The organism is Pseudomonas sp. ok272 (assembly GCF_900109995.1).
GTDB lineage: Bacteria > Pseudomonadota > Gammaproteobacteria > Pseudomonadales > Pseudomonadaceae > Aquipseudomonas.
This window is the reverse complement of record NZ_FOCB01000002.1, coordinates 243,253-290,970: the sequence shown is the minus strand read 5'-3', so window position 1 is coordinate 290,970 and position 47,718 is coordinate 243,253. Positions and strand designations below refer to the sequence as shown.

Annotated in this window: 39 protein-coding genes, 1 tRNA gene and 2 riboswitches (1 of these 42 only partly in view); of the genes, 20 read left to right on the top strand and 20 right to left on the bottom strand. The window is 63.3% G+C overall.

Annotated features, from left to right (window positions below):
- Positions 1–254: 254 nt before the first annotated feature.
- A complete protein-coding gene (metH, locus tag BMW74_RS04160) occupies positions 255–3,965 on the bottom strand; it encodes a methionine synthase (RefSeq protein ID WP_093414070.1) in 3,711 nt (1,236 codons plus the stop codon).
- Between the two features lie 294 nt (positions 3,966–4,259).
- Between metH and BMW74_RS04155 the strand changes: the two genes are divergently transcribed.
- Both BMW74_RS04155 and nfuA read left to right on the top strand, forming a co-directional pair.
- Complete coding sequence (locus BMW74_RS04155) at positions 4,260–6,551, top strand: fatty acid cis/trans isomerase (RefSeq protein WP_093414067.1); 2,292 nt, start codon at positions 4,260–4,262, stop codon at positions 6,549–6,551.
- Between the two features lie 225 nt (positions 6,552–6,776).
- Positions 6,777–7,361: a Fe-S biogenesis protein NfuA gene (gene nfuA / locus BMW74_RS04150; RefSeq protein WP_093414064.1), complete on the top strand. Its 585-nt coding sequence runs from the start codon at positions 6,777–6,779 to the stop codon at positions 7,359–7,361.
- 189 nt (positions 7,362–7,550) lie between these two features.
- Here the strand turns inward: nfuA and cobM are convergent, their stop codons facing one another.
- The 4 genes from cobM to BMW74_RS04130 form a co-directional block, all read right to left on the bottom strand.
- Positions 7,551–8,297, bottom strand: coding sequence for a precorrin-4 C(11)-methyltransferase (cobM, locus tag BMW74_RS04145; RefSeq protein ID WP_093414061.1), 747 nt, complete (start codon positions 8,295–8,297; stop codon positions 7,551–7,553).
- Between the two features lie 81 nt (positions 8,298–8,378).
- Positions 8,379–8,792 (bottom strand): cobalamin biosynthesis protein, encoded by a 414-nt coding sequence (locus tag BMW74_RS04140; protein ID WP_093414058.1) that lies wholly within the window; start codon positions 8,790–8,792, stop codon positions 8,379–8,381.
- Positions 8,789–9,487 carry a CbtA family protein gene (locus BMW74_RS04135; RefSeq protein WP_093414056.1) on the bottom strand — a complete coding sequence of 233 codons (699 nt, stop codon included), beginning with the start codon at positions 9,485–9,487 and terminating at the stop codon, positions 8,789–8,791. Before BMW74_RS04135 ends, BMW74_RS04140 begins: the two co-directional genes overlap by 4 nt.
- Before the next feature lie 11 nt (positions 9,488–9,498).
- Positions 9,499–9,690 carry a CbtB domain-containing protein gene (locus BMW74_RS04130; RefSeq protein WP_093414053.1) on the bottom strand — a complete coding sequence of 64 codons (192 nt, stop codon included), beginning with the start codon at positions 9,688–9,690 and terminating at the stop codon, positions 9,499–9,501.
- A gap of 118 nt (positions 9,691–9,808) precedes the next feature.
- Positions 9,809–10,035, bottom strand: a riboswitch (cobalamin riboswitch).
- 178 nt (positions 10,036–10,213) lie between these two features.
- Positions 10,214–10,423, top strand: a riboswitch (cobalamin riboswitch).
- A gap of 98 nt (positions 10,424–10,521) precedes the next feature.
- Between BMW74_RS04130 and cobW the strand changes: the two genes are divergently transcribed.
- The 12 genes from cobW (at position 10,522) to BMW74_RS04070 (ending at position 24,590) form a co-directional block, all read left to right on the top strand.
- On the top strand, positions 10,522–11,595 hold the full coding sequence (gene cobW / locus BMW74_RS04125; RefSeq protein WP_093414050.1) for a cobalamin biosynthesis protein CobW: 1,074 nt from the start codon (positions 10,522–10,524) through the stop codon (positions 11,593–11,595).
- 3 nt (positions 11,596–11,598) lie between these two features.
- The gene (cobN, locus tag BMW74_RS04120) at positions 11,599–15,402 is read left to right on the top strand and encodes a cobaltochelatase subunit CobN (RefSeq protein ID WP_093414047.1); all 3,804 of its coding nucleotides are present in this window, start codon (positions 11,599–11,601) and stop codon (positions 15,400–15,402) included.
- Positions 15,403–15,538: 136 nt separating this feature from the next.
- Complete coding sequence (locus BMW74_RS04115; RefSeq protein ID WP_093414043.1) at positions 15,539–16,546, top strand: magnesium chelatase ATPase subunit I; 1,008 nt, start codon at positions 15,539–15,541, stop codon at positions 16,544–16,546.
- Between the two features lie 53 nt (positions 16,547–16,599).
- The gene (locus BMW74_RS04110; RefSeq protein ID WP_093414041.1) at positions 16,600–17,211 is read left to right on the top strand and encodes a vWA domain-containing protein; all 612 of its coding nucleotides are present in this window, start codon (positions 16,600–16,602) and stop codon (positions 17,209–17,211) included.
- A 637-nt stretch (positions 17,212–17,848) separates the two neighbouring features.
- Entirely contained in the window at positions 17,849–18,697 is an 849-nt protein-coding gene (locus tag BMW74_RS04105) for a transporter substrate-binding domain-containing protein (protein WP_093414038.1), read from the top strand.
- A gap of 52 nt (positions 18,698–18,749) precedes the next feature.
- On the top strand, positions 18,750–19,412 hold the full coding sequence (locus BMW74_RS04100) for an amino acid ABC transporter permease (protein ID WP_093414035.1): 663 nt from the start codon (positions 18,750–18,752) through the stop codon (positions 19,410–19,412).
- A gap of 9 nt (positions 19,413–19,421) precedes the next feature.
- Positions 19,422–20,084, top strand: coding sequence for an amino acid ABC transporter permease (locus BMW74_RS04095; protein ID WP_093414027.1), 663 nt, complete (start codon positions 19,422–19,424; stop codon positions 20,082–20,084).
- Positions 20,081–20,878: an amino acid ABC transporter ATP-binding protein gene (locus tag BMW74_RS04090; RefSeq protein ID WP_093414024.1), complete on the top strand. Its 798-nt coding sequence runs from the start codon at positions 20,081–20,083 to the stop codon at positions 20,876–20,878. Before BMW74_RS04095 ends, BMW74_RS04090 begins: the two co-directional genes overlap by 4 nt.
- A gap of 13 nt (positions 20,879–20,891) precedes the next feature.
- On the top strand, positions 20,892–21,281 hold the full coding sequence (locus BMW74_RS04085; RefSeq protein WP_093414021.1) for a RidA family protein: 390 nt from the start codon (positions 20,892–20,894) through the stop codon (positions 21,279–21,281).
- A 244-nt stretch (positions 21,282–21,525) separates the two neighbouring features.
- Complete coding sequence (locus BMW74_RS04080; RefSeq protein WP_093414018.1) at positions 21,526–22,290, top strand: IclR family transcriptional regulator; 765 nt, start codon at positions 21,526–21,528, stop codon at positions 22,288–22,290.
- Positions 22,291–22,310: 20 nt separating this feature from the next.
- The gene (locus BMW74_RS04075) at positions 22,311–23,528 is read left to right on the top strand and encodes an amino acid deaminase (RefSeq protein WP_093414015.1); all 1,218 of its coding nucleotides are present in this window, start codon (positions 22,311–22,313) and stop codon (positions 23,526–23,528) included.
- Positions 23,529–23,660: 132 nt separating this feature from the next.
- Positions 23,661–24,590, top strand: coding sequence for a sugar kinase (locus BMW74_RS04070; protein ID WP_093414012.1), 930 nt, complete (start codon positions 23,661–23,663; stop codon positions 24,588–24,590).
- Between the two features lie 138 nt (positions 24,591–24,728).
- On the opposite strand, the gene BMW74_RS04065 is transcribed toward BMW74_RS04070, so the two are convergent.
- From BMW74_RS04065 to BMW74_RS04015, 11 genes are all read right to left on the bottom strand, one after another.
- The gene (locus tag BMW74_RS04065) at positions 24,729–25,004 is read right to left on the bottom strand and encodes a peptidylprolyl isomerase (RefSeq protein ID WP_003182808.1); all 276 of its coding nucleotides are present in this window, start codon (positions 25,002–25,004) and stop codon (positions 24,729–24,731) included.
- Positions 25,005–25,057: 53 nt separating this feature from the next.
- Positions 25,058–27,013, bottom strand: a complete 1,956-nt coding sequence (locus BMW74_RS04060; protein WP_093414009.1) for an acetoacetate--CoA ligase — start codon at positions 27,011–27,013, stop codon at positions 25,058–25,060.
- Positions 27,014–27,149: 136 nt separating this feature from the next.
- Positions 27,150–27,923 carry a 3-hydroxybutyrate dehydrogenase gene (locus BMW74_RS04055; protein ID WP_093414006.1) on the bottom strand — a complete coding sequence of 258 codons (774 nt, stop codon included), beginning with the start codon at positions 27,921–27,923 and terminating at the stop codon, positions 27,150–27,152.
- Between the two features lie 7 nt (positions 27,924–27,930).
- On the bottom strand, positions 27,931–29,322 hold the full coding sequence (locus BMW74_RS04050) for a GntP family permease (protein ID WP_093414002.1): 1,392 nt from the start codon (positions 29,320–29,322) through the stop codon (positions 27,931–27,933).
- 277 nt (positions 29,323–29,599) lie between these two features.
- Positions 29,600–31,015: a sigma-54 interaction domain-containing protein gene (locus tag BMW74_RS04045; protein WP_093413999.1), complete on the bottom strand. Its 1,416-nt coding sequence runs from the start codon at positions 31,013–31,015 to the stop codon at positions 29,600–29,602.
- A 139-nt stretch (positions 31,016–31,154) separates the two neighbouring features.
- Complete coding sequence (locus BMW74_RS04040; RefSeq protein ID WP_093413996.1) at positions 31,155–32,735, bottom strand: ABC transporter ATP-binding protein; 1,581 nt, start codon at positions 32,733–32,735, stop codon at positions 31,155–31,157.
- Between the two features lie 20 nt (positions 32,736–32,755).
- Positions 32,756–33,778, bottom strand: coding sequence for an ABC transporter permease (locus BMW74_RS04035; protein ID WP_093413993.1), 1,023 nt, complete (start codon positions 33,776–33,778; stop codon positions 32,756–32,758).
- Complete coding sequence (locus BMW74_RS04030) at positions 33,778–34,839, bottom strand: microcin C ABC transporter permease YejB (RefSeq protein ID WP_093413990.1); 1,062 nt, start codon at positions 34,837–34,839, stop codon at positions 33,778–33,780. The genes BMW74_RS04035 and BMW74_RS04030 overlap by 1 nt, the downstream gene beginning before the upstream one ends.
- Positions 34,839–36,707 carry an extracellular solute-binding protein gene (locus BMW74_RS04025; RefSeq protein WP_093413987.1) on the bottom strand — a complete coding sequence of 623 codons (1,869 nt, stop codon included), beginning with the start codon at positions 36,705–36,707 and terminating at the stop codon, positions 34,839–34,841. The genes BMW74_RS04030 and BMW74_RS04025 overlap by 1 nt, the downstream gene beginning before the upstream one ends.
- 135 nt (positions 36,708–36,842) lie before the next feature.
- On the bottom strand, positions 36,843–37,124 hold the full coding sequence (locus BMW74_RS04020; RefSeq protein WP_093413984.1) for a peptidylprolyl isomerase: 282 nt from the start codon (positions 37,122–37,124) through the stop codon (positions 36,843–36,845).
- 126 nt (positions 37,125–37,250) lie between these two features.
- The gene (locus BMW74_RS04015; RefSeq protein ID WP_093413981.1) at positions 37,251–38,129 is read right to left on the bottom strand and encodes an esterase/lipase family protein; all 879 of its coding nucleotides are present in this window, start codon (positions 38,127–38,129) and stop codon (positions 37,251–37,253) included.
- A 343-nt stretch (positions 38,130–38,472) separates the two neighbouring features.
- Between BMW74_RS04015 and BMW74_RS04010 the strand changes: the two genes are divergently transcribed.
- A complete protein-coding gene (locus tag BMW74_RS04010; protein ID WP_175479146.1) occupies positions 38,473–39,543 on the top strand; it encodes a hypothetical protein in 1,071 nt (356 codons plus the stop codon).
- 54 nt (positions 39,544–39,597) lie between these two features.
- Here the strand turns inward: BMW74_RS04010 and BMW74_RS04005 are convergent, their stop codons facing one another.
- A complete protein-coding gene (locus BMW74_RS04005; protein ID WP_093413978.1) occupies positions 39,598–40,668 on the bottom strand; it encodes a 3-deoxy-7-phosphoheptulonate synthase in 1,071 nt (356 codons plus the stop codon).
- Positions 40,669–41,292: 624 nt separating this feature from the next.
- Here BMW74_RS04005 and BMW74_RS04000 point away from each other — a divergent pair.
- From BMW74_RS04000 to BMW74_RS03980, 5 genes are all read left to right on the top strand, one after another.
- On the top strand, positions 41,293–42,042 hold the full coding sequence (locus BMW74_RS04000; protein ID WP_093413975.1) for a carbon-nitrogen hydrolase family protein: 750 nt from the start codon (positions 41,293–41,295) through the stop codon (positions 42,040–42,042).
- Between the two features lie 135 nt (positions 42,043–42,177).
- Complete coding sequence (uvrY, locus tag BMW74_RS03995) at positions 42,178–42,819, top strand: response regulator transcription factor GacA (RefSeq protein ID WP_093413972.1); 642 nt, start codon at positions 42,178–42,180, stop codon at positions 42,817–42,819.
- 2 nt (positions 42,820–42,821) lie between these two features.
- Positions 42,822–44,645, top strand: coding sequence for an excinuclease ABC subunit UvrC (uvrC, locus tag BMW74_RS03990; RefSeq protein WP_093413969.1), 1,824 nt, complete (start codon positions 42,822–42,824; stop codon positions 44,643–44,645).
- A 32-nt stretch (positions 44,646–44,677) separates the two neighbouring features.
- On the top strand, positions 44,678–45,238 hold the full coding sequence (gene pgsA, locus BMW74_RS03985; RefSeq protein WP_093413966.1) for a CDP-diacylglycerol--glycerol-3-phosphate 3-phosphatidyltransferase: 561 nt from the start codon (positions 44,678–44,680) through the stop codon (positions 45,236–45,238).
- A 63-nt stretch (positions 45,239–45,301) separates the two neighbouring features.
- Positions 45,302–45,377, top strand: a tRNA-Gly gene (locus BMW74_RS03980).
- A gap of 155 nt (positions 45,378–45,532) precedes the next feature.
- Here BMW74_RS03980 and BMW74_RS03975 read toward each other — a convergent pair.
- The 3 genes in view from BMW74_RS03975 to napA are tightly spaced (at most 11 nt apart) and all read right to left on the bottom strand, a layout consistent with a single transcriptional unit that may run on beyond the window.
- On the bottom strand, positions 45,533–46,129 hold the full coding sequence (locus BMW74_RS03975) for a cytochrome c3 family protein (RefSeq protein ID WP_093413963.1): 597 nt from the start codon (positions 46,127–46,129) through the stop codon (positions 45,533–45,535).
- A 10-nt stretch (positions 46,130–46,139) separates the two neighbouring features.
- Positions 46,140–46,625, bottom strand: a complete 486-nt coding sequence (locus BMW74_RS03970; RefSeq protein WP_093413960.1) for a nitrate reductase cytochrome c-type subunit — start codon at positions 46,623–46,625, stop codon at positions 46,140–46,142.
- Positions 46,626–46,636: 11 nt separating this feature from the next.
- Positions 46,637–47,718: the final stretch of a nitrate reductase catalytic subunit NapA gene (napA, locus tag BMW74_RS03965; RefSeq protein WP_093413957.1), read on the bottom strand. Its footprint extends 1,423 nt past the window's final position; 1,082 of the gene's 2,505 nt are visible here — the last part of the coding sequence; its start codon lies beyond the right edge, outside the window; the stop codon is at positions 46,637–46,639.

Here is a 47,718-nt window from a genome sequence, read left to right as displayed (position 1 = left end):
TAAGGCGCCAAACCTGTGGGAGCGAGCCTGCTCGCGAAGACGGCAACACAGCCAACATCTCCGTTGACTGACCTACTGCTATCGCGAGCAGGCTCGCTCCCACGTGGTTTTCGCTTAACTGACTGGCATTAGGGCGAGCCTCGCTCCTACAAGGAATCCGGGCCTGACACGGGATGTGTGTTCGCCGTGGACCAGGGTGGTGGGCCTGCTCGCGCGTTCGCGAGCAGGTTCGCTCCCACAGTTGATCGTTGCGATCAGTTGTCATACCCCAGGTTCGGCGCCAGCCAGCGTTCGGTCACGGACAGTTCCTGGCCCTTGCGCGCGGTGTAGCTCTGGACCTGGTCCTTGTCGATCTTGCCCACGGCAAAGTACTGCGCTTGTGGGTGAGCGAAGTACCAGCCGCTGACAGCTGCGGCGGGGAACATCGCGTAGTGCTCGGTCAGGAACACGCCGCTACGCCCGGCCTGCATTTCGCTGGCCTCGGGGTCCAGCAGCTTGAACAGCGTCGATTTCTCGGTGTGATCCGGGCAGGCCGGGTAGCCGGGGGCAGGGCGGATGCCGCTGTACTGCTCTTTGATCAGCGCTTCGTTGTCCAGCACCTCGTCCTTGGCATAGCCCCAGTGTTCTTTACGCACTTGCTGGTGCAGCCACTCGGCGCAGGCTTCGGCCAGGCGGTCGGCCAGGGCCTTGACCATGATCGAGTTGTAGTCGTCGCCAGCGTCCTGGTAGGCCTTGGCCACTTCTTCGGCGCCGATCCCGGCGGTGGTGATGAAGCCGCCGACGTAGTCAGTCACGCCGCTGTCTTTCGGCGCGACAAAGTCGGCCAGGGAGAAGTTCGGCTTGCCGTCGGTCTTGATGATCTGCTGGCGCAAGTGATGCAGGCGCGCCAATGGCTGGCCGTCATCGCCATAGACCTGCAGGTCGTCGTCGTGCACCTGGTTGGCCGGCCAGAAGCCGAACACCGCGCGGGCGCTGATCAGCTTCTCGTCGATCAGCTTGGCGAGCATTTCCTGGGCATCGGCGTAGAGCGCCGTGGCCGCTTCACCGACCACTTCGTCGGTGAGGATGCGCGGGAACTTGCCGGCCAGGTCCCAGGAGATAAAGAACGGCGTCCAGTCGATGTACTCGGCCAGCACCTTCAAATCGATGTTGTCCAGCACCCTGGTGCCCGTGAACGTCGGCTTGACCGGGGTGTAGCTGCTCCAGTCGAACTGCGGCTTCTTGGCGATCGCGGCCGGGTAGCTCAGGCGTTCGGTGCGGGCGCTGCGGTTGGCGGTACGCTCGCGCACCTCGATGTATTCCAGGCGGGTCTTCTCGACAAACGCCGGCTTCAACTCCTTGGACAGCAACTGCGTGGCCACGCCCACGGCGCGCGAAGCGTCGGTGACGTAGATCACGGCGTCGTTGCTGTACTTGGGTTCAATCTTCACCGCCGTGTGGGCCTTGGACGTGGTCGCGCCACCGATCATCAGCGGCAGGTGGAAGTCCTGGCGCTGCATCTCGCGGGCGACATGGACCATCTCATCCAGCGACGGAGTGATCAGCCCGGACAGGCCGATGATGTCGCACTTCTGCTCCTTGGCCACTTGCAGGATCTTCTCGGCCGGCACCATCACGCCGAGGTCGACGATGTCGTAGCCGTTACAGCCCAGCACCACGCCGACGATGTTCTTGCCGATGTCGTGCACGTCGCCCTTGACCGTGGCCATCAGGATCTTGCCCTTGGCTTCGGGCTTGTCGCCTTTCTCCAGTTCGATGAACGGGATCAAGTGCGCCACCGCTTGCTTCATCACCCGGGCGGACTTGACCACTTGCGGCAGGAACATTTTGCCGGCGCCGAACAGGTCGCCGACGATGTTCATGCCCGACATCAGCGGGCCCTCGATCACTTCGATCGGACGCTTGAACGACTGGCGCGACTCTTCGGTGTCTTCGACGATATGGGTGGTGATGCCCTTGACCAGCGCGTGTTCCAGGCGCTTGTTGACGTCCCAGCTGCGCCATTCCTCGGTCTCGGCTTCCTTGACACTGCCGTCGCCCTTGTACTTGTCGGCGATGGCGAGCAGGGCGTCGGTGCCGTGCGGGGTGCGGTTGAGCACCACGTCTTCCACGGCGTCGCGCAGCTCGCTCGGGATCTGGTCGTAGATCTCCAACTGGCCGGCGTTGACGATGCCCATGGTCAAGCCGTTGCGGATCGCATACAGCAGGAACACCGAGTGGATCGCCTCGCGCACCGGGTTGTTGCCACGGAACGAGAACGACACGTTGGACACCCCGCCCGAGGTCAGGGCGTAGGGCAGTTCGTCGCGGATGTAGGCGCAGGCGTTGATGAAGTCGACCGCGTAGTTGTTGTGCTCCTCGATGCCCGTGGCGACGGCGAAGATGTTCGGGTCGAAGATGATGTCTTCCGGCGGGAAGCCCACTTCGTTGACCAGGATGTCGTAGGAGCGCTTGCAGATCTCTTTCTTGCGCGCTTCGGTGTCGGCCTGGCCGGTTTCGTCGAAGGCCATGACGACCACGGCGGCGCCGTAGCGCTTGCACAGCTTGGCGTGATGAATGAACTGCTCGACGCCTTCCTTCATGCTGATGGAGTTGACGATGCCCTTGCCCTGGATGCACTTGAGGCCGGCTTCGATCACTTCCCACTTGGAGGAGTCGATCATGATCGGTACGCGCGAGATGTCCGGCTCGCCGGCAATCAGATTGAGGAAGGTGACCATCGCCTTCTTCGAATCGAGCATGCCCTCGTCCATGTTGATGTCGATCACCTGGGCGCCGGCTTCGACCTGCTGCAGGGCGACTTCCAGGGCCTCGGTGTAGTTGTCCTCGCGGATCAGGCGGGCGAACTTGGCCGAGCCGGTGATGTTGGTGCGCTCGCCGACGTTGACGAACAACGAGTTGCGATCAATGGTGAACGGCTCCAGGCCGGACAGGCGGCAGGCCTTGGGAATGTCCGGGATCTGCCGCGGCGCGTAGCCGGCAACGGCCTTGGCGATGGCCTCGATATGCCCCGGCGTGGTGCCGCAGCAACCGCCGACGATATTGAGGAAACCGCTCTGGGCGAACTCTTCGATGACCTTGGCGGTCTCTGCCGGCAACTCGTCGTATTCGCCGAACTCGTTGGGCAGGCCGGCGTTGGGGTGCGCCGAGACGTAGGTGCTGGCCTTGTTCGACAGCTCTTCAAGGTAGGGACGCAGTTCGCGGGCGCCCAGGGCGCAGTTCAGGCCCACCGAGATCGGGTTGGCGTGGGCGATGGAGTTCCAGAAGGCTTCGGTGGTCTGGCCCGACAGGGTACGGCCGGAGGCATCGGTGATGGTCCCGGAGATCATGATTGGCAGCTCGACACCCAACTCTTCGAAGACGCCCTGTACGGCGAAGATCGCGGCCTTGGCGTTGAGGGTGTCGAAGATGGTCTCGATCAGGATCAGGTCGGCGCCGCCTTCGATCAGGCCTTTGGTGGCCTCGGTGTAGTTCTCCACCAGTTCATCGAAGGTGACGTTGCGATAGCCGGGGTTGTTGACGTCTGGCGACAGCGAGCAGGTGCGGCTGGTCGGGCCCAGGACGCCGGCGACGAAACGCGGGCGGTCCGGGGTTTCCAGGGTCTTGGCGTCGCACACCTTGCGCGCCAGGCGGGCGCCTTCTACGTTTAACTCATACGCCAGGCTCTGCATGCCGTAGTCGGCCTGGGACACCTGGGTGGCATTGAAGGTGTTGGTTTCCAGGATGTCGGCGCCGGCATCCAGGTACTGCTTCTCGATCGCCCCGATCACATCCGGGCGGCTGAGGACCAGCAAGTCGTTGTTGCCCTTGACGTCGCTTGGCCAGTCGGCGAAGCGTTTGCCACGGTAGTCCTGCTCCTCGAGCTTGAAGCTCTGGATCATGGTGCCCATGCCGCCATCGAGGATCAGGATGCGCTCTTTGAGAGCTTGCTTGAGGGCGTGGAGGCGAGCACTGCGATCGGACATGAGGACTACCTGGAAAGGCCATAACGGAGGGCCGAGATGATAGCAAACCTGCGCGCTTTTAGTGCATAAGGCGCTTTTACATGAATATCGCTCATGTTAAGGGTAGGTGTTCACGGTGTGGCGAGCGAGCGTGCTCGCGCTGGACTGCGCAGCAGTCGCTATTTTTGCGGCCACTGCGCGACCCACCGCGAGCACGCTCGCTCGCCACAGGTGTCGGTTCAACGTCGAGACGGTTTTAAGTCAACGGCACTGCGGTAGAATCGCGGCGTTTTTTTATGATCGGGACCCAAGGACATGTCGTATCGCGCTTTCATCTGCCTCTGTGTGCTGCTCATCGGCAGCGCTGCCCGTGCCCAAGGCCCGGTGCCGGCGATTTCCTATACCCGCGATATCCAACCGATCTTCACCGAGAAATGCGTGGCCTGCCACGCCTGCTACGACGCCGCCTGTCAGCTCAACCTGGGCAGCGGCGAGGGCGCGGCGCGGGGCGCGACCAAGATTCCGGTGTACCTGGGTGAGCGCAGCAAGGCCGCGCAGCCAACCCGCTTGTTCTACGACGCGTTTGGCACGGCGGCCTGGCAACACCAGGGCTTCTATTCAGTGCTCGACGCCCAGGCCAGTCAGGCCGGGTTGATGGCACGCATGCTGGAATTGGGTCACCAGACCCCGCTGCAACCCAACGCCAAGCTGCCGGAAGAGATCGTCCTGGGCCTGAACCGGGCCAATATGTGCTCGCAGCCGAGTGAGTTCGACGACTACGCCAGCCAGCACCCGAAAGAAGGCATGCCACTGGCAGTGACCGGCCTGACCACCCAGCAATACCAGACCCTGCAACGCTGGCTGGCCTCCGGCGCGCCCATCGACGAGCAAGGCCTGGCGCCGAGTGCGCAAGAGGCAATGCAGGTGGTGCAATGGGAGAACCTGCTCAATGCACCGGGCGCCCGGCAAAGCCTGGTGGCACGTTGGTTGTTCGAGCACTGGTTTCTTGCGCACCTGTACTTCAAGGACGGCGAGCCGGGGCATTTCTTCCAGTGGGTGCGCTCGCGTACCCCCACCGGCCAGCCAATTGACCTGATCAACAGCCGGCGCCCCAACGACGACCCGGGCACCCAGATCTACTATCGCCTGTGGCCGGTGCAGGGGGTGATCGTGCACAAGACCCACATCACCTATCCGCTGAGCCCGGCGAAGATGGCGCGGGTCAAGAGCCTGTTCTACAGCGGCGACTGGACCGTCGACGCCTTGCCCGGCTACGGCCCGGAGCGCCGGGCCAACCCGTTCGAGACGTTCCAGGCGATCCCGGTGCAGGCGCGCTATCAGTTCATGCTCGATAACGCCGAGTACTTCGTGCGCACCTTCATCCGCGGCCCGGTGTGCCGTGGGCAGATCGCGACCGACGTGATCCGCGACAACTTCTGGGCGTTGTTCCAGGCGCCGGAACATGACCTGTACGTGGTCGACCCCAACTACCGGGCGCAGGCTACGCCGTTGCTGGCCATGCCCGGGCAGAACGACGATGTCGGCAGTGTCTTGAGCCTGTGGCACGCCTACCGCGACAAGCGCAACCAATACGAAGCCCTGCGCCGCGACAGCTATGCGCAGGCGCCAGCGCCCAGTTGGTCGAACCTGTGGGCCGGCAACGACAACGCCTTGCTCAGCATCTTCCGCCACTTCGACAGCGCCTCGGTGACCAAGGGCTTGATCGGCGACGTGCCACAAACGATGTGGCTGTTCGACTTCCCGTTGCTCGAACGCACGTATTACCAGTTGGCGGTCAACTTCGACGTGTTCGGCAATGTCTCGCACCAGGCCCAGACCCGGTTGTACTTCGACCTGATACGCAATGGTGCCGAGCAGAACTTCCTGCGCCTGATGCCCGCTGACTCCCGTGACGGCTATCTCGACGATTGGTACCAGAGCAGCGGCAAGTTCAAGATGTGGCTCGACTACGAAAGCATCGACGACGACACGCCGACCGCGCTCAAGCTCGATCCCAAGGACCCCAAGCGCGACTTCACCACGCAATTGCTGGCCCGCTACGGTGACTTGAACGCGCGGCCTGACCCGATCAACCGCTGTGCCGGTGCCTACTGCTCACGACCCAACATCGACCCGGCCCTGCAGGGCGCCGAGCAGGCCCTGAGCCGCCTGGCGTCACGCCCGGCAGCGGGGCTCAGGGTGATTGACCAGTTGCCCGAGGCCACGATGCTGCGCATCGAAACCAAGAGCGGCCAGCGCGCGGTCTACAGCCTGCTGCGCAATCGCGCCCACAGCAACGTGGCGTTCATGCTCGGCGAGTCATTGCGCTACCAGCCGGGGCTGGACACCTTGACCCTGTATCCCGGCGTGCTGAGCAGCTACCCCAACTTCATGTTCAACATCCCGGCCGATGAGGTGCCGCAGTTCGTCGCGCAGATGGAAAGCGCCAAGGATGCCCAGCGCTTCGAAAAAATCGTCGAGCGCTGGGGCATTCGCCGCAGCCATCCGCTGTTCTGGGTGTACTTCCACGACCTGAGCCGCTACCTCCAGGAAACCGACCCGGTGGAAGAGGGCGTGCTGGACATGAATCGCTACGAGAACCTCTGACACACGAGCAAATCCCTGTGGGAGCGAGACCGGCTTGCCGGCGAAGACGGTCGTTCATTCGATATCAATGTTGTCTGATCCGCCGCTTTCGCGAGCAGGCTCGCTCCCACGGCAGGCCTGCCTTGAGCACCAGTCGAGGCCAGTGTACTTTTCCGACAAAAATACTAGGACTTTGTCCGGCGCGATGATTGGCGTAAACTGCGCCCAAGCCTGCGAGGAATTTCCATGACCGCCATTACCATCACCGACGCCGCCCACGATTATCTGGCTGATCTGCTCTCCAAGCAGAACACCCCCGGGATCGGCATCCGCGTCTTTATCACCCAGCCTGGCACCCAGTACGCCGAAACCTGCATTGCCTACTGCAAGCCGGGCGAAGAAAAACCCGAAGACACGGCGCTGGGGCTCAAGAGCTTCACCGCCTACATCGACCACTTCAGCGAAGCGTTCCTGGACGATGCCGTGGTCGACTACGCCACCGACCGCATGGGCGGCCAACTGACCATCAAGGCGCCGAACGCCAAAGTCCCGATGGTCAACGCTGACAGCCCGGTCAACGAGCGCATCAACTACTACCTGCAAACCGAAATCAACCCGGGGCTGGCCAGCCACGGCGGCCAGGTCAGCCTGATCGAGGTGGTCGAGGACGGCATTGCGGTGTTGCAGTTCGGCGGCGGTTGCCAGGGCTGCGGCCAGGCGGACGTGACCTTGAAGGAAGGGATCGAGCGCACCCTGCTTGAGCGCATCCCCGAGCTCAAGGGCGTACGCGACGTCACCGACCACACGCAGAAAGAAAACGCCTACTACTAAGGCGTTCGCTGCGAACATAAAAAACGGCGCCCCGTGAGCGCCGTTTTTTTGTGCCTGGGATGATCAGCTCGCATCCCCCGTGGGAGCGAGCCTGCTCGCGAAAGCGGTGGGCCAGCCAGCCTTGATAGTGAATGTGCCGGCCTCTTCGCCGGCAAGCCGGTCTCGCTCCCACAAGGGGTCTATACAGACTCAGGGGCGATACAAATGCGCATGCCCCGCCCGATACAGTGACGACTCGCTGAAGTGATCCGCCGCCAACACCCGGCCCACCAAAATCAATGCCGTGCGCCGGAATCCCTTGGCCTGCACTTTTTCGGCAATGTCGGTGAGTGTGCCGGTGACCCAATCCTGGTCCGGCCAGCTGGCCCGGTGCACCACGGCAATCGGGCAATCGGCGCCGTAGTGGGGCAACAGTTCGGTGACGATCTTCTCCAGGTGATTGACCCCCAGGTGAATCGCCATGGTCGCGCCATGCTGGGCCAGGCTGCCGAACGCTTCGCCGGCGGGCATCGCGGTCTTGTCGGCGTAGCGGGTCAGGATCACGCTCTGGGAGATGTCCGGCAGGGTCAGTTCGGCGCCCAGCAAGGCGGCGCAGGCGGCGGTGGCGGTGACGCCGGGGATGATCTCGAACGGGATGCCCAGCTCGCGCAGGTGCCGGATCTGTTCGCCAATCGCGCCATACAGGCTCGGGTCGCCGGAGTGCACGCGGGCCACATCCTGGCCGTTGTCGTGGGCCTGCTTGATCACGTCGATGATCTGTTCCAGGTGCAACTCGGCACTGTTGACCACACAACTGGCCTGATGCCCCTCCAGCACCGCTTCGGGCACCAGGGAACCGGCGTAGATGATGACGGGGCAATGGCGGATCAGGCGCTGGCCCTTGACGGTGATCAGCTCCGGGTCGCCGGGACCTGCGCCGATGAAGTAGACGGTCATGGCCGGCTCCTGTGAAAAAGGGTCAAGGCAAGGCTCCAGATGAAGGTTGCTCATGATCGAAGGCGAGGATTATCGGGGATTTTACGCGGTGCCGGCCAATGCAAAGGTGGCCTGGGCGTATTTTTGCCGTGGGATCAGCAGCTTGGCCGGTGCCAGGGCCATCTGTTCGGCCAGGGCCAGGGCCGCGCTTTCCGCGACGCCGTAGCAGCCGGTGCGCTCGAAGGCGATCTGCGAGTAGTGGCTGAGTTGCGACTGGTAGCCGGCTAACTCGGCGCTGCTGAACGTCGTCAGTGGCAGCGCCAGTTGGGCCGCCAGTTCGATCAGGCCCGGCTCGTCGCGCTTGAGATCGATACTGGCCAGCGCCAACACGGCCTGCAACTCAATGTGATGCGCCTCAAGCGCCTGATCGAGCAAGGCGCGCAGCGTGGCGGCCGGGCAGCCGCGCTGGCAGCCCAGGCCGACCACCAGGGTCGGCGCTGCGCTGGGCTCACTCATGCCGGATGCTGGCCACGGCGGAACAGCCACGCGCTGATCAGGCCCAGGGCCAGCCAGAACGCCACGTTGGTCAACTGCGAAGCGATCTTGAACTGGCTTTCCAGTGCCTCGGGCGCGAGCATCGAATGTACCAGCGGTTGCGGCGCGCCAATCACGTGGGGTACGGCCAGGATCGCAACGCCCAGAACCTTCAACAGCCAGCTCTTGCCGAACACCATCAGGGCAATGCCCACGGCGGTCGACGCTGCCGTGCCGACCCACCAGATCTGCCGTTGCGCCAGCTCGGCCGCCGCAGTGCCCGGTAGTTCCGGTGGCAGGCCGAGGGTCGGCGCCAGGACGAACGTCGCGTAACCGGCCAGGCCCCAGAGCAAACCCTGGGAGGTACGGCTCGGGGTGCGCAAGGTGTAGAGACCGGCCAGCATCAGCGCGAAGCCGACGGCCACCACCAGGTTGCCGCCGGTGGTCGACAGCACGCGCTGCCAGCCATCTGCCGGTTCCCAGGCTTCAGTGTCGTGGCTGTGGGCCGCCGTGGCGTTGTCGGCGTGGGCATGCACTTCAACGACGGCCGGCTCGGACTTCTCGTAGGTCTCGGCCTGCAAGATCAGCGGGGCGACCCAAAAGCTTTGCAGCAGGGTCAGCAACAGGGCGGCGAGCAGCCCGCTGAACCCTGCGGTTTGAGCAATACGCTTGATCATGGAGGCAGGTCTCAGTGGCACGGGAAGGCGGCGCTGTGACGGGTGTCATGCGCGGCGTTGTGCACGGCTTCGATGTGCGAGAAACCAGCGAAGTACACCAGGCAAATGCCCAGGATCGAGGCACTGACGGCCGCAACGATGCGTTGGCTCACGGTGGTTGTGGTGCTGGCGCTGGCGTGGCGGGTGCTGCTGATGGTTGACATGGCGCTTCCCTCTGCTGATTCAGGGGCAAGTCGAGCGCATGCAAACCCCGCGAGACAGGCACGCAGGGGTCCGAAACAGCGCCCGCCCACCGCGGGTTTGTTAGTCGTGGTTCTTCAAGGAACACGTGATGTTACGGGCCGGTCTCCGGGCTCACGAGGGGCTGGCCTTAAGCCAAACCTGCAAGCATCTCCTTCCCATGCCGAATGCCGGCACAGTGGATTTGACGCTTCGCTCGCTTACCGTTGCGGGGGCAGCACCGGAATAACATGGCTGCGACTGCAAGCACATGATTCACCGGTTTCCCGTTTCACCCTTTGCAGGGCACCCGTAACAAGTCGGGTAGGAGAGCATGGGCAGGGGCGGGGAGTCAAATGGCAGGGGTTCCCAGCTTGCAGCGGTGTCGCGTTCTTCGCGAGCAGGCTCGCTCGCACAGAGGGAGCGCCTTTCAAAGGTGGGAGCGAGCCTGCTCGCCAAGCAAACGACGCGGTCGTCACCAGACATTGACCCGCCCCCCCGCCATGCGTAGCCTTGCGCATTCGAGGTTCTTCGGCCCAGGTCGAAGCTAAGAAGGGAACGCGGTCAATGCCGCGGCTGCCCCCGCAACTGTGAACGGTGTCGTTTGTGCCATGCCACTGCCAGCTCCCCGGAGCACGGCGGGAAGGCGCGCAAAACGCCAGTCGAAAGACCGGCCCACCGTCAGCCAGGAGACCTGCCTCGACACAGATTCTCACTACAACCGGGCGGGGTGATCCGGTGGCGAACTCTCTCGGCACGCGTACGCGCTGCCGGTCCTCGTCCCGATGCCCGTCACCTAAGCGATAGGGCATCCGATGAAAACACTGAGCAAACTCCCCGTCACCATCGTTACCGGCTTCCTCGGCTCGGGCAAGACCACCTTGTTGCGCCACATGCTCGACAACGCCCAGGGCCGCCGTATCGCGGTGATCGTCAACGAGTTCGGCGAGCTGGGCATCGACGGCGAGATCCTCAAGCAGTGCGCCATCGGCTGCACCGAGGAAGAAGCCAACGGCCGGGTCTACGAACTGGCCAACGGCTGCCTGTGCTGCACCGTCCAGGAAGAGTTCTTCCCGGTGATGCGCGAACTGGTGGCACGGCGCGGCGACCTCGACCACATCCTCATCGAAACCTCGGGCCTAGCGCTGCCCAAGCCCCTGGTCCAGGCGTTCCAATGGCCGGAAATCCGTAGCGCCTGCACCGTTGACGCAGTGATCACCGTGGTCGACAGCCCAGCGGTCGCGGCGGGCACCTTTGCCGCCTTCCCGGACCAAGTGGACGCCCAGCGCAAGCTCGATCCGAACCTGGACCACGAGTCGCCGCTGCACGAACTGTTCGCCGACCAACTGGCCAGCGCCGACCTGGTGATCCTCAACAAAGCCGACCTGATCAGCCCCGCCGACCTGGCCCGCGTGCGCCTGGAAGTGGCCGAGGAGCTGCCGCCGGCGGTGAAGATCATCGAAGCCAGCAGCGGTCGTGTACCGCTGGACGTGTTGATCGGCCTGGGCGCCAGCGCCGAGGAACACATCGATGGCCGCCACAGTCACCACGACCATCACCACGGTGAAGGCGACGACGATCACGATGACCACGATCACGACGCCTTCGACTCGATCTCCATCGAACTGCCACAAGCTGACGAAAGCCTGCTGCTGGACGCCCTGACCCAACTGGTGGTCAAGCACGGCATCCTGCGGGTCAAGGGGTTCGCCGCGATCCCCAACAAGCCGATGCGCTTGCTGATCCAGGGCGTGGGCAGCCGGTTCGACAAGCACTTCGACCGCCAGTGGGGCCGCGACGAAGCACGCACCACGCGCCTGGTGCTGATCGGCCAGGACCTCGACGGCGCCGTGCTCGAAGCGCAACTGCGCGCGGCCCTGAGCGCCTAAACCATGCACCTGCTCAGGACCCAGCCCGGTGGTTTCGTCGCCGATGACACCATTGCCGACCTCGGACAAACCCCCGCCGAACTGGTGATCCTGTGCAGTGGCGACTCCAGCCTGGCGCTGCTGGCCGAGGCCGCCCAGCAGTTGCCCGGCGACTACCCGAGCCTGCGCCTGGCCAACCCGATGCAGGTGCAGAATCACGCTTCGGTCGACCTGTACGTCGACCAAGTGCTGCGCCACGCCAAGGTGATCCTGATCTCGTTGCACGGCGGCATCGCCTATTGGCGCTACGGCGTCGAGCGGCTGGTGGAGCTGTCCCAGCGTGGTGTGCAGCTGATCCTGGTGCCGGGCGATGATCGCCCCGATCCGGAGCTCAGCGACTTGAGCACGGTGCCGGCCGAGTACCGCGACCGGCTCTGGCAGTACCTGCGCCAGGGTGGCCTGGGCAACGCGCTGGATTTGTTCCACTGCCTGGCCAGCGGCGTGCTGGGTCGCGCGTATCCCTGGGCCGAGCCCCGGGTGTTGCCACGCACCACGATCTACCACCCCACTAAAAGCACCGCCGCCCTGGACGATTGGCAGGCCGACTGGCACGCCGATCAACCGGTGGCGGCGGTGTTGTTCTACCGCTCGCACTTGCAGGCGGCCAATACCGCGTTCATCGATGTGTTCTGCCAGCGCTTGCAGGCGGCAGGCCTCAACCCGTTGCCAATTGCCGTGGCCAGTTTGAAGGAGCCCGGCTGCCTGGCGGCGGTCGAGGATTGGCTGGATGAGGCCCAGGCCGGTGTGATTCTCAACACCACCGGGTTCGCCCAGTCCAGCCCCGAAGCGCCGCACCTGCGGCCGTTCCGGCGCAACATCCCGGTGATCCAGGCCATCTGCGCCCAGGACAATGAACCGGGTTGGCGCGCCAGCGAACAGGGCCTCGGCCCCCGGGACCTGGCAATGCACATCGCCTTGCCGGAGCTGGACGGACGGATCATCAGCCGTCCCATCAGCTTCAAGGACCTGGCCTGGCGCAGCGAACGCAGCCAATCGGACGTGGTCTGCTACCGCGCTCAACCCGAGCGCATGGACTTTGTCGCCGAACTGGCGCGGCGCTGGGTCGACCTGGCGCGGGTGCCGAATGCCGACAAGCGGGTCGCGCTGATCCTCGCCAACTACCCGACCCGCGATGGGCGCATCGGCAACGGCGTGGGCCTGGATACCCCGGCCGCGGCGCTGAACATCCTGCGCGCCCTGCACGCCCAGGGTTATCCGCTGCCGGCCGAATTGCCCGCCAGCGGCACCGCGCTGATCCAGCAATTGCTCGGCGGGGTCAGCAATGACCTGGAAACCCTCGACCAGCGTCCTTGCCAGCAAAGCCTGGGGCTGGAGGACTACGCGGCGATGTTCAACACCTTGCCCGCAGCCAATCAACAGGCGGTGCTGGAGCGTTGGGGCACACCTGAAAGCGATCCGATGTACCGGGGCGGGCGGATGATGATTGCCGGCCTGCGCGTTGGCCTGACCTTCGTGGGCATCCAGCCGGCCCGCGGTTATCAAGTGGACGCGAGTGCGGTCTACCACGACCCGGACCTGGTGCCGCCCCATGGCTATCTCGCGTTCTACTTCTGGCTGCGTAAAGTCTACGGCGCCCATGCGCTGATCCACGTCGGCAAGCACGGCAACCTCGAATGGCTGCCGGGCAAGGGCGTCGGCCTGTCTGAAACCTGCTGGCCGGACGCCTTGCTGGGCCCGTTGCCGAACATCTATCCGTTCATCGTCAATGACCCGGGCGAGGGCGCCCAGGCCAAGCGCCGCACCCAGGCGGTGATCATCGACCACCTGATGCCACCGCTGACGCGTGCCGAGACCTACGGCCCGTTGCGCAACCTGGAACTGCTGGCCGACGAGTTCTACGAAGCCCAGTTGCTCGACCCGCGCCGTGCCCGGGAGCTGCAGCGCGACATTCTCGAGCTGGTGCGCGAAACCCACATCGACCGCGAACTGCAACTGGACGCCCAGCTCGACAGCGAGGCCGACGCGGCGATCTGGCTGCCGCGCCTGGACACCTACCTGTGCGACTTGAAAGAGTCGCAGATCCGTGACGGCCTGCACGTGTTCGGCGAGTCTCCCCGCGGGCGCCTGCGCATCGACACCTTGCTGGCCTTGCTGCGCATCCCCCGGGGCGACGGGCGTGGCGCGCAATCGAGCCTGCTGCGGGCCCTGGCCAAGGCGTTCGCGCTGGGTTTCGATCCGCTGGACTGTGAGCTGTCCGCGCCATGGACCGGTCCCCAGCCGGCTGAACTGCTGAGCCTGAGCGACGAAGCCTGGCGCACGGCGGGCGACACCCGCGAACGCCTGGAGCGGTTTGCTGCGCAACTGATCACGCAGGCCTTGGACGAACCTTATCCCTGTGGGAGCGAGCCTGCTCGCGAAGCGGTCGATGAGGGGGGCGCGATCTGGTCCGAGGTGAATGCGATCATCGCCCACCTGCGCGAAGTCGTCGCGCCGCGCCTGGACGCCTGCGGCCCGGCGGAGATGCAGGGCTTGCTGGATGCCCTGGCCGGTCGTTTTGTCCCGGCGGGCCCCAGCGGCGCGCCGAGTCGCGGGCGTCTCGACGTGCTGCCCACCGGACGCAACTTCTATTCGGTGGACGTGCGCAACCTACCGACCACCACCGCGTGGCGCATCGGTTTCCAGTCGGCCAACCTGATCCTGGAGCGGCACCTGCAGGACCACGGCGACCACCTGCGCCAACTTGGCCTGTCGGTGTGGGGCACCGCGACCATGCGCACCGGCGGCGACGACATCGCCCAGGCCATGGCGCTGATGGGCGTGCGCCCGGTGTGGGCCACGGGCAGCCAGCGGGTCGACGACTTCGAGATCCTGCCGCTGAGCCTGTTGGACCGCCCACGGGTGGACGTGACGCTGCGGGTCTCCGGGTTCTTCCGTGATGCCTTCGCCAATTTGATCCGCCTGTTCGACGCGGCCGTGCAAGCGGTGGCGGCGCTGGATGAGCCCGACGATCAGAACCCGCTGGCGGCCAAGGTGCGGGCCGAGCGCGAGGCCTTGATGGCGTCCGGCGTGGATGAGGAGGCGGCCGGGCGCCAGGCCGGTTGGCGGATCTTCGGCGCCAAGCCGGGTGCCTATGGCGCGGGCGTGCAGGGCGCGATCGACGGACGGTTGTGGCAGAGCCGCGACGACCTGGCCGAGGTCTACCTGAACTGGGGCGGCTATGCCTATGGCGGCAGCGATGAAGGCACCGCCGCCCGCACGCAGTTCGCCCAGCGCCTGAGCCAGGTGCAGGCGGTGCTGCAAAACCAGGACAACCGCGAGCACGACCTGCTGGATTCCAACGACTACTACCAGTTCCAGGGCGGCATGCTCGCGGCGGTTGAAAGCCTGAGCGGCGCGCCGGCGGCCAGCTACCACGGTGACCACAGCCAGCCCGACCTGCCGAGGATCCGCACGCTTAAAGAAGAGCTGAACCGGGTGATCCGCTCCCGCGCGGCCAATCCGAAGTGGATCGAAGGGGTCAAGCGCCATGGCTACAAAGGCGCGTTCGAACTGGCGGCGACCGTGGACAACCTGTTCGCCTTCGACGCGACCACGCAACTGATCGACGACCACCAATACGCCTTGCTGGCCGACGCCTATCTGCTCGACCCGTCGACCCGCGAGTTCGTCCGCCAGCATAATCCCCACGCCCTGCGCGACATGACCGAACGCCTGCTCGAAGCCCAGCAGCGCGGCCTGTGGCAGGAGCCGGGCGAGTACCGCGAGGCACTTGAGCAGTTGCTGTTGGATAGTGAAGAGGATGGCTGATGTTGCGCTCACTCAGTCCTGTGGGAGCGGGCTTGCTCGCGATGAGGGCAGCACATTCAGCATCAATGTTGACTGATCCACCGCTTTCGCGAGCAAGCCCGCTCCCACCCAGATACCACCGACCATGAGAACGCCAATGACCGACACCCTGCATTTCCCCCTGTCCGCCGTGGTCGGTGCCGATGACCTCAAGCTCGCCCTGTGCCTGACGGCCATCGACCCGAAGATCGGTGGCGTGCTGATCGAAGGCCCGCGCGGCATGGCCAAGTCCACGCTCGCCCGAGGCTTGGCGGACCTGCTCGCCAGCGGCCAATTCGTCACCTTGCCCCTGGGCGCCACCGAAGAACGCCTGGTCGGCACCCTGGACCTGGACGCCGCGCTGGGCGAGGGCCGCGCGCAGTTCTCCCCCGGCGTATTGGCCAAGGCCGACGGTGGCGTGTTGTACGTCGATGAAGTCAACCTGTTGCCCGATCACCTGGTGGACCTGCTGCTCGACGTGGCGGCCAGCGGCACCAACCTGATCGAGCGCGATGGCATTTCCCATCGGCATCCGGCGCGGTTTGTGTTGATCGGCACGATGAACCCGGAGGAGGGCGAGTTGCGCCCGCAACTGCTCGATCGCTTCGGCCTCAACGTGGTGCTCGGCGGCCTTACGTTGCCGCTGGAACGGGGACAAATCATCCGCCGCCGGCTGGACTTCGACACGGATCCGCAGGCGTTCTGCGCACAGTGGGAACCCGAGCAACAAGCACTGCGCACGCGTTGTGAACAGGCTCGTGCAGCGTTGGCGAGTATTCCCCTTGATGATCAAGCGCTGGAGTGGATTACGCAGCGCTGCTTCGCCGCCGGCGTCGATGGCCTGCGCGCCGACCTGGTGTGGCTGCGGGCGGCCCGCGCCCATGCCGCCTGGCGCGGGGCGGCGGCGATTGGCGAGCAGGACATTGATGCGGTGGCCGAGTTTGCCTTGCGCCACCGTCGCCGCGAGCTGGGCACGCCCGCGCCGCAGTCTTCCCCAGCGCCGCAGTCGCCCGCCGCGCAGGCCGGCAACTCAAGTGAAGGCCAGGGCCAGTGGGGCGAGATGCCGGCCCAAGCCCTGCCGACCGGTGCTCGACGTGAAGTGCCGAGCTGGCCAAAAAAGCCCTAGGCATTCGCCCCCGGTCCGACGCGGGGGCGAATGCCAAACCCGGTGCCGGGCACCTGAAACATGGCCGGCAGGGTGCACGCCAGGCGGCCCAGGGCGGGGCGGTGAATTGGCCGGGCACCTTGCTCAAGGGGCGTCCCCGACAGCGTGAGGACTTAGTGTTCCACCTGCGTTGCCGCGCGCCCCATGAGGTGTGGCTGGTGATCGTCGACGCCTCGGCTTCTACCCGTCGTCATCATGCCTTGAGCGACGCCAAGGGGGTGCTGGCGCAGGTGTTCGACGATGCCTATCGACAACGGGCGCGGCTGGCGTTGCTCACGGTCAGTGGCGCCACGCCGACCTGGCAGGTGCAGGGGTTGAAAGCTTCTGCCAGCCTGCATGGCTGGCTTGAGACGCTGGGCGCCGGAGGCGGCACGCCGATGCTCGCAGCGTTGGCGCAAGCCGGACAATGGCTGGCCCAGCGGCAAAAACGCTATCCGGCCGAGCAGCAGCGTCTGCTGCTGGTCACCGATGGCCGACTCCCGGCATGGCCGCCATTGCTTGCGCTCAACTGCCCAAGCGTGGTGCTGGACATCGAGCGCGGGCCGATCCGGCTGGGGCGTAGCCAGGTGTTGGCGGCGCAGTTACAGGCCGAGTATCGGCATATCGATCAGTTGCTGCCGGGTTGAGTCATCTTGCGCCCAGCCAGTGATTCTCTGTGGGAGCGAGGCTTGCCCGCGAAGAGGCCAACCCAATCAACATCGATGTCGCCAGACTTACCGCTTTCGCGGGCAAGCCCTAATGCCAGTCAGTTAAGGCGCCAAACCTGTGGGAGCGAGCCTGCTCGCGAAGACGGCAACACAGCCAACATCTCCGTTGACTGACCTACTGCTATCGCGAGCAGGCTCTCTCCCACGTGGGTTTCGCTTAACTGACTGGCATTAGGGCAAGCCCCACAAAGAGTCCGGGCCTGACAGGGGATGTGTGTTCGTCGTGGACCAGGGTGGGATCGGGCTTGCCGGCGAAGGCGACAGAACATTCACCATCGAGGTCAATCGATCCAGTGTTCTTCAAATCGAGGGGCGGGGTGGTGCGCTGCTCGTTCCTGTAGCGCGCCTACCCGCACCGTGTAGCCAACGGTAGCGCTTATCCGCCGTGGGCCGGGTAACGCCTTTGTCGTCGTGTGTGCCATCTCGTTGATTCACTTCATCTTTCAAATGCGCTGGGAATCACCGCGTGGGCTGTGGCACACTTTCTGCTGTCTATTCCGCTGTTACACATCGTGTTCCGGTATAGCGGAATAAACAGCCTCCTGGAGTGCCCGTCATGCAGCGTCGACCTTCCTTGTTTACAGCGTGCGTTTTTCTCTTTACGGCTTGTGCGTCTGCCATGGGCGTTGCCCAGGCGGCGGACAGTAAGCTCGACAGTGTGTTGAAGCGTGGCCATCTGATCGTGGGCACGGGCAGTACCAATGCGCCGTGGCACTTCCAGGGGGCCGACGGCACATTGCAGGGCTTTGATATCGACATCGGGCGGATCGTCGCCAAGGGTTTGTTCAATGACCCGAGCAAGGTCGAGTTCGTGGTGCAGTCGTCCGATGCGCGGATTCCCAATCTGCTGACCGATAAGGTCGACATGAGCTGCCAGTTCATTACTGTCACCGCCAGCCGCGCGCAGCAGGTGGCCTTCACCCTGCCGTACTACCGCGAAGGCGTGGCGTTGCTGTTGCCGGCCAACAGCAAGTACAAGGAGATCGAAGACATGCAGGCCGCCGGCGACGGGGTCACTGTCGCGGTGCTGCAAAACGTCTATGCCGAAGAGTTGGTGCACCAGGCGCTGCCCAAGGCCAAGGTCGACCAGTACGACAGCCAGGACTTGATCTACCAGGCCATCAACTCGGGCCGGGCCGATGCGGCCGCCACCGACCAATCCTCGATCAAATACCTGATGGTGCAGAACCCCGGCCGCTATCGCAGCCCGGCGTATGCCTGGAGCCCGCAAACCTACGCCTGTGCGGTCAAGCGCGGGGATCAGGACTGGCTGAACTTCGTCAACACCGCCCTGCATGAAGCCATGACCGGCGTCGAGTTCCCGACCTACGCGGCGTCCTTCAAACGGTGGTTCGGGGTGGACCTGCCAACGCCTGCAATCGGTTTCCCGGTTGAGTTCAAGTGATCCGATGCGAGTGGGGCGGCCCTGAGTCGCCCCGCTCAAGGTAGTACTGACCATGAACTATCAGTTGAACTTTGCCGCCGTGTGGCGTGACTTCGACACCTTGTTGGCGGGGCTCGGCCTGGGCCTGCAGTTGGCGCTGCTGTCGATCGCCATTGGGTGCGTGATCGGCCTGCTGATGGCGTTTGCCTTGCTCTCCAGGCACCGCGCCCTGCGGGTCCTGGCGTCGGTGTATGTGACGGTGGTGCGCAACACGCCGATCCTGGTGTTGATCCTGTTGATCTACTTCGCCTTGCCCAGCCTGGGGATTCGCCTGGACAAAATCCCCTCGTTCATTATCACCCTGTCGCTGTATGCCGGGGCGTACCTGACCGAGGTGTTCCGTGGCGGGCTGTTGAGCATTCCCAAGGGCCTGCGTGAAGCCGGGTTGGCCATTGGCCTCGGCGAGTGGCAGGTCAAGGCTTACGTCACGGTGCCGGTGATGCTGCGCAATGTGCTGCCGGCGCTGTCGAACAACTTCATTTCGCTGTTCAAGGACACCTCGCTGGCGGCGGCGATCGCCGTGCCGGAGCTGACCTATTACGCGCGCAAGATCAACGTGGAGAGCTACCGGGTGATCGAGACCTGGCTGGTGACCACGGCGCTCTATGTAGCGGCCTGTTACCTCATTGCCGTGCTGCTGCGGTACGTCGAGCAGCGCTTGGCGATCCGCCGATAGGAGCGTGTGATGTATCAATCCCCCAGTTGGTTGCATGAGTTATGGGTGGCGCGCGAAACCCTGTGGCAAGGTTTTTTGACCACTGTCCAGGCCTCGGCATTGGCGATTGTGCTGGGCACCCTGATAGGCGTGGTCACCGGCTTGGTGCTGACCTATGGCACGTTCTGGATGCGCGCGCCGTTTCGTTTCTACGTCGACGTGATCCGCGGCACGCCGGTGTTTGTGCTGGTGCTGGCCTGCTTCTATATGGCGCCGGTCCTGGGCTGGCAGCTCGGCGCGTTTGGCGCGGGGGTGCTGGGCCTGACGCTGTTTTGCGGCTCCCACGTGGCCGAGATCGTGCGCGGTGCGCTGCAAGCCCTGCCGTCGGGGCAGATGGAGGCGGGCAAGGCCATCGGTCTGACGTTCTATCAGTCCCTGGGCTACGTGCTGTTGCCCCAGGCACTGCGGCAGATCCTGCCGACCTGGGTCAACTCGTCGACCGAGATCGTCAAGGCCTCGACCTTGCTGTCGGTGATTGGCGTGGCCGAGTTGCTGCTCAGTAGCCAGCAGGTGATCGCCCGGACCTTCATGACCCTGGAGTTCTACCTGTTCGCCGGTTTTCTCTTCTTCATCATCAACTACGCCATCGAGTTGCTCGGGCGGCAGATTGAAAAGCGGGTGGCCCTGCCATGACAGACGTTCAAGCTTCGACCTTCAACCCAGGCCCGGCGCTGCTGGACATTCGCGGCCTGCACAAGCAGTACGGCCAAGTGGAAGTGCTCAAGGGCGTCGACCTGACGATGCAGCGCGGTAACGTGGTCACGCTGATCGGCTCCAGCGGTTCGGGCAAGACCACGCTGTTGCGTTGCGTGAACATGCTTGAAGAGTTCCAGGGTGGGCAGATCCTGCTCGAGGGTGAATCCATCGGCTACGTCGAGCACAACGGCAAGCGCCAGCGCCACCCGGAAAAAATCATCGCCCAGCACCGGGCCATGACCGGCATGGCGTTCCAGCAGTTCAACCTGTTCCCCCATCTCACGGCGTTGCAGAACGTGACCCTGGGCCTGCTCAAGGTCAAGAAGCTGCACAAGGATGCGGCGGTGGCCCTGGCCGAGAAATGGCTGGAGCGGGTCGGCCTGCTGGAGCGCCGCAATCACTTCCCCGGCCAGCTCTCCGGCGGCCAGCAACAGCGCGTGGCCATCGCCCGGGCCATCGCCATGAACCCCAGCCTGATGCTGTTCGATGAGGTGACCTCGGCCCTGGACCCGGAGTTGGTCGGCGAAGTGTTGAGCGTGATCAAGGGCCTGGCCGAGGATGGCATGACCATGTTGCTGGTGACCCACGAGATGCGCTTTGCCTTTGAGGTCTCGGACAAAATCGTCTTCATGAATCAAGGGCGGATCGAAGAGCAGGGCGCCCCCAAGGCGCTGTTCGAACGCCCGCAATCGCCACGGTTGGCGGAATTTCTCAAGAACACCCGTTTTTAATAGGAGAGACACCATGAGCATCACTCGTTACGGCACCGGCAGCACCGCCGGTGGCGGCCAGGCCCGTCCGTTTGCCCGCGCCGTGGAAGCCGATGGCTGGCTGCATGTGTCGGGCCAGGTACCGGCGGTGGACGGCGAGATCATTGCCGGCGGGATCGTCGAGCAGACCCACCAGACCCTGCGCAACCTGATCGCGATTCTCGAAGAAGCCGGCTACGGCCTGGAAGACGTGGTGCGCACCGGCGTGTGGTTGGACGACCCACGGGACTTCTGGAGCTTCAACAAAGTCTTCGCCGAGTACTTCAGCCCCGAACACGCCCCGGCCCGGGCCTGTGTGCAGGCGAGCATGATGGTCGACTGCAAGGTCGAGATCGATTGCGTGGCGTACAAGAAGAAGGGGTGATCGCCACCCCTCACCCCAGAGGGGAGAGGGGGGCTGAACGGGGGCGATTTGAGGACTGCAGCGACCTGAAAGTATTGCGCCGAATCCATAATCGACTCGGCTTTTCAGGTCGATGCATCGCGTAAGACAACGCGCTCAGTTCCCTCTCCCCTTGGGGAGAGGGTTAGGGTGAGGGGCGTCTCTGACTGACACCACGCGTACGGCCAGCTACTATCCCGGCGACTTTGCAACGGAACCTGATGACATGACCGAAGACACCATCAAGCGCCGGGCCCGCGGTCTGGACCGGGCGTTCGATATCCTCGACTTCCTCAAGGAAGTCGGCCAGCCGCTGCGCCCAAACGACATCGCCAGCGGCATCGGCAGCCCCAAGTCCACGGTCTACGAATTGGTCGCGTCCCTACTTGAACGGCGGATCCTGGAGCCGGTGGGCAAGGACGGCCACGTCTACCTGGGTCGTCAGCTGTATTTTCTCGGGCAGGCGCACCTGCGTCACTTCGACTTGAGCCGCGAGGCCGACCAGGCGTTGCAGGAGATCGTGCGCCAGACCCGCGAAACCGCGCAGATGTGCCTGCTCAACGGGCGCAAGTACACGGTGGCGCTGATGAAGGAGGGCGAACGCCACTTTCGCATCTCCTCGGACATCGGCGAGAACGCGCCGATCCCCTGGACCGCGTCCGGACGCCTGCTGCTGGCGCACTTGAGCGACCAGCAGATCGTCGACCTGATCGATGCCGACGACTTCGTCCTGCCCGACGGTTCGCACCTGGCGCTGGAGCAGTTCCTGGCCGAGATCCGCCAAGCGGGCGCCGAGGGCTTCTTTTCCTTCGACAGCGTCGCCGACACCTTTACCCATTGCTTCGCCGCCCCGGTCAAAGACCCCAGCGGCGTCGCGATCTGCACCCTGTGCATCGTCGCGCCACGCGTCGATGCGAAGAACAATTACCACGACTATCGCCGGGTGCTGATTGAAAGCGCCAACCAACTGGCTCGTCGTATCAACGAATAATCCGTGTAGGGAGTTTGATCATGCCATTGACCTTGAATACCACCGCCGTGGAAAAGGGCGCTGCCCAGACCGGCGCCCACCTGGTGCGTGACGTCAGCCTGCCGGCGCTGGTGCTGCACCGCGAGGCCCTGGAACACAACATCCGCTGGATGCAAGCGTTCGTCAGCGACAGCGGGGCGGAACTGGCGCCCCACGGCAAGACGAGCATGATCCCGGCGTTGTTCCGTCGGCAACTGGACGCCGGCGCCTGGGGCATCACCCTGGCCACCGCCGTGCAGAGCCGCGCCGCCTACGCCCACGGCGTGCGCCGGGTGCTGATGGCCAACCAACTGGTGGGCGCACCGAACATGGCGCTGATTGCCGGGTTGCTGGCTGATCCGTCCTTTGATTTTTACTGCATGGTCGATCACCCGGATAACGTCGCCGACCTGGGCGCCTTCTTCGGCGCCTGCGGTATGCGCCTGAACGTGATGATCGAGTACGGCGTGGTCGGCGGGCGGTGCGGTTGCCGCAGCGAGGCCGAAGTAGTGGCCCTGGCGGCGGCGATCAACGCCCAGCCCGCCTTGGCGCTGTGCGGGATCGAAGGCTACGAAGGGGTGATCCACGGCGACCAGGCGGTCAGTGGCATTCGTGAGTTTGCCGCCTCGCTGGTGCGCCTGGCCGTGCAACTGCAAGACAGCCGCGCGTTCGCCATTGACCGGCCGATCATCACCGCCTCGGGCTCGGCCTGGTACGACTTGATCGCCGAGTCCTTCGAGGCACAGAACGCGGCCGGGCGTTTCCTCAGCGTGCTGCGCCCCGGCAGCTACGTGGCCCACGACCATGGCATCTACAAGGAGGCGCAGTGCTGCGTGCTGGATCGGCGCAGCGACTTGCACGAAGGCCTGCGCCCGGCGCTGGAGGTCTGGGCCCATGTGCAATCGCTGCCGGAGCCGGGTTTGGCGGTAATCGCCCTGGGCAAGCGCGATGTGGCCTATGACGCTGGCCTGCCAGTGCCGCTGTTGCGCTACAAGGCGGGCGTGTTGCCGGCGGTCGGTGAAGATGTGGGCGCGTGCAAGGTCACGGCGGTGATGGACCAGCACGCGTTCATGACCGTGGCGCCGGGTGTGCAGTTGCGTGTGGGCGACATCATTGCGTTCGGGGCTTCGCACCCGTGCCTGACGTTCGACAAATGGCGCGTCGGGTTGCTGGTGGATGAGCAGTTGCAGGTGATCGAGAACATGGACAGCTTTTTCTAGACTCAAGACCCAGGTGTGTTCTTCGCGGGCAAGCCCGCTCCCACAGGTTATGAGTTGTTCGCTTATCTGTGTTTCAACACAGTCACTGTGGGAGCGGGTTTACCCGCGAAGAGGCCCGTCCAGACACTATCAATGACCAGGGAGCTCACCATGAACACCCCTATCCGCATCGCCCTGATCGGCGAATGCATGATCGAACTCCAGCATCGCGCCGACGGTAGCCTGCAACAGAGCTTCGGCGGCGACACCTTGAACACTGCGGTCTATCTGTCCCGGGAAATGGGTGCCCAAGCCCGGGTGGATTACGTCACCGCGCTGGGCGATGACAGCTTCAGCGATGCCATGTGTGCCCAGTGGGCAGCCGAAGGCATTGGCCTGACCCGGGTCCAGCGCCTGGCGGGGCGCTTGCCCGGCTTGTACTGCATCCAGACCGATGCGGCCGGCGAGCGCCGCTTTCTGTACTGGCGCAACGAGGCGGCGGTGCGCGATTGCTTCACCACCCCGAGCGCGATGCCGATCCTGGCGGCGCTGCTGGACTACGACGTGTTGTATTTGAGCGGCATTACCCTGGCGGTGCTGGGGGAGTTTGGCCGCAAACGCCTGATCGACACCTTGAGCCGGGCGCGCCAGCGCGGGGCGCAGATTGTCTTCGATAACAACTACCGGCCACGGCTATGGGCGTTTACCGAGCAGGCCCGGGCGGCCTATCGCGAGGTGTTGCCGTACGTCGACCTGGCGTTGTTGACCCTGGAGGATGAGCGGGCGTTGTTTGGCTATGCCGATGGCGATGCGGTGTTTGCCGCCTACGAGAAGATCGGCACGCCGGAGGTGGTCATCAAGCGAGGGGCTGAGTCGTGCCTGATTCGCGTTGACGGCGAGTCCTTCGACGTGCCGGCGCAGCGGGTCGCGAAGGTGGTGGACACCACGGCCGCCGGGGATTCCTTCAGTGCCGCGTACCTGGCCAGTCGGCTCAAGGGCGACAACCCGGCGCAGGCGGCTGAAGCCGGGCACGGCTTGGCGAGCCGGGTGATCCAGGTGCCGGGGGCGTTGATTCCTCGATGAAAGGCCGGTGGCGCCGGCCACTTGTGGGAGCGAGCCTGCTCGCGAAGAGGCACGCCCATCCGAAGCCTGTGGTGGCTGACACACCGCTATCGCCGGCAAGCCGGTCTCGCTCCCACAGGGATTCGCAAGCCACATCAATCAATCCCGGTAAAACACCTGCACCAGGTGATAGCCGAACTTGCTCTTGATCGGCCCATGCACCACCCGCAGCGGCTTCTTGAAGATCACCGCATCGATGACGCCCACCATCTGCCCCGGGCGCACTTCCCCCAGGTCACCGCCACGCTTGCCGGACGGGCAGGTGGAGTATTTCTTGGCCAGCACATCGAAGGCTTCGCCCTTGGCGATGCGTTGCTTGAGCTGTTCGGCTTCTTCGGCGGTTTTCACCAGGATATGGCGGGCTTGGGCTTTCATGGGGCAAGTACCTTGCAACGGTGGTGACGGCAGGCGGCGGATTATGCCTGAAGTCAGCTCATCAGTTCCGGCCGATCGCGAAATTGCGCCAGGGCCTGGGGGTTGGCCAGCGCGTCGGTGTTCTTCACCGCCAGCCCCAGCACCACGTTGCGCACGGCCAACTCGACCACCTTGCCGCTGAGGGTGCGCGGGATATCGTCGACCGCCAGGATTTTGGCCGGCACATGCCGCGGTGTGGTGTTGGCGCGGATCACCTGGCGGATCTGTTGCTCCAGCGCCGCATCCAGCAGCGCACCGTCTTGCAGGCGCACGAACAGCACCACCCGCACGTCGTCCTGCCATGGCTGGCCGATGGCGACCGCGTCCAGCACCTCGGGGACTTTTTCCACCTGGCGGTAGATCTCCGCCGTGCCGATACGCACCCCGCCCGGGTTGAGCACGGCGTCGGAGCGGCCGTGGATGATCCAACTGCCGTGGGCCAGTTGTTCGGCGTAGTCGCCCTGGGCCCAGACACCGGGGAACAGGCTGAAGTAGGAGGCGCGCAGCTTTTCCTGGTGGGGGTCGTTCCACAGGCCAATGGGCATCGCCGGAAAGTGCCGGGTGCACACCAGTTCGCCTTTTTCGCCGATCACCGGCTGGCCGGCGTCGTTCCAGACTTCGATGGCCATGCCCAGGCCCTTGCCTTGCATCTCGCCGCGGCGCACCGGCAATACCGGATTGCCGGCGACGAAGCAGGAGACGATGTCAGTGCCGCCGGACATGGACGCCAGGCACAGGTCGCGCTTGACCTGGCGGTACACGTAGTCGTAACTCTGCGGCGACAGCGCGGAGCCAGTGCACAGCAGCGTCTTGAGGCTGCCCAGGTCATGGCTCACGCGCGGTTGCAGGCCGTGGCTTTCCAGGCTCGCCAAGTACTTGGGGCTGGTGCCGAACACCGTGATGCGTTCGGCATCGATCAGGTCGAGCAAGCGCTGCGGGTGCGGATGGAAGGGCGAGCCGTCGTACAGCACGATGCTGCTGCCCACCGCCAGGGCCGAGACCAGCCAGTTCCACATCATCCAGCCGCAGGTGCTGTAGTAGAACAGGCGGTCTGCGGGTCCCAGGTCCGCGTGCAGGCCGTGTTCCTTGACGTGTTGCAGCAACACGCCGCCGGTGCCGTGGATGATGCACTTGGGGACGCCGGTGGTGCCGCTGGAATAGAGGATGTACAGCGGATGGGCGAAGGGCACGGCGGTGAACGCGGGCTCGCCGCCTGCTTGATAGAACCCGTCCCAGAGCGCGACGTGCGCCGGGGTCCGGTAGTCGTGCACCTGAGCCTGGGGTCGGGCGTAAGGCACGACGATCAATTGCGCCAGCGTGGGCAGGCGTTCGAGGATTTCGTTGATCTTGAGTGTCTGGTCGATGACCTGGCCGGCGTAGCGGTAGCCGGCGCAGGTGATCAGCACCTTGGGCTCGATCTGGCCGAAGCGGTCGACCACGCCCTGGGTGCCGAAGTCGGGCGAGGAGCAGGACCAGATCGCCCCCAGGCTGGTGGTGGCGAGCATGCCGACCAGGGTTTGCCAGGTGTTGGGCATGCAGGCCGCCACCCGGTCGCCCGGGCCCACGCCGCTGGCCTTGAGGCTGCGCTGCAGGCCGGCGACATGCTCGGCCAGTTGGCGGTAGCTCAAGGTTTCACGCTGGCCGTCTTCACCGAGGGCAATCACCGCCAGGGCGTCATCGCGGCGGCGCAGCAGGTGTTCGGCGAAGTTCAACGTCGCCCCGGGGAACCACTGGGCGTCGGGCATCTGTGGGCCTTCACGCAGCACTGCCGTGGGTGACTGGTGGAACTCGATGGCGAAGAACTCGACGATGGCCTGCCAGAAGTCAGCGCGTGAATCGATGCTCCACTGGTGCAGGGCCGGGTAGTCGGCCAGTGCCAGGTGATGACGTTGGTTGCAGTGGTGCCGGAAGGCTTCCATGCGGGTCTGGGCGATGCGTTCGGGGCTGGGTTGCCAGAGGATGTCGGACATGTGGGCGTCTCTTGTTCTTATGATGTGTGTGGGAGCGAGCCTGCTCGCGAAGAGGGCGTATCAGTCGCCATTTGCATGGCCTGACACACGGCTTTCGTGAGCAGGCTCGCTCCCACAAGTGCCGGGGTGAGGGGCCTTACTGCGCCAACCACCCGCCATCGATGTTCCACGCCGCGCCACGGACCTGGGCGCCGGCTTCGCTGCACAGGAACAGCACCAGCTCGCCCAGTTGCGGCGGGGTGACGAACTCCAGCGAGGGTTGCTTCTCGGCCAGCAAGTCATGCTGGGCCTGCTGCGGGTCTTGGCCGGTGGCGATGCGCTCGTCGATCTGCTTCTGCACCAGTGGGGTCAGCACCCAGCCCGGGCAGATGGCGTTGCAGGTGACGTTGCTGGTGGCGGTCTCCAGGCCCACCACCTTGGTCAGGCCGATCACCCCGTGCTTGGCGGCGACATAGGCCGCCTTGCCCACCGAACCGACCTGGCCGTGCACCGAGGCGATGTTGACGATCCGTCCCCAGCCCTTGGCGCGCATGCCCGGCAGGCTCAGGCGGGTGCTGTGGAACACCGACGACAGGTTGATCGCGATGATCGAGTCCCAGCGCTCCACCGGGAAGTCCTCGACGGCGGAGACGTGCTGGATGCCGGCGTTGTTGACCAGGATGTCGACGCCACCGAACTCGCGCTCGGCGTAGGCGATCATGTCGCCGATCTGCGCCGGGTCGCTGACGTCGGCCGGGTGATGACCGACCTTGCCGCCAAACCGGGCGACCTCGGCGATCACCGCGCTGGCATCGCCAAAGCCGTTGAGGATCAGGTTGGCGCCGGCCTTGGCCAGGCTCAGGGCAATGCCCAGGCCAATCCCGCTGGTGGAGCCGGTGACCAAGGCGGTCTTGCCCGAAAGAGTTGTCATGAATACCTCACACAATGCCGGTGGCGTAGAACGTAGCGATGACGACGAAGACCGCCAGGGTCTTGATCAGCGTAATACAGAAAATGTCTTTGTAGGCTTCGCGGTGCGTCAGGCCGGTGACGGCCAGCAGGGTGATCACCGCGCCGTTGTGCGGCAGGGTGTCCATGCCACCGCTGGCCATGGCGGCCACCCGGTGCAGCACTTCCAGCGGGATGTTGGCCGCGTGGGCGGCGGCGATGAAGTTGTCGGCCATGGCCGCCAGGGCGATGCTCATGCCGCCCGAGGCAGAGCCGGTGATGCCCGCCAGCAGGGTCACGGTGATCGCTTCGTTGACCAGCGGGTTGGGAATGCTCTTGAGCCAGTCGGCTAAGACCAGGAAGCCCGGCAGGGAAGCGATCACCGCGCCAAAGCCGTACTCGGAGGCGGTGTTCATCGCCGCGAGCAAGGCGCCGCTGACCGCGCTCTTGCTGCCTTCGGCGAGCTTGCTGCGAATCGCCGTGAAGCCGAACACCAGGACCATGAGGATGCCCACCAGCAACGCCGCCTGTACGGCCCAGATCGCCGTGAGCTTGGCGATTTCGGTGGTGACTGGGGCGGTCATGCCCGGCAGGCTGAGGCTGTGGGTCTTGCCGTACCACTGCGGGATCCAGTGGGTGAACAGCAGGTTCATGATGCCGACCGCCAGCAAGGGTGACAGGGCCAGCCACGGATTGGGCAGCTTGAGGTCGTCGGCGGTTTCCGGCTCATTGCGCAGCTCGGTGCCGTAGCCTTCGCCGGCGCGCTGGGCTTTATTGCGCTGGCGCTGGAGGAACAGCATGCCGGCACAGAACACGAAGATGGTGCCAATCACCCCCAGCCACGGCGCGGCCCAGGCGGTGGTGTTGAAGAAGGTGCTGGGGATGATGTTCTGGATCTGCGGGGTGCCGGGCAGGGCGTCCATGGTGAACGAGAACGCGCCAAGGGCGATGGTCGCCGGGATCAGGCGCTTGGGGATGTTGCTCTGGCGGAACATCTCGGCGGCAAACGGATAGACCGCGAACACCACCACGAACAGCGAGACGCCGCCGTAGGTGAGCAGGGCGCAGACCAACACGATCACCAGCATCGCCTGGCGGCTGCCGAGCAGGCGAATGGCGGCGGCGACAATCGAGCGCGAGAAGCCCGACAACTCGATCAGCTTGCCGAACACGGCGCCGAGCAGGAACACCGGGAAATACAGTTTGATGAAACCGACCATTTTCTCCATGAACACGCCCGTGAAGGCCGGCGCGACGGCGGAGGGGTCGGTGAGCAGGACGGCGCCAAGGGCGGCAATCGGGGCAAAGAGGATAACGCTGTAGCCACGGTAGGCAGCCAGCATCAGCAGCGCGAGGGCTGCCAGGGCGATGATCACACTCATGGTGTGTCTCCTGTGGTTGTTATTTTTTTGGGGTGGAGCGGGTGTGAGGGAAGGCTATAGCGAGATGTGTGCCATGTTTGTAACTTATTGATATATATAGATATTTAATTGTTTCGGTAATATTTGCTAATGTTTTGTCTCTGTTTTGAGATGTTTGTTTGGCTGGCGGGCCTCTTCGCGAGCAGGCTCGCTCCCACAGTTGGCACGCATTTCCCCGTGGGAGCGAGCCTGCTCGCGAAGCTTTTGTTGCTGTCTACTTATATAGATGCATGTCTCGTTATTGAGACTCGGCAATGCCCAGCGCCACCATCTTCTTGTACAGCGTCGAACGCCCCAGCCCGAGGTACGCCGCCGCTGCAATGACCTTGCCCCCGCAGTGCGCCAGGGCGCTCTCGATCAACTGCCGGTCGAAGCGCTCGCGGGCGGCGCTGAAGCTTTCATGGGGAATCGGTTCCAGGGCCAGCACGGTCGAGCGTTGCACCGGCACGAGGTTGCCAATCGCCGCCCGAATCTCGCTAGCACCGAGGACCAGGTCGTCGCTGAGCAGTGCCGCCCGTTCCAGCACGTTGCGCAGCTCGCGAATGTTCCCCGGCCACGCGTGCTGGCCGAGCAAGGCCAGGGCCTGGCTGTCGAGTTCGTGTTGGCTGCGCAGTTCTTCGAGGATCGCTTCGCTCAGCGCCGGCAGGTCGTCCAGCCGTTCGCGCAGCGCCGGGACCTGGATCGGCAGGACGTTGAGGCGGTAATACAGGTCGGCACGGAACTCCCCGCGCTTGATCGCCGCTTCGAGGTCGGTGGAGGTGGCGGCGATGATCCGCACGTCGCTCTGGATCACTTCGTTGGAGCCCACCGGCTCGTACTCTTTCTCCTGCAACACCCGCAGCAGCTTGCTTTGCAGGGGCAGCGGCATGTCACCGATCTCATCGAGGAACAGCGTGCCGCCCTGGGCGATCTGTAGCTTGCCGGGACGCCCCTTGCGGTCGGCGCCGGTAAAGGCGCCGGGGGCGGTGCCGAAGAATTCGGCTTCCAGCAGCGACTCGGGAATCGCCGCGCTGTTGATGCTGACAAAGGCTTTGTGCGCCCGTGGCGAGGCGCCATGGATGGCCTGGGCCAGCAGCTCTTTGCCGGTGCCGGTTTCCCCCAGCAGCAACACCGGCGACTCGGTGCTGGCGCTGCGTCGGGCCCGGCGCTTGACCTCCAGGCTGGCGGCGCTGGTGCCGATGAAGTGGGCGAAGGTGTACTTGGTCTGTCGTGCCCGCAGGAGCGAGCGGGTCGAGGCCAATTCTTCTTGCAGGCTCAGGTAGCGCTTGAGCATCGGCGACAGGCTGCGCAACTCATCGAACAAGGCAAAGCCGATGGCGCCGATCACTGCGCCCGTGTCGTCATGAATCGGCAGGCGCATCACCACCAGGGGTTCCTTGGAGGTGTCTTGCATGTCCAGCAGGATCGGCCGGCCGGTGCGCACCACTTCGCGCAGCAGGCTGCCGGGGATCACGCTTTCGCATGGCTTGCCGATGGCCACATCGGCCGACTCCAGGCCAAAGCGCCGGGCATAGCGCTCGTTCATCCAGACGATATTGGCGTCGCGGTCGACGATCACCGTGCCTTCGCTGGACTGCTCGATGATTTCGAACAAGGAGCGGATCGCCAGCAGGCGCACACGCTGGTAGTCCTTGAGGCTTTCGGTGGGGGTCATCGGTGGTGTGTCCAAGGGCAATGGAATGTCGGTGTGGGCCTCTTCGCGAGCAGGCTCGCTCCCACATTAGGTACGCGTTCATTCCCCTGTGGGAGCGAGACCGGCTTGCCGGCGATGGCCGCGCTGCGGTCTGGCGGGATCATACCCACCCCACCTGCGCCGCCGCCAACAGCGCTTGGGTATAGGGGTGCTGCGGGGTCTCGAAGACATCTTGGCTGGTGCCATGCTCCACGACCTTGCCGTCCTTGATCACGATCATGTCGTGGGCCAGGGCGCGGACCACCGCCAGGTCGTGGCTGATGAACAGGTACGTCAGGCCGTGGCTTTCCTGCAACTGGCGCAGCAGGGCGACCACCTGCTTTTGTACCGTGCGATCGAGTGCCGAGGTCGGTTCGTCCAGCAGGATCAGCGCGGGCTTGAGGACCAGGGCACGGGCGATGGCGATGCGCTGGCGCTGGCCGCCGGAAAACTCGTGGGGGTAGCGATGCCGGCTTTGCGGGTCCAGGCCCACCTCCTTGAGGACCTGGATCACCTGGGCTTCACATTCGGCGGCGCTCGATTGGCTGTGGACTTCCAGTCCTTCACTGATGATCTGGGCCACCGACATCCGTGGGCTGAGGCTGCCAAACGGATCCTGGAACACCACCTGCATCCGCTTGCGCCAGGGTCGCAATTGCTTTTGGTCGAGGCGCTCAAGTGCCTCGCCCTGGAACTGGATGCGACCTTGGCAATCCAGCAGGCGCAGGATCGCCTGGCCCAGGGTCGACTTGCCTGAACCCGACTCGCCCACGATGCCCAGGGTTTTGCCGCGCTGGATGCTCAGGCTGATGCCGTCGACCGCGTGCAGCCAGGTCTTGCGTTGGAACAATCCACCGCTCAATGGGAAGCGCACGCTCAAGTCGCTGACCTGCAACACCACTTCGCGCTCGTCCCGGGGTAAGGCTTGGCCTTGGGGTTCGGCGTTCAGCAACTCGCAGCTGTAGGGGTGTCGTGGTGTGGTGAACAGGGTTTCGCACTCGGCCTGTTCGACGATTTCGCCGGCGCGCATCACGCACACCCGCTGGGCGATGCTACGCACCAGGTTGAGGTCGTGGCTGATCAGCAGCAAGGACATGCCCAGGCGCTGTTGCAGCGATTTGAGCAGCAGCAGGATCTTGCGCTGTACCGTGACGTCGAGGGCGGTGGTCGGTTCGTCGGCGATCAGCAACTCCGGCTCGCACGCCAGGGCCATGGCGATCATGACCCGTTGCCGCTGGCCGCCGGAAAGTTGGTGCGGATAAGCCTTGAGGCGCTCCTTGGGGTGCTTGATGCCCACCAGTTCCAGCAGCTCAAGAATGCGCTGTTGCGCGGCCTTGCCCCCCAGGCCCTTGTGCACCAGCAGCGTCTCGCCGATCTGCTTCTGGATGCTGTGCAGCGGATTGAGCGAGGTCATCGGCTCCTGGAAGATCATCGCGATCCGGTTGCCGCGCAGCGAACGCAGGACGCCGGGCGCCGCCCCGAGGAGTTCGGTGCCACGGTAGCGAATACTGCCCGAGGACTGGGTGCCGGTCTCGGGCAGCAGTTGCAGGATCGAGTGGGCGGTCACCGACTTGCCGGAGCCGGACTCGCCCACCAGGGCCAGGCACTCGCCGGGGCGGATGTCCAGGCACAGCGTGTCGACGGCCACTGCGCCATTGAACGCGACGCTGAGGTCGCGGATTTCGATCAGGTTGTCGCTCATAGTCACCTCAGGACCGGGGCTCAAGAGCGGGGATCAAACGCATCACGCAGTGCCTCACCGATAAACACGAGCAAAGAAAGAATCAGCGCCAGGGTAAAGAACGCCGTCAGGCCCAGCCAGGGTGCTTGCAGGTTCTGCTTGCCCTGGCCGATCAACTCGCCCAGGGACGCGCTGCCGGCGGGCATGCCGAAGCCGAGGAAATCAAGGGCGGTGAGGGTCGAGATCGCCCCGGTCAGAATGAATGGCAGGTAGCTCAGGGTGGCGTTCATCGCGTTGGGCAGGATGTGCCGCACGATCACCTTGCGGTCGCTCAAGCCCAGGGCGCGGGCGGCCTTGACGTATTCCAGGTTGCGCCCGCGCAGGAACTCGGCGCGCACCACGTCCACCAGGGCCAGCCAGGAAAACAGCGCCATGATCCCCAGCAGCCACCAGAAGTTGGGCTCGACAAACCCGGAAAGGATGATCAGCAGGTACAGCACCGGCAGCCCCGACCAGACTTCCAGCAGACGCTGACCGATCAGGTCCACCCAGCCGCCGTAGTAGCCCTGCAAGGCACCGGCGGCAATCCCGATCAGGGCGCTGATGAAGGTCAATGCCAGGGCGAACAGGATCGACACCCGGGCGCCAAAGATCACCCGCGCCAGCACGTCCCGGGCCTGATCGTCGGTGCCCAGCCAGTTGACGCTCGACGGAGGGCTGGGGGCGGGTTGATCGAGGTCGTAGTTGGGGGTGTCGTCGCTGAAGGGGATTGGTGGGAACAGCATCCAGCCACCGTCCTGCTTGATCAGCTTCTGCACGTAGTCGCTTCGGTAGTCGGCCTGGAACGGCAGTTGGCCGCCGAATGCCTGCTCGGTGTAGCGCTTGAACGCCGGGAAGTACAGGGTGTTCTGGTAGCTGAGCAGCAGAGGCTTGTCATTGGCGATCAATTCACCGCCCAGGGTCAGGAGGAACAGGCCGATGAACAGCCACAGCGACCACCAGCCCCGGCGGTTCTTCTTAAAGCGCTCGAAGCGCCGGCGCGCCAGGGGCGAGAGCGTGAGCATCAGGCGTTCCTCGCGGCAAAGTCGATGCGCGGGTCGACCAGGGTGTAGCACAGGTCGCCGATGAGTTTTATCAGCAGGCCGAACAGGGTGAAGATGAACAGCGAGCCAAACACCACCGGGTAGTCCCGGGACACGGCGGCTTCGTAACTCATGCGCCCCAGGCCATCGAGGGAAAAAATCACTTCGATCAGCAGGGAGCCAGCGAAGAACACGCTGATGAAGGCCTGCGGGATCCCCGACACTACCAGCAGCATGGCATTGCGGAACACATGGCCGTACAGCACGCGGCGCTCGCTCAAACCCTTGGCGCGGGCGGTGACCACGTACTGGCGGGTGATTTCATTGAGGAACGAGTTTTTGGTCAGGATGGTCAGCGTGGCAAAGCCGCCCACCACCAGCGCGGTCACCGGCAGCACCAGGTGCCAGAAGTAGTCGGCGATCTTGCCCAGTGTCGACAGCTGTTCGAAGTTGTCCGAGACCAGGCCACGCACCGGAAACCAATTCAGCGAGGTGCCGCCGGCAAAGACCACGATCAGGAACATGGCGAACAGGAACGCGGGCATGGCGTAGCCGATGACGATGGCGGTGCTGCTCCAGATATCGAACGGGCTGCCGTGATGCACCGCCTTGCGGATGCCCAGCGGGATCGACACCAGGTAGGTGATCAGTGTCGCCCAGAGCCCGAGGGAGAGGGTCACCGGCATTTTTTCCAGGATCAGGTCGGTGACCGAGGCGCCGCGAAAGAAGCTCTTGCCGAAGTCCAGTTGCGCGTAGCTCTTGAGCATCAGCCACAGGCGTTCATGGGCCGGCTTGTCGAAACCGTACTGTTTCTCGATGTCCTTGATCAGTTGTGGGTCCAGGCCGCGACTGGCCCGTGAACCATGGCTTAGCGTATCGGCGGCGCCGCCAAGGCTGGTGCCGCCGCCAATCCCCTGGAGGCGGGCGATGGCTTGCTCGACCGGGCCACCGGGGGCGGCCTGCACGATGGCGAAGTTGACCAGCAGGATGATTACCAGCGTCGGGATGATCAGCAGCAAGCGCCGCAGGATGTAAGCCAGCATCAATCAGGCCCTCCGGGGTTGGCGTGCTGGATGCGCTCGGCCGCCATCTGTTGATTGGTCAATGGCGTGGTGCTTATTTCCCACCAGCTCTCGATGGCTTCGTCGTTACTGGCTGGTATCGCCGGGATGCCGAAGCGGTTCCACCAGACGGTCGAACTGCCGGGGGGGTAATAGTTGGGAATCCAGTAGTAGTTCCATGACAGGACGCGGTCCAGGGCGCGGGCGTGGCGCTGCATGTCGGCCTGGGTGCGGGCCTTGACCAGGCCGTTGATCAAGGTGTCGACCGCGGGGTTCTTCAGCACCATGTAGTTGTTCGCGCCGGGGTCGTTGGCCGCTTGCGAGCCAAAGTAGTTGAACAGCTCGTTGCCCGGCGAGGTGCTGACCGGGTAGCCGGTGACGATCATGTCGTAGTCGCGGCTCATCAGGCGATTGATGTACTGCGAGGCGTCGATCTTACGAATGTTCAGGGTGATGCCGATCTGTGCCAGGTTGCGCTTGTAGGGCAGTAACAGTCGGTCCAGGCCGTTCTGGGCGATGAGGAAACTGAAGGCCAGCGGTTCGCCCTGGGCATTGACCAACTGGTCGCCATCGGGTTTCCAACCGGCGCGTTCGAGCAGGGTCAGGGCTTGCAATTGTTTGTCGCGGATCAGGCCGCTGCCGTCGGTTTTCGGGGCCTCGAACACCTGGGTGAACACCTCATCGGGGATCTGCCCGCGCAGGGGTTCGAGGATCGCCAGCTCGCCGGCATCGGGCAGCGCCCTGGCGGCGAGTTCGGTGTTGGAAAAGAAACTCTGCTGGCGGATGTAGGTGTTGCGCATCATCTGCCGGTTGCTCCACTCGAAGTCCCAGAGCATCACCAGGGCCTGGCGCACGCGGCGATCCTGGAACATCGGATTTTGCAGGTTGAACGCAAAGCCCTGGGACGGTTGCGGGGCCTTGGTGGCCAGGTGGGCCTTTTGCAGGCGGCCGTCGCTCAGGGCGGGGCTGTCGTAGCGGATGGCGTAGGCGGTGGCCGAGAACTCCCGGTTGTAGTCGTAGGCGCCACCGCGCAGTACCTGGCGGGCGACGTCGGTGTCGCCGAAGAACTCGACGCTGAAGTGATCGAAGTTGTACAGGCCACGGCTGACGGGCAGGTCCTTGCCCCACCAGTCGAGGTTGCGCTCGAAGGTGATGCTGCGCCCGGCGTCGACCTTGCCGACGCGGTACGGGCCGCTGCCCAGAGGGGCGTCGTAGCCACCGCCGTTGGCGAAGTCATGTGTCTTCCACCAATGTTCGGGAAACACCGGCAGGGTGGCGAGGTCCAGGGCCAGGGTGCGGTTTTCGTTGTTCTTGAAGTCAAAGCGGATGGTGCGCGGCGACTCCACCTCGACGCCTTTGATGTCGGCGAACTGGGTACGGTAGCGCAGGCTGCCCTGGGTCATCAGCAGCTCGAAGGAGTAGCGCACATCTTCGGCGGTGATGGGTGTGTCATCCGCGAACCGGGCCTTGGGATTGAGGTAGAAGCGCAGCCACATCCCGTCATCGGCGCGCTCCATTTTCTCCGCCACCAGGCCGTACACGGTGTAGGGCTCGTCCAGCGAACGTTGCGCCAGGGGCGAGTACACCAGGCCGTCCAGTTGCGTGACCCCAGTACCCTTGTCGATGTACGGCAGCACGTGGTCGAACTGGCCGATTTCCATGGCCGAGCGGCGCATGCTCCCGCCCTTGGGAGCCAGCGGGTTGACGTAGGCAAAGTGACTGAAGTTGGCCGGGTATTTGGCGGGTTCGCCGTAGACCGTCAAGGCGTGTTGCGCGGTTGCCATCGCGGCACTGGCGTTGAACAGCAGCGCCAGGGTGGTGAAGATCAGTGAGGAGAAAGCCAGTCGCATTGCAAGCCTTGGTAGCCAGGTGATCGATGACTCTGATTTGTACGCTAGCGGCGCGTGTCTCGCCAGCCAAAATCAACGCCCGCAAACACAACGGCCCACCAAAAGGCGGGCCGTTGTTTGCACAGGGACTGTGGATCAGTCCTGGCGGCTGGTCACTTCCAGCAGGTGATAACCGAATTGGGTTTTCACCGGGCCTTGCACCACGTTGATTGGCGCGCTGAACACGACGGTGTCGAATTCCTTGACCATCTGGCCTGGGCCGAACGAACCCAGGTCACCGCCCTGGCGGCTGGATGGGCAGGTGGAGTTGGCTTTGGCTACATCGGCGAAATCAGCGCCGCCTTCGATCTGGGCCTTGAGTTCGTTGCACTTGGCTTCGCTGGCAACCAGGATGTGACGGGCAGTGGCTTTGGCCATGGGGAAATCTCCTTTCAATATTCAGTAAAGTGCTGAGCCTACCGGATTCAGGGGGCTATTTCTCGTCAATCTGGTGTCTGGCGCCTTGGCACATGGCCGTTGGTCGTAAATGAGCGGTGCAAGCGGTTAAAGGCCGATCTGCTTCAAATGCTCGGCGTGGGCAAGGTACAGCTCCACCGGATCGATGCCTTGGCGCACCAGGCCTGCGGTTTGGTTGATCGTGTCCAGGTGGTCGAGCGGGTAGTCGGAGCGCAGCACCGTCCCCAGGTGCGAACTGTAGCGGCCGACCATCCCGTCGTTTTGCTCGGCTTCACGGGTGAAGAACCGCGAGAAAGCGCGGCAGAAATGATGCAGTGGATCCAGGGCATTGCGTCCTTCATCCCGCAGATTGCCCACGATGCCGCTCCAGGAAAAGTAGCGCACGCCATTGACCAACTCTTGGCCATTGCCGCCCCAGGTGCTCGGCAAGCCCTGGGGGTACTTGGCGTTGAAGTCCGCCACGCCTTCGGTCGTGAGCGCATTGAGTGCGGCGATGGCGTTGTGCGGGATTTTCGGGGTGCCGGCGATAAAGGCCAGGAACTCGACGAACAGGGTGGCGACGGCCTCGGCGATCTGTTCTGGCAGGTGCCCGGGGGTGAGCGCCTTGCGCAGGCAGTCGGCCAGCTCCGAGCCGTGGTTTGGCCCACTCACCGAGGTCACCGAGGCGACCCGTTCGGGCGTAACCGCTGCCGCATAGCGCGCCGCCAGCGCCCCCTGGCTATGACCGACGAGGTTGACTTTGGTGGTGCCGGTCCCGGCCAGTATCCGATCGACTTGTGCCAGCAGTTGCTGGCCACGGACTTCATTGGAGTGAGTGGCCGAGAGGTGGGGGATGAACACTTGCGTACCCGCGCTCCTGAGCGCCTGCTTGACACCGTAGAAAAGATCGAGCGAGCCGATGCTGTCGAATCCGAATAGGCCGTGGACCAGCACAATAGGGTGTTGCGTGGTGGCATTCCGTTGCATATGCGTTCCTATATTCCGTGAGTTCGGTGGGGTGTTCGCGTCCTCACTCTAATGCACCGCCATTGGCGAGCGGTGTGCGAAAAAGCCGCTGTCCGTTGTTGAATGCGGAATAAAAATTGTGGGCATTGTCACGTGTTGAGGCGTCATTGCACGGCGCATTTAGAGATCCACTGACACGGGTTGGCCTCGGTTTTTGGGATGCGTCCTACCGCAGTTGCAGCGTATGTCGTCGATGTCGGTGGGGGCGTCTGACATCGCTCCATGGGCTTTCGGGTTTCAATAACGCCTCACATCGTTGCCGGTCGAATGTCGGCAGCGTTTTTCCAGGGAAAGGAGAGGCGTTATGAATATCGAGGGACGGTTGAAGGGGCGCTTTCGGCGACCCAAAGGCTATTGGGATCTGCAGGCGCCGCGTCTGGAGGGGGAGCAGCAGGGGATGCTCGATCCGGCCAATGATCGCGCGGTGTTCCGGGTCGAGCCCTATTCGGGCATGGCCAGTGGCGACCGTGTGACGCTGGTGTGGCGCGGTATCGATGTCGAAGGGGGGACCGGGGCCTTCGAGATCCAGCACTTTGTCAGTTGCGCCCAGGTCGGCAAACCGATTCTGTTCGTGGTTCGTGATGAGCAGATTGACCCGTTCGATGGCGGTTCGGTCGCAGTGCATTACACCTTGGAATCGGCTGCATGCGGCGCTCCGATCAAGTCGCCGGCCTTGCAATTGCAGGTCGGTGACGCGGCGCACGTCCTTCCCGCCCCGCGGGTTGATGAGACGTCCAGCGGTTGGCTGGCGCCTGAGCGTGTCAGCGAAGGTGTGCGCGTCATCATTCGGCCGTACGCCACGATGGCCGTGGGTGACACGGTTTTTTTAACGTGGCAAGGCAGTACGCCCAGTCGCAGCGTCGGCGATTCACTGAGCATTGCACCCTGTGCGTTGGGCGGTGAGGTGTCGTTCTGGATTGACCCTCACTACATCGCCTCGAACCTCGGTGAGGTTGTGACGGTCAGCTACTTCGTCCAGCGTCCCGGCCTGGCCATGCGTTACTCCGAGTCTGTACAGGTGAGGGTGGGGGTCCGTGAACCGCAGGTACTTGCCCTGCCTCAGGTGCTGGAGGCCAGTGAGGGGGTGTTGGAGGTGCACGAGGCGCTGGATGGTGTCACGGTGCTGATCGATGAGCCGAGTATTGCCCCGGGAGACTTGGTGTACCTGAAGTGTGACGGCACGCATTTTAATCATCGCGATAGCCGCGATGTGAACGACCGCAAGGCCAGCGTGTTTATCGTGCCTTACCGATTCTGGCGCGAGCATCAAGACTCCACCGTCCGGGTGAGCTACCGCGTCATGCGCCAGGACGGTACGGGTGAGGTGTCCGAGGTGGTGGAGGTGCAGGTGCGCAGGGCTGACCTGGCGCTCTAGCCGGACGGCGTTGGAGGCTGTTGCGCTCCGAGCGCAACAGCAGCAAGCCCCACGTCAGCCGATAGCGCGCAGTTTTTGCTCGGCATCCCGTAGCAACTGCTCGGTAGCGTTCCAGCCCAGGCAGCCGTCCGTCACCGAAACGCCGTAGCGCAATGCCGGGCTCAATGGTTGGCAGCCTTCGAACAGATGGCTTTCGATCATCATGCCGATCAGTGCACGGTTACCGCCCAGGCGTTGTTCCAGGACATCATTGAACACGGCCGGCTGGCGCAGTGGATCCTTGCCACTGTTGGCGTGGCTGCAATCGACCATGATGCGCGGGGCGATTTTGAGCGCGTGCAAATCGCTGTGGATCTGCGCCACGTTGCGGGCGTCGTAGTTGGGGCCGCGATGGCCGCCGCGCAGGACCAGGTGAGTGTCCGGGTTGCCCTGGGTCTGAATGATCGCCGGATGACCCTGGCGGTCGACCCCGAAGTGGCGGTGTGGGTGGGCTGCCGAGCGCATGGCGTCGGTGGCCACGGCGACGCCGCCGTCGGTGCCGTTCTTGAAGCCGACGGGCATGCCCAGGCCGCTGGCCATTTCCCGGTGGATCTGCGATTCGGTGGTGCGGGCGCCGATGGCGACCCAGCTCAGCAGGTCGTCGAAGTAGCTGGCCGCCATCGGCTGCAGCAACTCGGTGGCGACCGGCAAGCCGAGCCTGAGCATCTCGCGCATCAGTTCACGTGACAGGGTCAGGCCGGCGACCATGTCGTCACTGCCGTCCAGGTGTGGGTCGTAGGCCAAGCCTTTCCAGCCCACCGTGGTCCGGGGTTTTTCGACGTAGGCGCGCATCACCAGGAGCATGTCGTTACTCACTTGACTGGCAAGGCGGGCGAGCTTTTCTGCGTATTCGAGGGCCGATCGCGGGTCATGAATCGAGCAGGGACCGACGACGACCAACAAACGGGAGTCTTCACCGTCAAGAATCGCGCGGACCGCTTCGCGGTGGGCGGCAACCTGTTGCGACAGGGCGCTGTCGAGGGGGAGTTGCTGTTTGAGTTGCAATGAACTGGGCAGGCGCTGGGCCAGGGGTTCATTGGCTGGGTTCAAGGTGGACAGCGGCAGAGCAGAGACGGATGCGTTCATATTCGGTCTTCCTGGGCTGGCGGCGGGTCAGGTCCCGCGCGCTCGGCCCTACTGGGGTGTTCGACAATTAGCCGGATTGGCCTGGCGTGTGTGCTTGCCACCTATAGGTGACCGATCGGAGGCGGCAGGCTGTCCCGAGCGGAAGCTGGTAAATCGCCAGAAGGAGAAGTCGTTGCGGTAATAAGTGGCGTAGTTCATGTCGTGTTCCCTTGAAGTCAGTGATGTCGCTAAAAAGTGGGGGGCTGAAAAAGCAAAACCCCCGGGCGGGAAGCCGACCGGGGGTTGAGAATTCTCTGGTAGGCGACCCCTTGAGTAGTGGCCGCCGTGTGGGTATCAGGCGCGCCAGTGGCTAAACCAATACCCAAAATAAAAGTTTACCGGTGCACCGACACTGCTTTTTACCCGGGCAGCCGCAACCGAGCGCAGGGCGCTGACGGTAGATAGCGGTGAAAGGGTATTGAACATGGTGTGTCTCCGATGAGTGCGTCGAGCTTACTAGAGGCGAGGGCGCAGATTCAATCAGAAAATACTATCGGTTTGAACGTTCGCCTCTAGGGTGTCAATCGCAACGCGCGTTTATGACAGACTTCGGGATTCAATCGCGTGCCCATGGGGAAAGCAGGGATGAACACACTCGTTATTGCCGCCGCTCAATCGATCTCCATTGCCGGGGATCTGCCGGCCAACATCGCTCGGCACCAACACCTGATCCAGGCCGCCGCCGCGCAGGGGGTGCAACTGCTGGTGTTTCCTGAGTTGTCCCTGACCGGATATGAGCGTGGCCTGGCGGCGGAACTGGCCATTGCCCCCGATGCGCAAGTCTTGCAGCCGCTACGTGACGTGGCACGTAAACTGGGCATTAGCGCGGTGGTGGGCATACCGATCCGCCTGTCACCGACTGGGCCGGTACTGATCGGTGCGTTGGTGCTGGCGGCTGATGGCTCGTTGGGTATCTATAGCAAGCAGCATTTGCACGCTGGCGAAGAGGCAGCCTTTGCACCGGGCTCCGGTGGTCCGGTACTGGCCTTGGGGGTCGACAGGGTGGCGTTGGCGGTGTGCGCGGACTTTTCCCATGCCAGCCATGCCGCAGCGGCTGCTGCCAACGGCGCGAATATCTACGCCGCTGGCGTGCTGATCACCGAGGGTGGCTATGCGCCGGATACCACCTTGCTCCAGGGGTATGCGGCCGAGCATTCAATGGTGGTGTTGATGGCCAACCACGCAGGGACGACAGGCGGTTGGGAGTCGGCTGGACGCAGCGCGATCTGGGCGGCGGACGGTTCGCTGATCGCGGCGGCCCACGGTGTCGGGGAGTTGTTGGTCATTGCACGTCGCAACTCAGGTATATGGAGTGGGCAGGTAGCTCAGGTCTGAAACGTCTGTAAGGCGTTTGGCTCAGGCCCTCCAAGATGTATTGAAACTTTTTATATCGTGCGTTCTGCTAGGTCTGCCGGATGCTTTTTGCTAAGGTGTCCGGCAACCAATAAGACCATATCGCGGGGTGTCTGCTTGATTAGGGTGCTAGTAGTCGATGACCACGATCTCGTTCGTACAGGCATTACACGGATGCTGGCTGACATCGAAGGCCTGCAGGTAGTCGGGCAGGCCGAGTCGGGGGAAGAGTCCCTGCTAAAGGCACGTGAGTTGAAGCCGGATGTGGTTCTGATGGACGTAAAAATGCCCGGAATCGGCGGCCTTGAAGCCACGCGCAAGCTGTTGCGCAGCCACCCGGACATCAAAATCGTGGCGGTGACGGTGTGCGAGGAGGACCCATTTCCTACGCGGCTGCTACAGGCCGGTGCGGCGGGCTATCTGACCAAAGGTGCCGGGCTCAATGAAATGGTGCAGGCGATTCGCCAAGTGTTTGCCGGACAGCGTTACATCAGCCCGCAAATTGCCCAGCAGTTGGCGATCAAGTCGTTCCAGCCGAGCAACGATTCACCGTTCGATGCGCTGTCGGAGCGCGAGATTCAGATTGCCCTGATGATCGTTGGCTGCCAGAAGGTCCAGATCATCTCCGACAAGCTTTGCCTGTCACCCAAGACCGTGAACACCTACCGTTACCGCATTTTCGAGAAGCTTTCGATCAGCAGTGATGTTGAGTTGACGCTGTTGGCGGTTCGTCATGGCATGGTTGATGCCAGCCTCTGACGATGACCGATCTGTTTGATCCTAGCGCCTTTCTTTCGACCTGCAGTGGGCGCCCCGGCGTGTATCGCATGTTCGACAGCGATGCGCACCTGCTCTACGTCGGTAAAGCCAAGAACCTGAAAAAGCGCTTGGCCAGTTACTTCCGCAAGACCGGCCTGGCGCCGAAAACCGCAGCCCTGGTCGGGCGCATCGCCCAGATCGAAACCACCATCACCGCCAACGAAACCGAAGCGTTGCTGCTTGAACAGACGCTGATCAAGGAGTGGCGGCCGCCCTACAATATTCTGCTGCGTGACGATAAGTCCTATCCGTATGTGTTTCTCTCGGATGGCGAGTTTCCACGCCTGAGCATTCATCGTGGCGCGAAGAAGGCCAAGGGTAAGTATTTTGGCCCTTATCCCAGTGCGGGGGCGATCCGTGAAAGCCTCAGCCTGCTGCAAAAGACCTTCTTCGTTCGCCAGTGCGAAGACAGCTACTACAAGAACCGCACCCGTCCATGCCTGCAGTACCAGATCAAGCGTTGCAAGGCGCCTTGCGTCGGCTTGGTCGAGCCCCAGGTGTATGCCGAGGATGTGCGGCACTCGGTGATGTTCCTCGAAGGTCGCAGCAACGCGCTGACAGATGAGTTGTCGGCTGGAATGGAGCAGGCGGCGAGCACCCTGGACTTTGAGCGCGCAGCCGAATTGCGCGACCAGATTTCCCTGCTGCGTCGGGTACAAGACCAGCAAAGCATGGAAGGTGGCACTGGGGATGTGGATGTCGTGGCGGCGTTTATCAACCCGGGCGGTGCCTGTGTCCACCTGATCAGTGTGCGTGGCGGCCGGGTGCTGGGCAGCAAGAACTTTTTCCCACAAGTGGGCATTGAAGAGGACGTTGCCGAGGTCATGGCGGCGTTTCTTGGCCAGTATTTCATCAGCAGCCCTGAGCGCGATTTGCCCAGCGAGTTGATCGTCAACGTGGTTCACGAAGACTTTCCGGCCCTGATCGAGGCAATACATGAACTGCGCGGGCGCGAGCTGACCATCAGTCACCGGGTGCGCGGTACGCGAGCGCGCTGGCAACAGCTGGCCGTCACCAATGCCGAGCAGGCTCTGGGTGCGCGCCTGGCCAATCGTCAACACGTCGCCGCCCGCTTTGAGGCCTTGGCCGAAGTGCTGAACCTGGATGAGCCGCCGCAGCGCCTGGAGTGCTATGACATCAGCCATTCCAGCGGTGAAGCAACCGTAGCGTCCTGCGTGGTGTTCGGCCCAGAAGGGCCGCTGAAGTCAGATTATCGGCGCTACAACATTGAAGGGGTGACCCCCGGCGATGACTACGCGGCGATGCACCAGGCCTTGACGCGCCGCTTCAGCAAACTCAAGGACGGCGAGGGCAAACTGCCCGATATCTTGCTGGTGGATGGCGGCAAGGGGCAGTTGTCGATGGCGCGGGACGTGCTTAACGAATTGGCGGTGCCTGACCTGATTCTATTGGGCGTGGCCAAAGGCGCGACGCGCAAGGCCGGGTTTGAAACACTCTATTTGAACGATGCGGCCCATGAGTTCACCCTGCGTGGCGACTCACCGGCGCTGCATTTGATCCAGCAGATTCGCGATGAGGCACACCGTTTTGCTATTACTGGACACCGTGCCCGGCGTGGAAAAACCCGTCGTACTTCGACACTTGAAGGCATTGCCGGGGTAGGGCCGACCCGTCGCCGGGACCTGTTGAAACATTTTGGTGGATTGCAGGAGCTGTCTCGTGCAAGCATCGAAGAGATCGCCAAAGCACCGGGGATCAGTAAAAAGCTCGCTGAGTTGATTTATGCAAACCTGCATAGCGAGTAGAATGCCCCTTCACCTCGTAGCCAGTTGTGCCGATGAATATCCCTAATCTGATTACCGTACTACGCGTCCTGCTCATCCCGATCTTCATTTTGCTGTTCTACCTGCCGTACCAATGGAGCTATATGGCTTCCGCCTCGGTCTTCGCGTTTGCTGCTGCGACGGACTGGCTCGATGGTTACCTGGCTCGCCGCTTGGAGCAAAGCACGCCCTTTGGTGCGTTTCTTGATCCTGTGGCGGACAAACTGATGGTCGCCGTGGCATTGGTGCTGTTGGTGCAGGAACATGGCAATTTGTGGCTGACGTTACCGGCAGCCGTGATTATTGGCCGTGAAATCGTCGTTTCTGCCCTGCGTGAGTGGATGGCCGAACTGGGCGCCCGTGCGCATGTCGCCGTCTCCAACCTGGGCAAATGGAAAACCGCAGCGCAGATGCTGGCGTTGGTGATCCTGCTGGCCAATCCTTCGGACTTCAGCTTCTGGGTTCTGGTGGGCTACGCCTTGTTGTTGGTGTCTGCCGGTCTGACCTTGTGGTCGATGGTGCAGTACCTGCGTGCCGCGTGGCCGCATCTGCAAACCGATGTAGAAAAGAAATAAAACTTTTTTGAATCAAGGGGTTGACGCGTATTCGAATTTCTATAGAATACGCCACACCAAGACGCGGGAATAGCTCAGTTGGTAGAGCACGACCTTGCCAAGGTCGGGGTCGCGAGTTCGAGTCTCGTTTCCCGCTCCAAAACAAAGATCGACAGGGTTCAATTGAAATCTGTAGGTCATAGAAAAAAGACGCTTCGGCGTCTTTTTTCGTTCCTGTGGAAAAGCACTGAGTACCTGTAACTTTACGTCGTTGCTACGCCAAGACGTAGAAGCCGCAATCACGCAGGTGCCGCGCTACCAGCCTTTCACGCCGCTCATGTCCGGTAACTTGTGCGCAATGCCTTTGTGGCAATCAATGCAAGTCGCTTCCCCATTCGCCAATGACGTTGAATGCATCGTGGCCGCGCGTTTGCCCTGGCGGGTAAAGTCCATGAACTCAAAGTTGTGGCAGTTACGGCATTCGCGTGAATCATTGGCCTTGAGCCTGGACCACTCGTGTTCGGCCAGTTCACGGCGCAGGGAGAGGAACTTGTCGCGGGTGTCGATGGTGCCGAACATCTTGCCCCAGACCTCTTTCGACGCCTGCATCTTGCGCGCGATCTTGTGTGTCCATTCATGGGGGACATGACAGTCCGGGCAACTGGCGCGAACGCCTGAGCGGTTGGTGTAGTGAATGGTGTCTTTGAGTTCGACGTAGACGTTATCGCGCATCTCGTGGCAGGAGATGCAGAACTTCTCGGTGTTTGTCAGCTCCAGCGCCGTGTTAAAACCACCCCAGAAAACAATCCCGGCGATGAAACCGCCCAGGGTCAGAAAGCCCAGGCTGAAATACACGCTGGGCCGACAGAGGATGCCCCAATAGTCCTTCAGCAACGCGAACAATCCTTTCATGGCGCACTCCTCAAGGTTTCTGCGCAGCGTTGGCGTCGTCTTGCAGGATTTTGTCGATGGTCTCGAAATTGTTGCCCACTAACGGGGCTACGTCTTTCTGGGGCACATGACACTGATTGCAGAAATAGCGTCGTGGTGCAACGGCAGCCAGTGCCTGGCCGTCGCGGTCCATGTAGTGGGTGATGCTGATCATTGTCGCCTGGGTGCGCGCACTGTTGGCCCGGCTGTGGCAGGACAGGCACTTGTTGCCGTATTTGTCGATCTGGTAGCCACGAATGCTGTGCGGAATCGTCGGCGGCTGGTCGGGGTAGTTGCGTTCGCGTTTCAGGTCCTTGTTTTCGTCGCTGGCAATGGGGGGCGCAGGCTGGTCCTGGGTCAGGATGCCACCGGGGCGACGGCCGTTCGGGGCCGGCGCATCCAGCGGGTAGCTGACCTCGGCGGCGACCGCGGTGCCCAGCATTGCCAGCAGGACCAGAGGCAGGATTGGAAAGGTCATGGCGGTTCTCCTCAAGCCACGCTGATTAACTCGATGCGGATGGCGCATTTCTTGTAGTCGGTCTGCTTGGAGATCGGGTCCGTGGCATCGAGCGTGACCTTGTTGATCAGCTTGTTGGCATCGAAGAACGGCACGAACACCAGGCCGCGTGGTGGCTTGTTGCGTCCGCGGGTTTCGATGCGTACTCGAATCTCGCCGCGCCGGCTGATCAGTTTGACCTCGCTACCACGGCGTGCATTCATGGCCTTGGCATCGTCCGGGTGCATATACACCAGGGCATCCGGCACCGCTTTGTACAACTCCTCCACCCGTTGGGTCATGGTGCCCGTATGCCAGTGTTCAAGCACCCGGCCGGTGCTGAGCCAGAACGGATAGTCGGCATCTGGTACTTCCGCTGGTGGCTCGTACGGCAGGGCGAAGATGATCGCCTTCTTGTCCGGGTAACCGTAAAACTGCACTTCGCTGCCTTTCTCCACGTAGGGGTCGAGCCCTTCGCGGTAACGCCAGCGGGTTTCCTTGCCATCGACCACCGGCCACCGCAGGCCGCGTTCGCTGTGGTAGCGGTCGAAGGCAGCCAGGTCGTGGGCGTGGCCGCGGCCGAACTGGGCGTACTCTTCGAACAAGCCTTTTTGTACATAGAATCCAAACGCCTTGGATTCGTCGTTCTTGTAGCCGGCCTCAATTTGCTCGACGGGAAACTGGTCGACCTGACCATTCTTGAACAACACCTCGAACAGGGTCTTGCCTTTGTTTTGCGGTGTCTTGGCCAGCAGTTCGGCGGGCCAGCACTCGTCGGTGGTAAATCGCTTGGAAAACTCCATCAACTGCCACAGGTCCGATTTGGCATCGCCCGGCGCACTCACCAATTGATGCCAGAACTGGGTACGACGCTCGGCATTGCCAAAGGCCCCTTCCTTTTCGACCCACATGGCGGCGGGCAGGATCAAGTCGGCGGCTTGGGCAGACACGGTGGGGTAGACGTCCGAGACGATCACGAAGTTTTCCGGATTGCGCCAGCCGGGCAGCACTTCCTGCATGATGTTCGGGCCGGCGTGCATGTTGTTGCTGGCTTGGGTCCAGTAGACGTTGAGCA

Bases quoted from the DNA above. Each gene is read 5' to 3' on its own strand.
- metH (WP_093414070.1), bottom strand. From the start codon at position 3,965: ATGTCCGATCGCAGTGCTCGCCTCCACGCCCTCAAGCAAGCTCTCAAA.
- BMW74_RS04155 (WP_093414067.1), top strand. From the start codon at position 4,260: ATGTCGTATCGCGCTTTCATCTGCCTCTGTGTGCTGCTCATCGGCAGC.
- nfuA (WP_093414064.1), top strand. From the start codon at position 6,777: ATGACCGCCATTACCATCACCGACGCCGCCCACGATTATCTGGCTGAT.
- cobM (WP_093414061.1), bottom strand. From the start codon at position 8,297: ATGACCGTCTACTTCATCGGCGCAGGTCCCGGCGACCCGGAGCTGATC.
- BMW74_RS04140 (WP_093414058.1), bottom strand. From the start codon at position 8,792: ATGAGTGAGCCCAGCGCAGCGCCGACCCTGGTGGTCGGCCTGGGCTGC.
- BMW74_RS04135 (WP_093414056.1), bottom strand. From the start codon at position 9,487: ATGATCAAGCGTATTGCTCAAACCGCAGGGTTCAGCGGGCTGCTCGCC.
- BMW74_RS04130 (WP_093414053.1), bottom strand. From the start codon at position 9,690: ATGTCAACCATCAGCAGCACCCGCCACGCCAGCGCCAGCACCACAACC.
- cobW (WP_093414050.1), top strand. From the start codon at position 10,522: ATGAAAACACTGAGCAAACTCCCCGTCACCATCGTTACCGGCTTCCTC.
- cobN (WP_093414047.1), top strand. From the start codon at position 11,599: ATGCACCTGCTCAGGACCCAGCCCGGTGGTTTCGTCGCCGATGACACC.
- BMW74_RS04115 (WP_093414043.1), top strand. From the start codon at position 15,539: ATGACCGACACCCTGCATTTCCCCCTGTCCGCCGTGGTCGGTGCCGAT.
- BMW74_RS04105 (WP_093414038.1), top strand. From the start codon at position 17,849: ATGCAGCGTCGACCTTCCTTGTTTACAGCGTGCGTTTTTCTCTTTACG.
- BMW74_RS04100 (WP_093414035.1), top strand. From the start codon at position 18,750: ATGAACTATCAGTTGAACTTTGCCGCCGTGTGGCGTGACTTCGACACC.
- BMW74_RS04095 (WP_093414027.1), top strand. From the start codon at position 19,422: ATGTATCAATCCCCCAGTTGGTTGCATGAGTTATGGGTGGCGCGCGAA.
- BMW74_RS04090 (WP_093414024.1), top strand. From the start codon at position 20,081: ATGACAGACGTTCAAGCTTCGACCTTCAACCCAGGCCCGGCGCTGCTG.
- BMW74_RS04085 (WP_093414021.1), top strand. From the start codon at position 20,892: ATGAGCATCACTCGTTACGGCACCGGCAGCACCGCCGGTGGCGGCCAG.
- BMW74_RS04080 (WP_093414018.1), top strand. From the start codon at position 21,526: ATGACCGAAGACACCATCAAGCGCCGGGCCCGCGGTCTGGACCGGGCG.
- BMW74_RS04075 (WP_093414015.1), top strand. From the start codon at position 22,311: ATGCCATTGACCTTGAATACCACCGCCGTGGAAAAGGGCGCTGCCCAG.
- BMW74_RS04070 (WP_093414012.1), top strand. From the start codon at position 23,661: ATGACCAGGGAGCTCACCATGAACACCCCTATCCGCATCGCCCTGATC.
- BMW74_RS04065 (WP_003182808.1), bottom strand. From the start codon at position 25,004: ATGAAAGCCCAAGCCCGCCATATCCTGGTGAAAACCGCCGAAGAAGCC.
- BMW74_RS04060 (WP_093414009.1), bottom strand. From the start codon at position 27,013: ATGTCCGACATCCTCTGGCAACCCAGCCCCGAACGCATCGCCCAGACC.
- BMW74_RS04055 (WP_093414006.1), bottom strand. From the start codon at position 27,923: ATGACAACTCTTTCGGGCAAGACCGCCTTGGTCACCGGCTCCACCAGC.
- BMW74_RS04050 (WP_093414002.1), bottom strand. From the start codon at position 29,322: ATGAGTGTGATCATCGCCCTGGCAGCCCTCGCGCTGCTGATGCTGGCT.
- BMW74_RS04045 (WP_093413999.1), bottom strand. From the start codon at position 31,015: ATGACCCCCACCGAAAGCCTCAAGGACTACCAGCGTGTGCGCCTGCTG.
- BMW74_RS04040 (WP_093413996.1), bottom strand. From the start codon at position 32,735: ATGAGCGACAACCTGATCGAAATCCGCGACCTCAGCGTCGCGTTCAAT.
- BMW74_RS04035 (WP_093413993.1), bottom strand. From the start codon at position 33,778: ATGCTCACGCTCTCGCCCCTGGCGCGCCGGCGCTTCGAGCGCTTTAAG.
- BMW74_RS04030 (WP_093413990.1), bottom strand. From the start codon at position 34,839: ATGCTGGCTTACATCCTGCGGCGCTTGCTGCTGATCATCCCGACGCTG.
- BMW74_RS04025 (WP_093413987.1), bottom strand. From the start codon at position 36,707: ATGCGACTGGCTTTCTCCTCACTGATCTTCACCACCCTGGCGCTGCTG.
- BMW74_RS04020 (WP_093413984.1), bottom strand. From the start codon at position 37,124: ATGGCCAAAGCCACTGCCCGTCACATCCTGGTTGCCAGCGAAGCCAAG.
- BMW74_RS04015 (WP_093413981.1), bottom strand. From the start codon at position 38,129: ATGCAACGGAATGCCACCACGCAACACCCTATTGTGCTGGTCCACGGC.
- BMW74_RS04010 (WP_175479146.1), top strand. From the start codon at position 38,473: ATGAATATCGAGGGACGGTTGAAGGGGCGCTTTCGGCGACCCAAAGGC.
- BMW74_RS04005 (WP_093413978.1), bottom strand. From the start codon at position 40,668: ATGAACGCATCCGTCTCTGCTCTGCCGCTGTCCACCTTGAACCCAGCC.
- BMW74_RS04000 (WP_093413975.1), top strand. From the start codon at position 41,293: ATGAACACACTCGTTATTGCCGCCGCTCAATCGATCTCCATTGCCGGG.
- uvrC (WP_093413969.1), top strand. From the start codon at position 42,822: ATGACCGATCTGTTTGATCCTAGCGCCTTTCTTTCGACCTGCAGTGGG.
- pgsA (WP_093413966.1), top strand. From the start codon at position 44,678: ATGAATATCCCTAATCTGATTACCGTACTACGCGTCCTGCTCATCCCG.
- BMW74_RS03975 (WP_093413963.1), bottom strand. From the start codon at position 46,129: ATGAAAGGATTGTTCGCGTTGCTGAAGGACTATTGGGGCATCCTCTGT.
- BMW74_RS03970 (WP_093413960.1), bottom strand. From the start codon at position 46,625: ATGACCTTTCCAATCCTGCCTCTGGTCCTGCTGGCAATGCTGGGCACC.